Origin of the sequence: Bhargavaea massiliensis (genome assembly GCF_018390575.1) — a bacterium.
Taxonomy (GTDB): domain Bacteria; phylum Bacillota; class Bacilli; order Bacillales_A; family Planococcaceae; genus Bhargavaea; species Bhargavaea massiliensis.
Genome location: NZ_JAHBCJ010000002.1, coordinates 364,950 through 422,159, shown reverse-complemented (window position 1 = coordinate 422,159; position 57,210 = coordinate 364,950). Strand labels below are relative to the sequence as shown.

Sequence of the window (57,210 nt, the reverse complement as noted above, 5' to 3'; positions counted from 1 at the left end):
ATCATGAACGCCCAGCCAAGCTGAGGAAGCAGGAATGGGAGCGGGAAGAGAACCAGCACCCAGGCGAGCATCGACTTTTTCGTCCGGGCAAATCCTTTCACGACCGGCAGCATCGGGATGCCTGCCGCCCGGTATTCCTCCGTCCTTCTCATGGCAATCGCATAGAAGTGCGGAGGCTGCCAGGCAAACATAATCAGGAAGAGCGCCCATGCTCCAGGACCGAGTGAAGGCTCAACTGCCGCCCAACCGATCAGTGGAGGCATGGCCCCGGAAATACTGCCGACGATTGTGTTGCTGGCATGCTTCCTCTTGGACCACATTGAGTAGAGAACGACATAGCTGAAGACCCCTGCAATCCCCAATAGTCCGGCTGTCGTGCTGGCGGAGAACAGGAGAATCTCACCGACCAGCATGAAGCCGACAGACATGGCAAGCACAGCCGGTGCCTTGAAGCGTCCCGTAACGGTCGGACGTGATTTTGTCCGTGACATAATCGGGTCGATGTCCCTGTCAATCAGGTTGTTCATCGCTGCTGCTCCTGCGACGATGAGCGCAGAGCCGATGACGACATAAAACAACGAGTCCAATTCGTCCAGAAAATGCCGGCCGGCGAACTGGATGGCAAGGAAGAAACCGGTAAACGCCGTAATGACATTCGAGTTCACAATGCCGATCTTGATGAGTGCCAAAAAGTCCTTCATAAAAGAAGCGGATTCAGCTTCCGCCGCTGTTGCGTGTGCGGTGCGACTGTTTGTCATGAAACCCCTCCTTTCGAACTGCCGGCAAGCTCCGCTACCCTTTACTATAGCTGAATTTAGGGTTGAATTCTATACATAAGCTAAAATTGTCGAATGATAGCGGACCGTCCGTATAATAGAGCACAGCATCTCTATAGTAATGCATTTAGGAATTTCATTTGTGAAGCCTTTAGACCTTTTTTATGAACAAATTGTGAAATGGAGAGCGGCCGGGTGTTCCATCCGGGTGTCGCCGTTGTTTTTGCCCTCCGTTTCCGCTATCATCAATTAAGCGACACCGTCACCAAACGGTTTAGTACTCTTTAAAGAGGTGTCATCCATGCAGCACAATCGAACACTGAAATGGCTCGCCGTTGCTTCGACGATCGGCATGCTCGCCATTCTCCTTGGCGGGGCGCTCGTCACAAAGACGGAAAGCGGGATGGGTTGCGGCAGGCATTGGCCCGGCTGCAACGGAGAATTGATCCCGACTGAGATCAACGCGGAAGTGCTGATTGAATTCTCCCATCGGCTTGTTACCGGTGTGGTCGGAATCTTGATCGTTCTTCTGTCAGTCTGGGCATGGCGGGCACTCGGACATATACGCGAAACAAAGTTCCTGTCGTTCATGGCTATTTTCTTCCTCGTTCTCCAGGCACTGATCGGCGCAGCCCAGGTGCTATGGGGGCAGGGTGACTTTATCCTCGCCCTTCACTTTGGCATTTCCCTGATCTCCTTCACTGCTGTCTTCCTGCTGACACTCCTTATTTTCGAGGTTGACCGGAAATTCGATGCAGAGAACGTGAGAATCGGCAATAAGCTGAAGTGGCATACGATCGGCGTTACACTTTATTCGTATATTGTCGTTTATACGGGGGCACTAGTCCGGCATACGGATTCCGGATTGGTCTGCCGCGACTGGCCGTTTTGCCGGAATGACGACATCGGCCTTCCCACAAACATGCATGAGTGGATCCAGATGGGCCACCGATTTGCCGCACTGCTCATCGTAATCTGGATTGCCTACATCTTTATCCATGCGTGGAAACATTACCAGCATCAAAAAGCAGTCAGCCAAGGTTGGCTGATCGCGCTCATCCTTGTTCTGGCGCAGGCATCGACCGGCATGCTCGTAGTTTTCACCCGAGCCAACCTGGCTGCTGCGCTGATCCATTCGCTCATCATCTCGCTCCTGTTTGGCCTTCTCTGTTACATGATTCTTCTTGTCTCGAGAAGCCGGCATTCCGTGAAACAAGGATAAGAAACGCATCACATGCCGCAGACGAGATCACTGTCTGCGGCATGTACATGTTTTCACCTAAAGACGGGCTCCATTCACTAGATACAAAAAAACTGCAGCAAATGCCTTGTCGGCATTTGCTGCAGTTTTCTGTTGCATCAGTCTTCGTCCATCTCAATAAGCAGGTCGCCGGTCGAGATTGAGTCGCCCGCCGTTACATGGATTTCTTTGACCGTTCCATCAAATGGTGCCTGGACGGTCGTTTCCATCTTCATGGCTTCGGTAATGAGAAGGTGTTCGCCACGTTTGACCCGGCTGCCGCGGTCAATGGCGACTTTCAGCACAGTACCCGGCATTGTCGCACCGATATGCTTGCTGTTGCCTTTCTCCGCCTTTTTCCGCTGGATATGATCCGTTTCAGCGGATGCGTCGTCAATGCAGACTTCACGCGGCTGGCCATTCAGTTCAAAGTAAAGATTCCGGGTACCGTCCGGCTGAACTTCACCGATCGATACAAGTTTGATGATGAGTGTCTTCCCTTTCTCGATCTCCACTTCCACTTCTTCGCCGAGCTTCAGCCCGTAGAAGAAAGTCGGCGTGTCGAGTACGGAGACGTCTCCGAACTTTTCCGCCTGGGCTGTAAAATCATCAAATACTTTCGGGTAAAGTGCATATGCCAGGATGTCGTGGGATGAAACTGGGCGGTTCAGCTTTTCGAACAGCTGGTCCCGTGTTGCCTGGAAGTCAACCGGCTCAAGCAGCTCACCCGGACGCACAGTAAGCGGCTCCCTCCCTTTCAGGATGACTTTTTGGAGTTCTTCGGGGAAACCGCCGTACGGCTGGCCGATCTCCCCGCGGAAAAATTCGATCACTGAATCCGGGAAGTCAATAGAACGGCCCCGTTCGATCACGGAATTTTCATCCAGATTGTTTTGGACCATGAAGAGGGCCATGTCGCCCACCACCTTCGAGGAAGGGGTGACTTTGACCACGTCGCCGAACAGCATATTGACGCGGCCGTACATTTCCTTCACTTCTTCCCAGCGCTCACCGAGGCCGACGCCTTTCGCCTGCTGCTGCAGGTTGCTGTACTGGCCGCCCGGCATCTCATGGACGTAGATTTCCGAGTGCGGGCTCTTCATGCCGCTCTCGAATCTGCCGTACATTTTCCGCACGTCTTCCCAGTAATGGGAAAGCTCTTCGAGCGAACCGATATCCGCACGTACATTACGCTCCCTCCCGGAAAGCGCATAGGCAAGAGACGAAGCGCTCGGCTGGGAAGTCAGGCCTGCCATCGAGCCGAGCGCCGTATCGACAATGTCCACTCCGGCATCGACTGCACGGCTGTACATGAAGATTCCGTTTCCGCTCGTGTCGTGCGTATGCAGATGGATCGGAAGGGACACCGTGTCCTTTAGTTCGGAGACGAGACGGTAAGCCGCTTCAGGCTTCAGCAGTCCCGCCATGTCTTTGATGGCGAGAATATGCGCACCCGCGTCTTCCAGTGCCTTCGCCATCTCCTTGTAATAGGAAACCGTATATTTCGCACGGTTGTCGTCCAAGATGTCACCGGCATAGCAGATGGCCGCTTCGGCAACTTTGCCGGACAGCCGGGTCTCATCAATGGCGACTTCCATTTGCTTGATCCAGTTCAGGCTGTCGAAGATGCGGAACACATCAATTCCCGCTTCCGCGGATTTTCTGACAAACTCTCGGATCACGTTATCCGGGTAGTTTTTGTAGCCGACTGCATTGGAACCGCGGAACAGCATCTGGAACAGGACGTTAGGGATCTTCTCACGGAGTTTGATCAGCCTGTCCCACGGGCTTTCGCCAAGGAATCTGTAGCTGACATCGAAGGTTGCGCCGCCCCACATCTCAAGTGAGAATGCGTCCTGCATAAGACGTGCGGTCTCATCAGCGATATCGAGCAGATCATGCGTCCGGACACGGGTGGCCAGCAGGGACTGGTGTGCATCACGGAACGTGGTGTCGGTCAGCAACACATCATTTTGCTCCAGAATCCACCGGGAAAGCCCTTCGGCACCCCGTTCGTCAAGAATCTGCTTGGTTCCCGGCTTTGGCTGTGCCGACAAATCGACTGTCGGTTTGCGGGCAGGATGGAAAACCGGCTTCTGCTCTTTTCCGATGCCCGGGAATCCGTTGACCGTGACATTTCCGATATACGTGAGAAGCTTTGTGCCACGGTCTTTCCTGGCAGGGAAGATGAACAGGTCAGGCGTCTCATCAATAAACGATGTATTGTACCTGCCGCTAAGGAAGTTTGGGTGTTTGACGACGTTTTCAAGAAACGGAATATTCGTTTTGATGCCGCGGATCCGGAATTCCTGAAGGTTCCTCTCCATCTTCGCCGCCGCTTCCTTGAATGTCATTCCCCATGTGGAGACTTTCACAAGCAACGAATCATAATGCGGCGTGATGACGGCTCCCTGGAAGCCGTTTCCTGCATCCAGACGAACACCGAACCCTCCGCCTGACCGGTAGACCATCAGTTTTCCGGTATCCGGCATGAAATTGTTTAACGGATCCTCCGTTGTCACCCTTGACTGAATCGCATAACCGAATAGTGGAATGTCCTTTTGTTCCGGAATGCCCGTTTCCGGATCGGAAAGTTTCCTTCCTTCGGCAATGTAGATCTGAGAATGGACGATGTCGATACCGGTCACCATCTCCGTGATCGTATGTTCCACCTGGATCCGCGGGTTGACTTCGATAAAGTAGAAGTTCTCCCCATCCACCAAAAATTCAACGGTTCCGGCGTTGATATAGCCCGCATTTTTCATGAGACGGACTGCAGCCTCGCAAATCTCCGCCCGAAGGTCTTCCGAAATCGTGATTGACGGAGCGATTTCCACCACTTTTTGGTGGCGGCGCTGGACGGAGCAATCGCGCTCGTACAGATGGACGACATTGCCGTATGTATCCGCCAGAATCTGAACTTCAATGTGCTTTGGCTTATCTAGAAATTTCTCCACATAAACCTCGGCCGACCCGAATGCGGCTTTTGCTTCCGATTTCGCCCGCTCGTAGGCTTCCGCCGTCTCATCTGCCGAGCGGACGACCCTCATCCCGCGACCTCCGCCTCCGAGTGCCGCCTTGATGATAATCGGATATCCATTTTGTTCGCCGAATGTTTGGACTTCTTCAAGCGAAGAAACAGGGCCTCCGCTTCCCGGAATAACCGGCAGATCAGCCTTGACCGCTTGTTCGCGTGCCTTGACCTTGTCGCCGAACATATCCAGGTGTGTTGAGCGGGGCCCTATGAAGATGATGCCTTCTTCTTCGCAACGCCTCGCGAATCCCACGTTTTCCGACAGGAAGCCGTATCCGGGATGGATGGCGTCCGCGCCGGAATCCTTCGCGATGGCGATGATCCCCTCAATATCAAGATAGGCATCGATCGGCTTTTTTCCCTTGCCGACCAGGTATGCTTCATCCGCTTTGTAGCGGTGGAACGATCCGCTGTCCTCAGCCGAATAAATTCCGACTGTGCGGATCTTCAGTTCTGTGCACGCCCGGAAAATCCGGATTGCAATCTCTCCCCGGTTCGCCACCAGGATTTTCTGGATTTTCCCCATTTCCCCATCTCCTTCATTCTTGTTTCGATTCGTTCTTGACGAACATGGATACATTAAGCAGTATCCCTAAACAAAATGATAACAGGATTAAGGACGTTCCGCCATAGCTGATAAACGGAAGCGCGACACCGGTGAGCGGCATGAGCCCGGTCATCCCGCCGAGGTTGACGAACGCCTGGAAGCCGATCAGGCTCCCGATGCCCGTGGCAATCATCCGGGCTTGGGGGTCCTTCGCCTTCAGGGCAACCGATATGGCACGAAGAACGATGAAACCGAGGCCGCCAATGACAATCACAACTCCTGCAATCCCCAATTCTTCTGAAATAATTGCCATGATAAAGTCGGTCTGCGGTTCTGGAAGATAGCCGAGCTTTTGGACGGACTGCCCCAGGCCCAAGCCCTTTAGGCCGCCGACTCCAATAGCGATATAACCATTCACAATCTGAAAACCGTAGCCAAGCGGATCGGCAAACGGATCAAGAAAAGTTGCCAGGCGGCCTGCCCGCTTTTCGGTCAGGAGATCCTTTCCGGTCAGTACCGCCAGCAACAGAAACAGCGACACTGCGGCACCGGAAAGTCCTGCAAACTTAAAGAACGTCTTTGGTCTCATGCCGCTTGCCGCCATTACCGATACGGCAGTTACAAGCAGAATCATGGTCGCACCGATATCTGTTTCCATCATGATGAGCAGAACCGCGAATGCAAGCAACAGTACCGGAGGAAACACCGAGTTATTCAAATCGTTGATTGTTCCTCTTTCCAGCTTCTTCGCAAAAAAACCTGAGAAATAAAGTACAAAAGCGATTTTTGCAACCTCAGACGGTTGGAGGTTCATCGGCCCCAGGTTAATCCAGCTTCTCGCCCCCACTTCCTCACCACTGCCGATGAAGTGGACAGCAATCAGCAAGACGAAAGTGGCAGCCAACATGAGCGCCATGAACCCTTTTCTTTTATAGTGTTTATATGGGATGAATGCGCCCAGAAAAAGAACCGGCAAGCTGATTAATAGATTGCGTAGCTGTTGTTTATAGAAAGTATCCGGTTCCCAGCCGTATACTTCGACTGCCCAGACCATACTGGCGCTGTAAATCATCACAAGCCCGAACAGACAAAGCGCAAGGTAAACAAAAAAGAGTGCAAAATCAAAATTACGGAAAAATCGTTTCAGATAGACTTTCATCGCATTCCCTCAAGCTTTCTGTTAAACAAAAAACTCAAACCGGCAAACGAGTTTGAGTTTTTTGCTTTATTTCTTCGTATATGCATCATGCAAAATCGACAGTTCGCGTTCCAGAGAAGCCAGAATCTCTCTTCCCTGTTCACGGTCAATCAAGCCCAATTTTGCTGCGAACTCGATTTCTCGGGAAAGCCCGAACATCTGTGTATCAAGCACTTCTTCATACAGAGGGCACTGCGGCATCGTCAAATGATCCATCTGAACTTTGATCAGCTGGGCGATTTTTTCCGCATCCGCCTGAAGAAGTTCCAATGCCTTTTCATGATACGCCGGTTGAACATTTGTATCCATGAAGCCGCCCCCATCAGCAGGTTTTCTGCTACAGTATATCTATTAGAGTTTATCTTTTGGGAGCGAAAATTGCAAGCACCCTTCATAAGGACGTTCGGAATTTGGGAGAGGTTCCCCCTTTTGCCCGCGCCTGCTTTGCTGTAAACTGAACATGCGAGAAACTGGAGGAGATACATCATGATGATCATTCCTATACAAGGAAAGTGCAAGTACCGCATCTCGCTGGATCCGACCACTTGGATTTTCGATGACCGGAAACTTGACCTGACTACGTATTTCACTGAAGAAAAAGTGGCGGATGACGGGATGGGAGACTACATTAAATCAACGTCCAAACACTGGTCCCGCGAGCTGATGGAGGGGGCGAAAACCCAGGAAGAGCTGGAGAAGCCGGCAAGGAAGTTCAAGAAACAGGAGCTGCTGACGGGCACATTCGGCATCGCCCTGGAACCGTTCCTCAAGAATGCGGAGGCGGACAAAGATGCGGAAGCCGTCGTCTTTGCCGACAAAGACGGTGGCGAGCACCGCTTCCCGATCAATGAAGCATACAGCCTTCTCTTCCAATTCAGCCGTGACGGCAAGCCGCTCGGCGAGGAAGGCCCCGCGTTCCTCATCTTTCCCGACGGTTCGAATATGGAATCCCCGATCAAGGGAATCCGCTCCATCACATTCATTTAAGGAGGTGGAGTTATGCATGTGCGCTGTGTAATTTGCGAAAGAGATGAAGAAATCCCCGACGATTCTCCGGAGGCTAAACGCATTCGTAACCGCCCGATCCATACCTATATGTGCATGGAGTGCCACGACCGCATCGCAGAAAAAACTGCGGAAAGGCTCGCTACCGGTAAATTCATTTTCCGCCGCACATCCGAATCATCTGAAGAAGAGTTTTAGGCTGCGAAAAATTGGTCTTACGAATGCTGCAGACAAAGGAGAGCGTCTACTTTGTCTGCAGCTTTTTTGCATGCTGTTGCCGCGGTTTACCCGCAAAAGAAAAAACTGCAGACAAGGGAGTATGACACTCACTTTGTATGCAGTCTGAGATACCGTGCTCACACAGGCGTGGAATCTTTTTGTTCGTGTTTGTTGTCGTTCATCCGGCGGAGCCTATAGATGATCAGGATCAGCGCCGCGACAATCAGCCCTTCTGCAATCGGCAGGAAAAACGCGAGGAAAGTGAGAATCAGGCAGCCCAAGATCAGGAACAGATAAATGACCACATTCTGCCATAGTTTTAACTTTCTCGCAAAACCCAAATAATACACGAGAGCCGACAGGGCAAAAATAATGAAGAACAGTGCATATCCCGCCATGGTGAAAGATGGTGATAACTCATACACATAGCGGGTAATGGGCGACATGGCTTCCCATACTTGCTCCTCTTTCAAGACGAATCTTCCTTTCGGATACGGTTACGCTTCCTGCTCCGCGAGCTTTTTCTTTTTAGCTGCACGCTCCCGCTCATTTTTGTCCAGGAGCTTTTTGCGGAGACGGATGGATTTCGGCGTGACCTCGCAATATTCATCGTCACTGAGGTATTCGAGAGCTTCCTCAAGCGACATAATACGGGGCTTTTTCAGAGTCGTCGTCTGGTCTTTCGTAGCAGAGCGGACGTTCGTCGCGTGCTTAACTTTCGTAACATTCACAGTCAGGTCGTTGTCCCGGCTGTGTTCACCGACGATCATGCCCGCGTATACTTCCGTGCCAGGCTCGACAAAGATCGTTCCCCGATCTTCCACCTGAAGTATACCATATGGCGATGCCGTACCGTTATCCATAGAGACGAGGACACCTTGGTGGCGACCGCCGATCCGGCCCTTCTGCATCGGCTGGTAGCTGTCAAATGTATGATTCAGGATACCGTAGCCGTGTGTCATTGTCATGAACTCTGTCGTGTAACCGATCAGGCCGCGGGCAGGCACGTTGAAGACGAGCCGGACTTGGCCGTTCCCATTGTTGACCATATCGAGCATTTCGCCTTTTCGTTCACCGAGCGATTCGATGACCGAACCGGTGTATTCTTCCGGCGTGTCGATCTGGACACGCTCAACCGGCTCACAGCGAACGCCGTCAATTTCACGTACAATGACTTCCGGCTTTGAAACCTGAAGCTCGTACCCTTCACGGCGCATATTTTCGATCAATATCGACAGATGGAGTTCACCGCGGCCCGATACAATCCAGGCATCCGGAGAATCTGTAGGATCGACACGCAAAGACACGTCCGTCTGGAGCTGCTGCTCAAGACGCTCCTCAATCTTGCGGGCAGTTACCCATTTGCCTTCACGGCCGGCGAACGGGCTGTTGTTGACGAGGAACGTCATTTGGAGCGTCGGTTCGTCGACATGGAGGGCAGGAAGCGCCTCAGGATGGTCGACCGGGCATACTGTTTCGCCGACATCGATATCTTCAAACCCGGAAATGGCTACAAGGTCTCCGGCATAGGCTTCCTCGATCTCAATCCGTTTAAGACCCATGAACCCGGACATTTTGGTGATCCGGAAGTTCTTCATCGTTCCGTCGTTCTTCATGAGGACGACCTGCTGGCCGACATGCATCGTTCCGCGGAACACCCGGCCGATACCGATCCGGCCGACATAGTCGTTGTAATCAAGCAGCGACACCTGGAACTGAAGGGGCTCCTCCCGGTTGTCGGCTGGGGCAGGAATATTTTCCAGAATCGATTCGAACAGCACCTGCATATTTTCTCCCTGATCTGCAGGATCGGGCGAAAGGCTTGCGGTTCCGTTGATGCCGGATGCATAAATGACCGGGAACTCCAGCTGTTCATCATTTGCATCCAGTTCGATGAACAGTTCAAGGACTTCATCGACCACTTCTTCGGGACGGGCAGCTTCTTTGTCGATTTTATTGACGACAACAATCGGCTTCAAGTTCTGTTCAAGGGCTTTTTTCAGTACAAAGCGGGTCTGTGGCATGGTGCCCTCATAGGAGTCAACGACGAGCAGTACACCGTCGACCATTTTCAGGATCCGCTCGACCTCGCCCCCGAAATCGGCATGGCCGGGCGTATCCAGAATATTGATTTTGATGTCGTGGTATTGGACAGCGGTGTTTTTCGCAAGAATCGTGATTCCGCGCTCCCGCTCGATATCATTCGAATCCATCGCTCGCTCATCGACGTGCTCATTTGAACGGAAAATGCCTGACTGCTTCAGCAATTGGTCGACAAGCGTCGTTTTTCCGTGGTCAACGTGTGCAATGATTGCGATATTGCGTAGATCTTGACGTAGGTTTGTCATAATTTCACTCACTTTTCTGTTGCCGGATTCATAACTGTGCTATTATATCACAGGAAAGCCATTTGTCATCTAATAACTACCAAGAGGCAAAATCAGCTGTTTCCGGAGGAATCATTCATGAAAAATGTTCAATGGGTATTTATCTTATACGCCCTCGCGGCACTGCTCTCGATGATTGCCATCGGATTTGCCATCGGCGTAAAAAGCGTCCTCGGAATCCTCGGCGGCATTATTCTGCTCTTCGTCATCATGGGGATGGGCTTCAAAACCAAAAAAGCCATGCGGGACAAAGGACTACTCTAAATGTCTTTACCCAATCGATGTAAAAGCGGAACCCGATGCCGGGCTCCGCTTTTATTATGTCTGTTTTAGCCGGATATATTGGTCCAATATCGACTGATGCAGACCTTGCCGGGCAGCGATGAACGTGTCATTGGAAATCATGTCCAGGTCTTCGCCTCGGAGATTTGTCGAAATGGCCCCGACTTCCCGGATGATGACGGATCCGCCGGCTATGTCCCATGGGGCAAGCCTCATGGAAAGATACGCATCGAGGCGTCCGGCCGCGACATGCGCAAGCTCGATCGCAGCCGAGCCGTAAGATCGTGTCCCGCGGCAGTCCGAAACGAGGCGCCCGACCGCTTCATGATCGATATACCGGTTCGGTGCCACCCAGCTGGCGTTGACGCCGATGACGGCCTTGTCGACAGTGACCGGTTCCAGGACAGACAGCCGCTCGTCATTGCGGTAGGCGCCTTCGCCGCGGTAGGCGTGATAAAAATCATCAGCCATCACATCATAGATATATCCGAGCATTCCGATCCCGTCGGCGAAGATGCCAAGCGAGATGGCGAAGTTGCGCCTCTGGTGGATGAAGTTCATCGTCCCGTCGATTGGATCAAGGATCCAGACCACGCCCTCACCTGAGCTGACGTCATCGCCGAACCCTTCCTCGCCGAGTATGCGGTGCCCGGGAAAATCCCGGCGTATTCGCGAGATAAAGAACTGCTCGATTTCCCGGTCGATGTCGGTCACGAGGTCATTGGCATCCGCCTTTGTCTCAATCTGTATCTTTCCCGCAAAGCTCACCCTGATCCGGTGCCCTGCTTCCTTTATCAATGATTTTGCATAGCGGTCAATCGCTCCCCAGTCCATCGGGCTCCCCCTTCCCGCCTGCGCCGCAGGCCGTTCTTCTATTATAACTGAAAGGGGATCCGCATCATTCAATGAAGCTTGAATGAATCCGGATCCCCTCGGTCCCTGGCCGTCGGACGATCAGTTCGCCTTGAACGCTTCATATTTTTCAAGCTCTGCGTGAATCTCCTTGAGTCGCTGCTTGCTTTTCTTCTTCTGGTCGGCATCCGACTGGGACATGGCATCGTAGAGTGTGGCGAGTTCATAGTCCAGTTCCAGGTTGAGCATGCTGATATACTGTTTTTCAACTTCGGCTTTCCGGATCACATGGATGACTTGTTTCATGCTTATGCACCCTTTCACGGATTTTTTTGGTCATCTCGATCTTTATTCCAGGAGTTGCCGCGCGGTTTGTTGAGATGTCCTGTTGCAAAGATTGTTCCCCGTTTTTTGTTACAATAAACGTGCGGACGAAAAAGGGACCAACCAACCATTCAATCGAAGGAAGTGAATCAAATGCAGTTCAGCGGATTTAGCCAGGAAGACTTCGACACATTTAAAATAGAGGGTCTTGCCAGGCGGATGGAAGCGATCGAAGAACGGATCCGGCCAAAGTTCCGCGAGCTTGGCGGAGAGCTGACGGACGATCTCTCGGCGATCCTCGGACAGGAAATGCATCTCCACATCGCCAAGCACGCGCGTCGCACAGTGAATCCGCCGAAGGATACATGGCTCGCGATCGCCGGCGATAAGCGCGGCTATAAGAAGCATCCGCATTTTCAGGTAGGGCTGTTCGACGACCGGGCGTTTATCTGGCTCGCGTTCATTTACGAGCTTCCCGATAAAGCAAACATCGCCCAGCGATTCCTGGACAGGATCGATACGGTGGAAGCGACGATTCCGGACGGGTTTGTCATTTCGCAGGACCATATGAAAAAAGGGGCAGATCCGGTTTCCGGCATCGATCTTGCCGCTGTGCTGGAACGGTTCCGCACGGTCAAGAAAGCAGAGCTGCTGATCGGCCGTAATATTCCGGCCGGCGACCCGCTGCTTGACGACGGAGAAGCGTTTTACCGGCTTGCCAAGGAGACGTTCGACACCCTCGTCCCTCTCTATAAAATGGCTTACAGCTGAGCAGTACCCTGACAAAAAAGCAGACAAAAGGAGCGGCGGCTTATCGCCCCGCTCCTTTTATGATCGCTTCATCCGGAAGGTCCTTCAGCTTCTTGATGACCGGATAGGCCGCATAGCCGCTCGCTTCCTCAAACTCTGCAAACAGCTTCTTTTCCCCTGACTTCGAAGGCTCGATGTCCTTGAATCTGCGGTAGGCATTCATGAGTTCCCCGCGCCTGATCCCGCTTTCATACGCTTTTTCGACCGCTTCGAAAAACTTGACTGCTTCGATGATTTCATCTGTCGTCCAGTCCGTCCGGAGCGGATAGGAGTAGCCTTCACTTGCCATCATTCATTCCTCCCCATTTTTGCCGGAGCCCCATCTTGCACGGATCTGTCCGGCTTCTTGCGCCATGCGGTCGAACAGCTCCTGCACGGTCGGCACGTCTTCGATGAGGCCGGCGACCTGGCCGGCCCAGCCGAACCCTTCATCCGCTCGCCCCTCATGGATAAAGCGCCGGTTCGCCTCACCGCTGATATAACTTTTCAAGGCTTCATACGTCGGATTTTTCTGCTCGATTTCGAGGATCTTCTCGGTCCAGCTGCCCTTCAGTACACGGGCCGGCGCACCGATCGAGCGCTTGATGATGCTTGTCCCCGACTCGGAAGCGTCAATGAGCGCTTTCCGGTAGGCATCGGATGCATCCACACATTCCTTTGTTGCGATGAAGCGTGTTCCCATCTCGATTCCTTCCGCTCCCAGTGCGTGCGCGGCCATCCAGCCCCTGCCGTCACCGATTCCTCCGGAAGCGACGACCGGTATCGAAACGCTGTCAACAACACGCGGCACAAGGACCATCGTGCCGACATCGTCACGGCCCAGATGCCCGCCGCCTTCCTGGCCGACCACCATGACAGCATCCGCCCCGAGGCTTTCCGCCTTCTGTGCCTGGCGCACCGCAGCAACGAGCACCAGTTTCCGGATGCCGGTTCCTTCCAGCCGCTCCAGAAGCGGCGCCGGATTCCCTCCGGTCATCGTGACCGCCGGGACACCTTCTTCGACAGCTACATCCAGCATGTGCTCGTAGGGCCGCCCGTGCTGGCCGATGGCATAATTGACACCGAACGGCTTGTCCGTCATCTGCTTCACTTTCCGGATTTCCCGGCGAAGCTCCTCCGGCCCGGGCAGGCTCATTGCGGTAATCTGCCCGAGGCCCCCTGCATTCGATACCGCAGCCGCGAGATCCGCGTAAGCGAGATAGGCCAGTCCCCCCTGGATGATCGGATACTTGATGCCCAGCAGTTCAGTGATCCTCGTGTTCCATTCCATGTCATTCCCCCCCTTGCTTCCATCTTATCTCATGGGAAGGAGAAGTTGAACCATGCCATGTATTTCTGTGACAACTGATAGCAGAGGGTGCTATAATATGCCCTTGAAATCCTGCATCATAAGAACAAGGGGGCTCCAGATTGTCACAGCTTGAAACGCCATTATTCGACGCACTCCTGAAGCACAGGAACCGTCATCCAATACAATTTCACATCCCAGGCCATAAAAAGGGCCGCGGAATGGATCCCGCCTTCCGGGAATTTGCAGGAGACAATATCCTTTCGGTCGACCTGATCAATATCGCCCCGCTGGATGACCTCCATTCTCCAAAGGGGGCCATCCATAAAGCACAGGAACTGGCCGCCAAAGCATTCGGGGCCGATTACACCTTTTTCTCCGTACAGGGGACGAGCGGTGCCATCATGACGATGATTCTCAGCGTCTGTGAACCGGGAGATAAAATCATCGTTCCGCGGAATGTCCATAAATCGGTCATGTCCGCAATTGTCTTTGCCGGGGCTGTTCCGGTATTTATCCATCCGGAAGTCGACCCGGAACTCGGCATCTCGCACGGCATCTCGGCGGAAGCCGCGGAAACAGCGCTGGCGGCCCATCCGGATGCGAAGGGCCTGCTCGTCATCAACCCGACCTATTATGGGGTCTGTGCAGACTTGGAGCGGATCGTCGACATCAGCCATGGCTACGGCATCCCTGTGCTGGTCGATGAAGCGCACGGTGTCCATATCCACTTTAATGACAGCCTGCCCGTCTCCGCCATGCAGGCAGGCGCCGATATGGCCGCGACTTCCGTCCACAAGCTGGGTGGCGCGATGACCCAGGGGTCAGTCCTGAATGTTCGGGAAGGGCTGGTGTCGACCAAGCGCGTCCAGTCCATCCTGTCGATGCTGACGACCACATCAACTTCTTACCCGATTCTGGCTTCTATCGACTGCGCACGCAGACAACTCGCCATGCACGGAAGCGACCTGTTGTATGAAACGATCCGATTGGCGAAGGACGCAAGAAAACGGATCAATAAAATCCCGGGCCTCTGGTGCCCCGGCCGTGAACTGATCCGGAGTTCCGCCACCTACGACATTGATCCGACAAAGCTTCTGGTCAGCGTCAAAGACCTGTCAATCACCGGCAGCCAGGCCGAAGTGTGGCTGAGGGAAAATGCCAATATTGAGGTTGAACTGTCAGACCTGTACAATATCCTGTGCATTCTGACAATCGGTGATACCGGAAAAGAAGTCAGCCTCCTGGTCAATGCGCTCAAGAGAATGGCCGACACATTCGCGCCTGATGGCTCGGAGCGCCCGCCATTCGTCGCTCTTCCCGAAATCCCGGCACTCGCGCTCACCCCGAGAGATGCATTCTACGCCCAGACAGAAGCCATTCCTCTTGATGAAGCGGAAGGGCGGATCTCAGCCGAGTTCATCATGGTGTACCCGCCCGGGATCCCGATTGTCATTCCGGGTGAGATCGTCACACAGGATAACATCGACTACATCCGGATGAACATGGAGGCCGGTCTTCCCGTACAAGGTCCCGAAGATGACACGCTGCAGAACCTCCTCGTCATCAAAGAGAGAATGCCGATCATCTCATAAGCCAGAACAGAAAAAAGGAGAGCGAGGATGATTCCGCGCTCTCTTTTTCTTATTGGGCCGCTTCCGGCACTTTGATGGTCGCAGGATCAATCAGCTTGAATCCTTTGTCACGCAGTCCCTGCACGATCTTCGGAAGTGCAGCTGCCGTCCATTCACGGTCGTGCATAAGCAGGTTCGCACCATTGTTCAAATACTCCGTATTGATCATGATGTCTGCAAGGGCATCCTCGTTCTGATACTGCGGCTCCCAGTCATAGCCGTATGTCCAGTTCATGAGGAGCATTCCCTCGTCGGCTGCCAGCTGCCTGCTGAAATCAGTGTTTTGGCCGAAAGGTGCCCGGAAGAATCTCGGCTTCTCCCCCGTTACTTGCTCCACAATTTCATTTACGCCAAGTATCTCTTCACGTTGGGCTTCCTCGGAAATCTGCTTAAGATCTGCGTGTGTCATTGTATGATTGCCGATCGGGAATCCCATTTCATGGATCCGCTTCAGCACAGCCTTTTCTTCATCGGTGTCAATAAAGTGGCCGTTGACAAAAAAGATGGCGGGCGCATCCAACTCTTTCAGCGTCTTCGCCATCTCAAGCGCATGCTTGTCCGGCGCATCATCAATCGTCAGCAGGGCCGCTTTCGGGTCGGCATCGCCAATCGGCCGGAAAGACCAGGTGGCTTCATTGAGTTCATAAAGCGGTTCCTCCGGTTCCGCTGTAGCCGGTACCTGTTCGTTTTTGCCGCCTTCCCCATTTTCCCCGGCCGATTCTTCTGGTGCTTCCTCATTTGCTCCCCCGCTGTCCGCCTGTTCTTGAGTTTGTTCATCCTGCCGGTCAGGCGCATCCTCCGTTCCGCCATCCGAGGCATCTTCCTGGCCCGCACAGCCTCCAAGCAGCATGGCAGCCAATGCGGCACCAGCAATCCAATTCAATTTCAGCTTCATTTCTGAGACACATCCCTTCTCTGTCTATCAGTCTATCATCGCCTCATCCTCCCGCACAATCCGACAAAGGGAGTTAGGGGAAATCAAAAAAAGAGAGCGGAAAGTCCGCTCTCTTGCTGTTGGGATTACTTCAGGATATGGATTGGGTTTCCGAGGACGACTTCCGCCGCTTCCATCGAAATTTCGCCAAGCGTCGGGTGGGCGTGGATCGTCATCGAGATGTCCTCCACCGTCATGCCTGCTTCGATTGCCAATCCGAGTTCCGCAATCATGTCGGAAGCGCCGGCACCGACAATTTGAGCTCCGAGAAGCAGACCGTCTTCTTTGCGGGCTACGAGTTTAACGAAGCCGTCTGTCGCTTCAAGTGCGAGCGCTCGTCCGTTTGCACCGAACGGGAATTTGCCAGCCGTCACTTCGTAGCCTTCCGCTTTCGCCTGCTCTTCGTTCAGGCCGACTGTCGCCAGTTCAGGGTCTGTGAAGCACACGGCAGGAATCGCCAGATAGTCCACTTCGGACTTTTCTCCGGCAATCGCTTCTGCAGCCACTTTGCCTTCATAAGACGCTTTATGCGCAAGCTGTGGACCAGGCACAATGTCACCGATCGCGAAGATGTTGGAAACGCTCGTGCGGCCCTGGCGGTCGACTTCGATGAGACCGCGCTCGCCGAATTTCACTCCGGCTTCTTCGAGGCCCATTTCGTCTGTGTTAGGGCGGCGACCGACTGTAACGAGGACGTAGTCCGCCTCAACTGTCTTTTCTTCGCCCTTCACTTCATAAGTGACTTTGACACCATTGTCTGTTTCTTCAGCGCCTTTCGCCATCGCGCCGGTGACAATTTCGACGCCTTTCTTCTTCAGGCCTTTTTTGACGATCTGCGTCATCTGCTTTTCGAAGCCGGCAAGGATGTCCTTCGCGCCTTCGACAATCGTCACTTCTGATCCGAGGTTGGCAAAAGCGGAGCCCAGTTCGGTACCAATGTAGCCGCCGCCGATAACGACGAGCTTGCCCGGGATCTCTTCAAGGGCAAGCGCACCTGTCGAGTCGATGACACGCTTCGAGAACTTGAACGAAGGAATTTCGACAGGACGGGAGCCGGTTGCCAGGATGGCGTTCTTGAATTTATAGGTCTGGGCGGATTTATCATCCATGACACGAACTGTGTTGGCGTCAACAAAGTAAGCCTCGCCTTTTACGATTTCAACCTTGTTGCCTTTCAGGAGGCCTTCCACACCGCCGGTCAGTTTTTTGACGACGCTGTTTTTGAATTCCTGGGCTTTGGAGAAGTCGATTTTCACATCGGATGTGCTGATGCCCATGCTGTCAGCGCCTTTTGCTTCAACAAAGCGGTGGCCGACATTGATGAGGGCTTTGGACGGAATGCAGCCCACGTTCAGGCAAACGCCGCCAAGGTTTTCACGTTCTACAATCGTCACTTTCTGGCCGGTCTGTGCTGCGCGGATCGCTGCAACATATCCTCCCGGGCCGGACCCGATGACGAGTGTATCCGTTTCAATTGGAAAATCACCTACTACCATGATTTACGCCTCCATTAGTAAAAGTTCCGGATTCGACAACAGTTGCTTGATATGATTCAGCGCCTGCTGGGCAGTGACGCCATCGATCATCCGGTGATCATAGCTCAATGACAATGCTAACATAGGAGCCGCCACGATTTCACCATTTTTGACAACCGGTTTTTCGGCGATCCGCCCGATTCCGAGGATCGCGACTTCCGGATGGTTGATGATCGGAGTGAACCATTGGCCGCTTGCAGAGCCGAGGTTCGAGATGGACATTGAGCCGCCCTTCATCTCGTTTGGCGCCAGCTTTCCGTCGCGTGCTTTAGCGGCAAGCTGGTTGATTTCGTCGGAGATGGCGAATACAGACTTGCGGTCCGCATTCTTGATGACCGGCACGAGAAGCCCGCGATCGGTGTCCGCAGCGATGCCGACATTGAAGTAGTGCTTCTGAATGACTTCTTCCGTCGACTCGTCGTAGGATACATTCAGCTGAGGATATTCGCGGAGCGTGCTGACAAGTGCTTTGACGACATATGGCAAGTACGTCAGCTTGATGCCCTTTTCCGCTGCAATCTCCTTGAATTTCCGACGGTGTTCGACAAGTGCCGTCACATCGACCTCATCAAGATGTGTGACGTGAGGAGCGGTGTGCTTGGAGTTGACCATCGCTTTGGCGATCGCCTTCCGGATCGGAGAAATTTTCTCCCGCGTTTCAGGGAATTCCCCTTCCGGCAGTTGTGCGGCAGCAGCCGGACGTGCCGCCTCTTCTCCCGCGGACGCTGTTTCTTGTGCTGATGCTGCAGGTGCTTCTTCACCAGCCGGTTTTTGGCCGCCGCTCATGAATGCATCCACATCTTCTTTGAGGATACGGCCGTTTTTTCCGCTTCCTGTTACTTCATGGATATCAACATCGTTGTCCCTTGCATACTTCCGTACCGATGGCATGGCGATCACGCGGCCGCCCTTCGGTTTGTCCGATTTCTGGGCAGCAGCCGGAGCCGTCCCCTGGTCTTTCTGTGTTTTTGGCGCTTCATCTTTTTCAAGATCTTGGCCGGATTCAAGAGAAGCCTGAACCTGCTCCTCGGTCTTATCCGTGCCGGCATCTTCCGCTTCCTCTTCACCGCCTGCATGGTCAGGAGAATCGATCTTGATAAGTACGTCGCCGACAACTGCGACTTCGCCTTCGCCGACCAGGATGTCTTCTACCGTTCCGCCTACTGGGGAAGGAATTTCGACGACTGCTTTGTCGTTCTGCACTTCGCACAGGACGTCATCTTCCTGGATGGTATCGCCTTTATTGACAAACCACTTTACGATTTCGCCTTCATGGATTCCTTCGCCGATATCCGGCATACGAAATTCAAATGCCACGCCTCTCACCCTTTCTTCTATGGAAATCGTCTATCAGAATTCAAGTACTTTCTTTGAAGTTTCTACAATATCCTTTGCACCTGGCAGCCAAGTGTTCTCACCCTGTGCAAATGGATAGATGGTATCGGGAGCCGCCACACGGAGTACAGGAGCCTCCAGGCTCAAGATTGCACGTTCCGTGATTTCCGCAACTACGTTTGCGGCTATGCCCGCCTGGCGCTGTGCTTCCTGGACAACGATTGCGCGGTTGGTTTTCTCGACAGAGGAGATAATGGTGTCGATATCGAGTGGCTGCACCGTGCGAAGGTCAATCACTTCAACGGAGTGTCCTTCCTTTTCAAGTTCCTCGGCCGCTTTCAGGCTTTCTCGCACCATCGCACCATAAGTGATAATCGTCAGGTCCGTGCCTTCCTTTTTCACAGCTGCCTTGCCGAGCGGAATGGTGTATTCCTCTTCAGGAACTTCTTCCCGGAACGAGCGGTAGAGCTTCATGTGCTCAAGATAGATGACCGGATCTTCATCGCGGATTGCAGAAATCAGAAGTCCTTTTGCGTCGTAAGGGCCGGACGGGATGACCACTTTGAGGCCCGGTTGCTGTGCCATGAGTCCTTCAAGGCTGTCGGCGTGCATCTCGGGAGTGGCGACTCCGCCGCCAAATGGTGAACGGATCGTTACCGGCGCGTGGAAGTGTCCCGCGCTGCGGAAGCTCATCCGGGCCAGCTGGCCGCTGATCGAATCCATCACTTCATAGACAAACCCGAAAAACTGGATTTCAGGTACGGGACGGAATCCCTGGAGCGAAAGGCCGACTGCGAGGCCGCCGATAGCGGATTCAGCTAAAGGCGTGTCGAATACGCGATCTTCGCCGAATTCCTTTTGGAGACCTTCAGTAGCACGGAAAACGCCTCCGTTAACGCCGACGTCCTCCCCGAAGACGAGGACATTTTCATCATTTTTCAGCTCAGTACGGAGTGCATCCGTAATCGCTTGGATCATCGTCATTTGTGCCATCGGTCACTTCGACTCCTTCTCTGTATAGATGTCAAGCTGTTCTTTCACGTTTTGCGGCATTTCTCCGCGGTACATGATGCTGAGGAAGTCGCTCACTTTCTGTTTCGGAGCGGCATCCGCCTTCTTGATGGCGTCTTTGATTTCTTCCTTGGCGCGTTCGATCACTTCGTTTTCCATTTCCTCGTTCCAGAGGCCTTTGCCTTCCAGATATTTGCGGAAGCGGATAAGCGGGTCGCGCTTTTCCCATTCAGAATCTGTTTCGGATGTGCGGTAGCGCGTCGGATCGTCCCCTGCCATCGTGTGCGGGCCATAACGGTAGCACATCGTCTCGATGAGCGTCGGGCCGCCGCCGTTCAGGGCGCGTTCGCGGGCCTGCTTCGTGACCGCGTAAACCGCAAGCGGATCCATTCCGTCAACGAGCACGCTCGGAATTCCGGCAGCGATGCCCTTTTGCGCAAGTGTTTTTGCTTTTGTCTGTAGGGAACGCGGCGTCGAGATCGCATACTGGTTGTTCTGTATGATGAAAATTGCAGGCGAGTTAAATGCCCCTGCAAAGTTGATTCCTTCGTAGAAATCACCTTGGGATGTTCCGCCGTCCCCGGTATATGTGATGACGACCGACTTTTCCCCGCGCTTCTGCATGCCTAGCGCGACTCCTGCAGCCTGGATGTACTGTGCGCCGATGATGATTTGGGGCAGGAAGATATTGACGCCGTCTGGCACATCGCTTCCCTGGAAATGCCCACGGGACCACAGGAACGCCTGTTCGAGCGGAAGGCCATGGAAAATGATCTGCGGAACATCACGGTAACCGGGCAGGATGAAGTCTTTGCTTTCCAATGCGAATTGGGAAGCCAATTGGGAAGCTTCCTGGCCTGCAGTCGGAGCATAGAAACCAAGGCGTCCCTGACGGTTGAGGGAAATGGAGCGCTGGTCCAGAATCCTCGTCCAGACCATACGAGTCATCAGCTCTGTCAGTTGCTCATCGGTCAGTCCCGGGTCCAACTCTTTATTGATGATTTCCCCTTCTTCATTGAGGATCTGGAGCATTTCGAATTTGTCTTCGATTTCACGGAGGCTTTGTTCCGGATCGAATGCGTTCGCCTTTTTGGCAGCCATTGCGGCAACTCTCCTTTAGCTGTATTATCGTTTCTCTTTTTAGAATTAGTACACTTGATTCGTTTCGAATTATACAAGACCGGAAAATACTAGTCAATACAAGGGTTTGAAAGCGCTTTTAGTATTAGTACACAGATGAAAGAAGGTTATCCTGTATTAATACATAACGCTTTTTTGTTTTAACGCGGCACCCTCCAACATTTCCAGTATTCCCTTTATGAAAACGAAAAAACGCCCGAAAGGCGATGCTTTCGGGCTGAAAGTACTCATTATTCTTCAGAGTCGCTGATTGTGGAGTAAATGTCTTTTTTCTGCTTATTGACGGTCTCCGTAGCTTCGTTGAATGCCTCCGCTGCTGCCGCCACTTCAGCGTTTCCGTTATTGACCGCCTCCACTTTCTCCTGGATTGTCTGGAAATCAGCCTCTTCATCCGCTGCCAGGCTGTACAGCTCTTTTTGAAGGCCGGCAGTCTTCTCATATACCTTGGAAAATTCTTTATGAACGGCATAACGGTCCGACATGGACTGCTTCAACTTTCCGACAGCCTCATTGACAGCCTCTTTTTCGTCTTTTCCGATTTCATTAAGCCTGTTCAATTCCTTTTCCGCTTCACCGAGTGCCGTTTGCCCTTTTTCAAGCAGGTCAAGACGTTCATCTGCAGACTTGTCCGCCTCTCCTGCCAGTACCGACAGCTCCTCGCGGTCTTCCTGGGTAAGATCCATCATCTCGCTGAACTTCTCGAATTCTTCTTTTTCAAGCGATGCCATTTTCTCCTGTGCTTCAAGGAACGGCTGCTCCTTTTCCTGGATCTTTCCGATTGCATCGGAAAGCCGTTCTTCGGCAGAGGCCCCGAACGAGCAGGCGGAAAGGAGCATCGCAACAGCAAGCGCTGTGCCTGCCAATCGTTTTTTCATTTCTGTCTCCCCTTCCCTTTCCTATTTCTACTATATTCGCTGGGCGCACTGATTTCAATCAGACGGGACATTTTGTTTCATCAACCCCTCGGAGCGTATATAATGAGAAACAAGGTATACCGTATGAAAGGAAGTCAACCACCATGATTACGATGGATCAGATTATTCGCGAAGGACATCCGACACTGCGAAAAAAAGCGGAGGAAATGAAGTTCCCGCTCACAGAAGAAGATAAGAAAATTGCCGACGACATGCTCGAGTTCCTGAAAAACAGCCAGGATCCCGAAAAGGCTGAGAAATATGGACTGCGCGCGGGCATCGGGATCGCGGCCAACCAGATCGATGTGCTGAAGCGGATGTTCGCCCTGCATATCGTTGATGAGGACGCGGAGCCGCTCAGCATGACAATCATCAACCCGAAGATTGTAAGCCACTCCGCCAAGAGATCCTACCTCCCGGGAGGAGAAGGCTGCCTGTCCGTCGACAGGGATGTACCAGGCTTCGTCCCGCGTTACGCCAAGATTACAATCAAAGGTTTCACGCCCGATGGCGAGCCAATCAAAAAGCGCCTGAAAGGATTGCAGGCAATTGCTTTCCAGCATGAACTTGACCACCTGAACGGCGTGATGTTCTACGACCACATCGATCCGGACGAGCCATTCCGCGAATACCCTGATGCAGAGCCGCTGAAGGCTGAAGAAGAATAACTGCAAACATGCTCACTTTTCTCAGAGTGCAGGAAAAAACAGCAAACGGCACGGAAACTGCCGACCAACTCGACTTTATTCAGATTCAGGACAGCAGTAAAAGTAAGCGCCCATTGAAGGGTCGCCATATGCGGATTGGAAAAATGGCCACCTGACATGGACCAGCGGAGAGCCCAGGACACCTGTGGGAAAAGCGTTGGCTGAAGACCGCAGAGCGCAGCTCAAGGAGGCAGCTAAGTGACCAAAGCATAACTTTGGTAAGTCAGGGTTTTGTAGTCTGTTAACTCGATTATAGTAACAGGTACCGTTTGCCTCAATAAGCCGTATGGCGAGTTGAAGCGGAAGGCCCGAGACACCTGCGGGAAAAGCGTTAGCCGAAGACCCCGCAGGATGTTGCGCAATGCTTCGCAACGCTTGCGCTTTTGCGCGCAGAAGATCTTCCGCTACGCGATGCGCACAGACGCCAGTCTTTTATTGCCTGCCGCGCAACGCTACCCTTTTGCACGCCGATGCCAATCTACGTGTTGGCATCGGCTAAGGCAACGCCCGCGGACTAGCGGACGCCGTCACGAAGAACGGCGTCTGTGGCCAAAAGCGACAGCGTTGGCCAACAAAGCTCTTCCTGCTACCAAAACTCAGTTTTGGTAAGCAAGGGCCCGCAGCGGAAATCCGGATGATTCTCCGGAAAACAAAAAACTGCAGGCAAAGGAGTAATCCACTCACTTTGTCTGCAGTCTGAGGCAGGCTTTGCCTGTCTATTTTTATTCAGATAAGTTTCAGCCGATCGAGGATGCGTGCGATGCCGTCTTCGGATACATCTCCCGCAATGTAATCGGCCCGCTCTTTGGCTTTTTCATGGGCGTTCCCCATGGCCACTCCAATACCGGCAGCCTCGAGCATCTCGATATCATTGAGGCCGTCCCCGAATGCAATTGCATCGGCCATCGTGAGCCCTTCCAGCTCGAGGATCCGTTGCATCCCTTCGGCTTTGGACGTTCCGGACGGAAGGATATCAGTGGACTTTTCGTGCCATCGGACAAATTTCATTTCCGGGAATGCATCAACGTACGCCTGCTCTTGATGCTCAGTGCAGAACAGGAGTGCCTGATGAATCGGCCTCTCCATGTAGAACGTGTCCGATGCCCTCGGATAAGGCATTTTCAATGAATTCAGGCTGTCTCCGACATGCGGGTGGCCCGTCTCGGTCGCCACCATTTCACGGTCATCCATGAAGATGAGCGGGAAGCGGTCCCTGTCCGCCTTTTCCTTGATCCGTGCAAGGATTTCAGGTTCGATGATGCCGCCGTAGAGCAGTTTGCCCTCATGTACGACATATTGCCCGTTAAAGCAGATGTATGTATCGATGTCCAGGTCTTCAAGCACCGGGCCGACCATGAAAGGCGCTCTCCCCGTTGCAATGGCGACGAGATGGCCCTTTTCACGTGCTGCCATCACCGCTTTTTTGGCTGACTCGGGCAATTTTTTGTCGTGGTCGTACAAGGTGCCGTCGATATCAAAAAAGAGGATTTTCTTCATTTTTTCAATCTCCGCCTTCCTATATAATTTCCTTGAAAATCACCCTTGACAGAACATTCAAAAAGACCTATAATAGGTCACAAGGAGTGATAGCCATGCTGAAACGCCTGAAACGCAAATGGTTGAAGCGGCTCAATGGCATCCTCGGCAAGAAGTCCATTGCATAGTGAACTCATGCCCCCGCCTTTACGGGGGCTTTTCTTTATTTCAATGGGCCTGCATGCTATTATAAACGATATGGCAAGTATTTGAACGTGAAAAAGGAGAGCAGACTATGATCTACAAAGTGTACTATCAAGAAAACATGCATGAAGTACCAGTCCGCGAAAACACCAAAACCATGTATGTCGAAGCAGAATCTGTCCGTGCCGTCCGCGCTGGGCTAAAAGAGCGCGAACTGTACATCGAACACATCCAAGCACTGGAAGACGGCCATTTGGAGTACGAAAAAAAATCGCCTGACTTCCACGTCGAACAGGTGTGACCCGATGAAATCGGTCAAGAATGATCAGACAGCCGTATTTGCGCTTGGCGGACTGGGCGAAATCGGCAAAAACACGTATGGGGTCCAATTCCAGGATGAAATCATTCTGATTGATGCGGGAATCATGTTCCCGGAAGATGATCTTCTCGGCATCGACTATGTGATTCCGGATTACACGTACATTGAGCGGAATGTTGACAAGATAAAAGGCCTCTTCGTGACACACGGCCATGAAGACCATATTGGCGGCATTCCGTACCTGCTCAAGAAAGTGAATATCCCGGTTTACGGCGGCAAACTGGCACTGGGTCTTCTGCGCAACAAGCTTGAAGAACACGGGCTCCTCCGCCGCACAAAGCTGATTGAAGTAGAAGAAGACGACGTGATCAAGTTCAGAAAAACATCCGTCAGCTTTTTCAGGACGACCCACAGTATACCGGATGCGTTCGGGATTGTCGTCAAAACACCACCGGGCAATGTCGTCCATACGGGGGATTTCAAGTTCGACTTCACTCCTGTCGGTGAACCTGCAAACCTGGCGAAGATGGCTCAGATCGGAGAAGAAGGCGTTCTCTGCCTTCTGTCCGACAGTACAAATGCGGAAGTGCCGGACTTCACAATGTCCGAGAGAACAGTCGGTGAAAGCATCGATGAGATTTTCCGGAAAGTGAACGGACGCATCATTTTTGCGACATTCGCCTCCAACATCTACAGGCTTCAGCAAGCAGTTGAAGCCGCAGTCCGGCACGGCAGGAAAATCGCCGTCTTTGGGCGGAGCATGGACAATGCCATTACCATCGGAACGGAACTCGGCTATATCGATGCGCCAAAGGAAATGTTTGTGGATACACAGACACTGAACCGGCTCCCTGCCAATGAGGTAATGATCCTCTGTACGGGAAGCCAGGGCGAACCGATGGCGGCACTGTCGCGTATTGCCAACGGCACGCACCGCCAGATTCAGATTCAGCCAGGGGATACGGTCATTTTCTCTTCCTCCCCAATTCCAGGCAACATCGCCAGCGTCAACCGAACGATCAACTTGCTGTTCCGTGCAGGCGCCGAAGTCATTCACGGATCGCTCAACAATATTCACACATCCGGCCACGGTTCCCAGCAGGAGCAAAAGCTCATGCTGCGCCTGATCAAGCCGAAGTTCTTCATGCCGATCCACGGAGAGTACCGGATGCTGAAAACCCATGCCAGTCTGGCCGTCCAGTGCGATATTCCTGAAGAAAACATCTTTATCATGGAAAACGGTGATGTTCTGGCTCTCAGTTCGGATGAAGCTCATCTGGCAGGCAGGATTCCGTCCGGTGACGTCTACATTGATGGAAGCGGAATCGGCGACATCGGCAACGTTGTCCTGCGGGACCGCCGCGTTTTGTCAGAAGACGGGCTCGTCATCGTGGTTGTCACGCTAAACACTGCCAAAGGCAAAATCGTTGCCGGTCCTGATCTCATTTCCCGCGGATTCGTTTACATGCGTGAATCCGGGCAAATGATCAATGAAGCTCAGTCGATGCTGAACAGGCGTCTCCGCCAGTCGGTGGCCAACTCCGACACGCCGGATACAGATGCGCTTAAAAACCAGATTACGGACATCCTCGGCCCGTACTTGTACGAACAGACAAAACGCAAACCGATGATTCTTCCGGTCGTCATGGAAGTATGATTATTTCCTAATAAAAGCTGCACGGAATCGAATTCCGTGCAGCTTTTTCATTTTGTTGCATTCCGCTAAAAAGGGGCTGTCCGAAAAGTCGGATTCAGCACATGATATAGCAAACGGCACGGACGCCGGGAGACACCTGCGGGAAAAGCCGGGCTGTCGAGACCCGCTTTACGCGGGGCTCGGCGCCGGCCCGCGGTAAGCGACCAGAGTCCGTGCCGTTTGCTGTTTTTATCGTATTAATGACTTATTGGACAGCCCCTTTCATGCTACTCAATGCAGCGCTTTTTTCTCAAAACGCAAAATGTCTGCATCGGAACCGATAATGATCAGGATGTCCCCTTCATGAATCGGTTCTTCCGCCATCGGGGAAACCACTACGTCCTCTCCCCGCTTGATTGCCACGATGTTGATGCCATATCTTGCCCGGATATCGAGGTCAAGGATGGAATGGCCTGCAAGCATCTCGTTCGCCTTGATCTCCATAATAGAGTGTTCTTCGGACAACTCGAGATAATCAAGAATGTTATTGGAAATCATATTGTTTGCGATACGGATGCCCATGTCCCGCTCCGGGTGGACAACCTGATCCGCCCCGATTTTTTGGAGCACCTTCGCATGATAGTCGTTTTGTGCTTTTACCGTGATTTTTTCGACACCCAGTTCCTTCATGATCAGTGTGGTGAGAATGCTCGACTGGATATCCTCCCCGATTGCGACAATCACATGCTCAAAATTTCGGATTCCGAGCGATACGAGCGTCTGCTCATCGGTCGTATCTGCCACTACGGCCTGTGTCGCGATTGCGGCGAACTCGTCCACCCGCTCAGGATCTTGGTCGATGGCAAGAACGTCCGCTCCCTGCTCCACCAGTTCTCGGCAGATGCTGCCGCCGAACCGCCCCAGCCCGACTACGACAAACTCTTTCTTCATCTTCCATGCCTCCAGCAGTCGGCCCGCCCGTGCGGACCGCTAGCAAATTACAGATAAAATCCGTTTACGCCTCCCCTGAAAAAGGGAAGGATGTGAGGGAGGCCGATCAGCCCCGGTCAAACGGACGCTTAGGCCGGTCCGTGCAAAACTGGCATTTCGGATCTGTACACGTTTCTTCACGCCACTCATTGCATCCGGCGCAATACGCTGAATCGTAGGTGGCATCATAGGACAGTGGTTCCAGGCAGCATTCACAGTAATCATCCAGCTCTTCATAGGGGATGATGCGATCTTTGGTCATCAGGAAAACGCCTTCGATGACGGGCGTCACGCCATTCCGGCTGCGTCCCCGGCCATGGTCCGGACCCGGGAAGAAATTGTTCTTGCCCATTGCCACCCCTCCTTTTTCCAATAGTGTACCACATCAACCCAAAACTACAATGAATGGCGGTGAAAACATGACAGAGGTTCCGGATACGAAAGACTTCACCGTTGAAGACGGCTACCTCTCCTTTATCCTGCCGTTTGCCTACAGGAAAAAACAGATCCGGCAAGCCGCGACTGCTCTCGGGAAAGACGGATTCCACTTTTTCACCCTGGAAGACCCTGGTGGTCAGATCAATGATTTATACGAAGGATCGGCCCAAGTCTCTCAGGAGGAGCTGGATCAGTACTTTCTCCCTTATGTGGAACGCAAGATCTTCCCGCCGACCGTCGAAGAGTATGGCTTTCACCGTTTCTATAAGATCATCGGCGAAGAGTTCGTGCTGACTGCTGACGGTGAGCGGTACCCATTCCGTTTTATGAGCCTCGACGTGACGCTCGGCCCTTTCGGCATCGCCTTCCTGACGTCCAGGATCCGCCTGCTGGACAAAAAACTTCCTCTATCCTCCGTCCTTAATTTTATGCAGCACTTCAGGGCGACAGAAAACAAACTGAAAGAGGAAAAGGGCTCAGTCATCTATTGCGATGACGGCAAAGAGTTTTCAAGCATCCACGAATTCCTACTCGACCGGCTTGCTTCAGCAATCCGCCCGTTTATTATTCATGATGAGCGGCTTACAGGCTATTTCGGCAGCCTCCCTTATTTTGAAGATGAGCGGATGTTCGTCACTTCTTTTCTGTTCGCCGAAGCCGGCACCGAATTCAGCGACGAGCAGCTGTTCCGGATCGGCAGGGTCGACGGACTCAGCCCTGAAGGAGAACCGTTCATCTCGGCCTCTAACATGTCCTACATAAGAGACTACCTGGACGAATATCTTCATGACCGCTGGGCGCCGGACCTATATACGATAGCCACTGATTTTTCCTATACCAATGTAACGACGAAAAGTCCCGAGGAGATGCAGCGCCCGCTTGCCCATTTCATGGGGACCCACTACTATAATTTCCTGTTGCACTATTTTTACCGGATCATGCTTCTGCGGGTGTCCTTCGAATATAGCCGTCTGAAATGGGACAAGGACGAGGAGTATTTAAAGCGTCTGATCGAGCTGATCACTATTTTCTCGTCCTGGTACTACTTCAAACATGTCAGTGTCCGCCAGGAAGGACGGGAACTGGGGCTGCTTTTCAGGCGGGCATTCAATCTGGATGACCTGTTCCAGGAAGTGCGCACCACACTCGACGAGCTGTACCGGACGCAGGAAAACGCGGCGGCGAATCGGATGAACCTGTTGCTCTTCTTCCTCACCGTCTTTACTGTAATCTCAGGCATTTATGGCATGAACCTCGTCATTGAGGACTGGAAAGACGATACCAGTCTGACCGAAATCTCCTCCTATGGATTGTTTGAGTGGACCGCCCTCCTGACTGCCATTCTTGGCATCGGCATGTCGATCTACCTGTTCTTCACTTACCTCGGCCGCATCGTATGGCGCAAACTCAAGAGGAAGCTTGACGATTTGGACTTCTGACAATTAGTCCGGAACGCTAAAAACGGCGTTCCGGCTTTTGTCATGCCTTGCGGGAGAGGGTCGCTTGAACAGGCGAGAAATATTTCTCTTGCAATCACATATGAATTTTGTATAATAAAATCCGCTATTGCTAAACTTAAAGTTTATTATAAGTAAACTCCACAGGAGGCTATCCCATGCAAATCGGGAAAAAGATCAAACAGCTGCGGCTGAAAAAAGGTCTTACACAGGAAGAGCTCGGAGAACGGACAGATTTGAGCAAAAGCTATATTTCCCAGCTTGAACGCGACCATACGTCTCCGTCGATCGAAACCCTGTTCTCCCTATTGGAAGTGCTCGGTTCATCCCCCAAGGAGTTTTTCGACGATGGCCGTCCTGCAGCAAAGATCGTCTTCAGCAAGGACGACCATATCCTGAACACTGATGAGGACCGGGGTTACTCTGTTCGCTGGCTCGTTTCGGAATCAAACGAAAAAGAAATGGAGCCTGTTTTGCTGACACTCGGGCCCGGCGGAGAATTCAAGGAATTCGAGCCTTCTCTGTCCCAGACGTTCATTTATGTGATGGAGGGGCAGATCCTGCTCCAATTGGGTACAGAGAGTTATAAGGCCGGCGCAGGGGATGCCCTGTACTATGAGGCTTCTCACGAGCATCAGCTGTTAAATCCGGGTCCCTCAGAGGCCAGGTGCCTGCTCGTCGCTACTGAATCATATTTGTGATTAACGATACTGGAGGTAAGACATGACCCAACAGCCTATTATCCGCTTCGAGAACGTCTCCAAGCGGTACAACGACGACACGACTGTCCTGAACAACATCAGTTTCGAAATGGAGCGCGGCAAGTTTTATACCCTTCTCGGGCCGTCCGGTTGCGGGAAGACAACCATTCTCCGTCTGATCGCCGGATTTATCGAGCCGAGCAGCGGCGAAATCCAGTTTAACGGAAAGAAAATCAATGACACCCCGCCGAACCAGCGGCAGGTCAATACCGTTTTCCAAGACTATGCCCTCTTTCCACACCTGAATGTCTTCGAGAACGTAGCTTTCGGACTCCGCATCAAGAAAATCAAGCAGGCGGAAGTCAAACGCCGTGTCCAAGAAGCCTTGCAGTTCGTCAACCTGCAGGGATATGAAAACCGGGAGATTTCAGAGATGTCCGGCGGCCAGCGCCAGCGTGTTGCCATCGCCCGCGCAATCGTCAATGACCCGGAAATCATCCTTCTCGACGAGCCGCTGTCCGCACTTGACCTTAAATTGCGGACCGAGATGCAGTATGAGCTCCGTGAATTGCAGCAGCGCCTTGGCAAGACATTCATCTTTGTGACCCACGACCAGGAAGAAGCGCTCGCGATGTCGGACGAAATCTTCGTCATGAACGCCGGCGAAATCGTACAGTCCGGCACGCCGATCGATATTTATGATGAGCCGATCAACCGTTTTGTCGCTGATTTTATCGGCGAATCCAACATTGTGGACGGAGTCATGATTCGTGACCACCTGGTCCGTTTCGCTGGCAGGGAATTTGAATGCGTCGATGCCGGACTTGACCCGAATGAAAAAATCGAGGTTGTCATCCGTCCGGAAGACCTGGAAATCACTTCCCCGGATCGCGGTAAACTTATCGTCAATGTCGACACACAGCTTTTCCGCGGTGTTCACTATGAGCTGTCGACCTATGACAAAGACGGCAACGAGTGGCTCGTACATTCCACTAAAAAAGCGCAGGTCGGCGATGAGATCGGACTCGACTTCGATCCTGAAGCAATTCATGTCATGAGGCTGAACGAATCGGAAGAAGATTTCGACCGGAGGCTCGAGTCGTACGAGGTGCCGGGCCATGCAAAATAAATCGACACGCGCTCTTTACCTGATTCCGTACAGCGCCTGGATTATCCTGTTTGTCATCGCGCCGATTGCTCTTGTCGTCTATTACTCCCTGTTTGATATTCACGGCGACTTCACATTTGCCAATTACCGGGCGTTCTTTTCTTCGGTTTACCTGGAGCTGACGCTCAGCTCATTCTGGTACGCCTTCCTGATCACGCTGTTTTCGCTGCTGATCGCGTATCCGACCGCCTACTTCCTGACGAAGACCAGGCACAAGCAGCTCTGGCTGCTGCTGATCATCATCCCGTCTTGGATCAACCTGCTCCTGAAGACATATGCCTTCATCGGGATATTTGGCCAATACGGTCCGGTAAACGCCTTTTTCTCAGCGATCGGAATTGGTTCGACACAACTTCTCTTCACGGATTTCAGCTTTATTTTTGTATCGGTTTATATTTTCATCCCGTTCATGATCCTGCCGATCTTTAATGCGATCGACCGGCTCAACCCCGCACTGATCGATGCATCGCGTGATCTCGGGGCAAGCCAATGGACGACATTCCGCAGGGTCATCCTTCCCCTCACGATGAACGGTGTGAAATCCGGCATCCAGGTGACCTTTATCCCTGCGCTTTCGCTGTTCATGATCACCCGGCTCATCGCCGGGAATAAGGTCATCACACTCGGGACTGCCATTGAGCAGCAGTTCCTCGTGACCCAGAACTGGGGAATGGGCTCGACGATTGCGGTCTTCCTCATCCTGTTCATGTTCGTCATCATGCTGTTCACCGGCCAGAAGGAGAAAGGAGGCGCATCTGTTGGGAAAACAAAATAATGTGCAAAAGGTCTTTCTCGCGCTTGTATTCATCATCCTGTATGCGCCGATCTTCTTCCTGATTTTCTACTCGTTCAACTCGAACGGCACGATGTCTTCGTTTGAATCATTCACTTGGGAACATTATGCAGCCGTCTTTGAAGACACCCGGCTGATCATGATCGTGTTCAACACGGTGATTGTCGCCTTGCTGTCGGCACTGATCTCAACTGCGATTGGCGTCCTCGGCGCACTCGCGATCGTCTACTTGAAAAACCGGAAGCTTCGCAGCACGCTGCTGTCTTTGAACAACGTGCTGATCGTCAGCCCTGACGTAATCATCGGTGCATCGTTCCTGATCCTTTTCACAGCGGTCGGCGTGCGTCTCGGTTTTGCATCGGTGCTGATCTCCCACATCGCCTTCAGCGTGCCGATCGTCGTCCTGATGGTGTTGCCGAAGCTCCTGGAAATGAGCGATTCGCTGATCGATGCTGCCCGCGACCTCGGGGCATCGGGCAGGGACGTGCTCACGCGCGTTATCATCCCGTACATCAAGCCGGGCATCTTCGCAGGATTCTTCCTGGCACTGACCTACTCGCTTGATGATTTTGCGGTGACATTCTTTGTCACCGGCAATGGCTTCAGCACCCTGTCAGTCGAGATTTACTCGATGGCCCGTGCCGGCATTACATTGACGATCAACGCGCTGTCCGGCCTGATCTTCATCCTCACAGTCGGGCTGGTTATCGTTTACTATGCGCTTAATTCGCGCAACCGCACACCTGTCACGGGGGTGAAGAAATGAAGGAAATCATCCGGGCAGCAGTTGCCGTAATCGTTGTATCCGCACTGCTCCTCTATATCAACAGCCAGCTCGGAAAGACGTCGGGCAGCACGGGAAGCGACACGATCACCGTCTACAACTGGGGAGAATACTTGGATCCCGAACTTCTCAAACAGTTCACGGAAGAAACCGGCATCCGCGTCATCTATGAGACATTCGATTCGAATGAAGCAATGATGACGAAAATCCAGCAGGGCGGAACTTCCTATGACCTCGCCATGCCGTCTGAATACATGATTGAAAAGATGAAGGAGGAGGACCTCCTGATCCCGCTTGATCACTCCAAAATTCCGAACTTGAAGAACATCGATCCGTATTTCCTGGATCTGCCGTTCGACCCGGGTAATGAATACTCCGTCCCCTACTTCTGGGGAACGGTAGGAATCGCCTTTAACCCGGACCTTCTCGAGGAGGACTTTGACTTCACGAGCTGGGAAGACCTATGGAACCAGGAGCTCCGCCAGCAGGTCATCCTCGTCGACAGTGCGCGCGAGGTAATGGGGATGGGACTGAACAGCCTCGGCTATTCCCTCAACTCGACGGATGATTCCGAACTTGATGCCGCATCGGCCAAACTGGATGAACTCACGCCGAATGTCAAAGCGATCATCGGGGATGAGATTGTCGAGATGATGCGGCGGAACGAGGCGGCCATCGCCCTCACCTGGTCCGGCCAGGCCCTCGACATGATGTACGTCAACGAATCAATCGACTTTGCCGTCCCGGAAGAAGGTTCCAACCTCTGGTTCGACAACATGATCATTCCGAAAACTGCAGCCAACGTCGATGGCGCGCATCAGTTCATCAACTTCATGCTGGATGCGGAAGTGGCGGCCCAGAACGCCGACTGGGTCGGCTACTCCACGCCGAACGCCGCCGCGATTGAACTGATGGATCCTGAAGTGACCGGTGATGAGCGCTTTTACCCGGATGAGGAAATTCGCGGAAGGCTTGAAGTGTACCGGAACCTCGGGCCGGAAATGACCGGGGAATACAATGAACGCTTCCTCCGCTTTAAGATGGGGATGAATTAACTGGCAGCCCGGAATCTTTCCGATTTCGGGCTGTTTTTATTTAGGATTTTCCCCTTCAAAAGGCATCAGCCGGTAGTGTAACGGGTAATACGGATATGGTAAGATAGTTTGACACACGAAATTTCAGGAGGGGGCCCGGGCATGGCGGAGGGAACCAATCGTTTTGCATTGTTTGTCCTCATGTTCAACATGTTTATCGCAATGTCCGGCATCGGGCTGATCATCCCGATCATGCCGGCTTACCTGGAGACATTCGGGGCGGCGGGCCAGGTGCTCGGGTTCCTCATCTCCTCCTTTGCGCTGGCGCAATTCCTGTTCTCCCCGATCTCAGGCAACCTGTCCGACAAGTATGGCAGGAAGAAGCTGATCATCTTCGGGCTGGTCGTCTTCGGCCTGTCGCAGCTTGCATTCGGCCTTGCGACGGAACTCTGGATGCTGTTCGTCGCCAGGTTCATTACGGGCTTCGGAGCGGCTTTCCTCATTCCTCCGATGATGGCGTTCGTGGCGGACATCACTTCGTTCGATGACCGTGGAAAAGGGATGGGCTGGCTCGGTGCCTCCATGTCCCTTGGATTCATGATCGGCCCTTCCATCGGCGGATTCCTCTCGAGCGTCAGTCTTCAGTTCCCGTTTTATATCGCCTGCAGTGTTGCCCTGGTTGCTGCCTTGTCTTCTGCGTTGATTCTTCCGGACCCGCGTCCGGAAAAAGGGCCGGGAAATGAGGACCTCAAGGGCCAGGAGAACATCCTTGGGCAGCTGAAACGTTCCGTTGCGCTGAACTATTTTATCCTGCTGATCATTATGCTTGTCTTCTCGTTCGGACTTGCCAATTTTCAGGCGACCATTTCCATGTATATGGATAAGAAATACGCGTACTCGCCATCGGAGATTGCCATCCTTATGACAATCGGCGGGTTTGTCGGGGTAGTTGTACAGACATTTGTTGTCGATCCGCTGTTCCGCAAATATGGTGAGATGCGGGTCATCCTGGTAAACCTACTGATTGCGGCGATTTCAATGTCCGGCATCCTCTTTGTAGACCGGTTCTGGTCGCTTATGCTCATTTCGACGTTCTTTTTCACGGCCACATCGCTGCTCCGGCCGGCTTTAAATACACTGATCTCGAAGATGGCAGGCAATGAACAGGGATTTGCCGCCGGCCTGATCAATGCCTACATGAGTCTAGGCAACATGTTCGGCCCGGCGTTGGCGGGAACGCTGTTCGATCTCAATATGGCCATCCCGTATGTGTTCGGGACCGCCGTGCTGCTCGTCTGCTTCGGTATCACCATCGCCTGGGCGAGGCTCCACCGGGAACAGCTCCAGGCGCTCCGCTCCAGAAAGGTTGCGGCCGCGCGTTAAGCCAACCAAACCCGCCATGCATCTGCATGGCGGGTTTTCTTGTCTCATAGTATTTTATCTTTCCTGCTTTTTTGCTTTCAGCAGTTTTTCAACGCTTGTCTCTTCCCTGTTCACCGCTGCATCTCCAAGCCTTTTTGAAGCCCGGCCCGGTTTCCGGATACGAGGCATTCCGAATCTCCGCAGTGTGATATCTGCAAAGAAGATCAGCATCGCCGCCAGGGCAAACCAGTCCCAGGCAGGGAGGATGTCTTTTTTGGACGATTCCGGCGGCCGGAGGGCCTCTTCGGCCGATTCCAGAACGCGACCGCCGGATGCTTCTGCGATGGCGGCAAGGCGCTCCGCATCCGGCGGTCCCGGCCGGTATTCATCCCCATACGGAATCGAGATGCCGGCTGTCGAGACAATCTCCCCGTCCCCGGATATCCTGAAAAAGACGAGCCCAGGACCGGATTGTATCCGCACGCGTGCGGTGCCCGGCCGTACCGGTTCAACTGCAGTTTCGAGCTCGCGGCCCTTTTCATCGACGACTGCAATGTCAAGGAACGGCATGGAAGCCGATCCTGTCACGGAATATGAACCGTCCGTATTCCTGCGGATGTCGAACGGTTCGCTTCGGTATTGTGGGAGGATTCTGGAAACGGCGGTGGTCCACAGTTCCCCCCAGCGCTCCCAGGACGGGAAGCCTCCGCTCCAGGATCCCGACCCGGACGTATAAGCCAGTGTCCTTCCCAGGCCGTACCGGCCTTCCGCGATGATGGGGTCTTCTTGGGGGCTCTCAAGGATGACCTCTGAAGCCGGCTTTGCCGTCGTCGCAATATAAGCGTTCATCTGCGGAAGCCCGTTGCCGAACAGCGCATCCCATTCGGTTTCCCCCCGTACAGCGGGCGTGAACGGCTCATCGACGATATAGGTCCTCGACAGCATCGCCGTCTCCCTCGACAGGATGGACGGCACCGAATCGGCATCGGTCACTTCATAATAGCGGCCTGACGCCTGTTCCGCGAGCTGCTGGAGCAGCCGCCTGTCCGCATCGGTGCCGATCGCAACGGTCGACATCGTCACGCCGTCGGCTTCGCCGGCCTCTGCAAGCGACGCGTAATCGCCGCCCGGAGCGGACATCCCGTCCGTCAGAAGGATGATGTGCTTGCGTTCCAGGTCAAGGCCGCGGAGCCGTTCGTAGGCCAGTGCGACTGCAGGGTAAATATTGGTGCCGCCCCCCGGCGTGACCGACATGATTTTCCCTGTGGCTTCATCCGGATCGTCCAGCGGTGACGTCTCGATCACCTCCCACGGACTATTGTCAAATGCGATGAATCCCAGCATGTCGTCTTCCCTGAGGAGTGCGGCGGACCGCGCAGCCGCTTCCTTTGCCAGATCCAGCTTCCGCCCGCTCATGCTGCTTGAGCGGTCCATGACGATGACGAGACCCAGTGACGGGATGACCTGTTTGCCGGTCACGTCCAGATCGACAGGAAGCATGTCCTCAATCGGAGTCCGGAAATAGCCTCCGAGACCAAAGCTTTCCTCTCCGCCGACCATCATGAAGCCGAGTCCGAACGTCTTGACAGCCTGCTCGATGACTTTCATCCGATCCTCCCCGACCTGGTGTCCGGGGACATTGTCGAAAATGACGGCATCATATTGAAGATAGGATGAAAGATCCCGGGGAAGATTGTCCGCCCGGACGGTTTGTGTGCTGACTCCGTTTTTTCCGATCAGTTCTCCCAGCGGGCTCGGGTCTCCGGCGGTCTCTGCGATCAGCACACGGGGAGGCCCTTCGATCTCGGTGACGGCAGTCATCCGGTTGTTTTCCTGGATGCCGTCACCTTCCATGATGACCTGTGCTTCATATTTCACAAGTCCCTCTCCGACCTGGAGGTCACTGAATGTGAAACGGTTTTCCCCTTCTGCCAGATCCATATCCCGCTCGGCAAGCGGCTGATCATTTCGGAACAGGACAAGTCGGGCAGCTGCCGGAGCGGTCGAACGGATGGTCACTTCAAGCTGCTGGGATTCCCCTTTCCTCCCGGTAGTCGGGACAGTGAAGGAAGAGACGGAGACATCTTCAGCTTCCGGTGCGGCGACAACGGCCGCATCGACGGTCACCCCGGCCGGCAGCTGGCTCCGGACATATCCGAGTGCATCCCCTTTCGTCTCCCTGCCGTCCGACAAAACAACAATTCTGGCAGGATGTCCTGCTGCGGCGGCTCCCGCATAACGGAGTGCGCTTTCCAGATCCGTTTCCCCGGCACTCCCGGCGATATCCGCGCTCCCGGATTCCGGCAGATTATTGGATACTTCCCCTGCAAACGAAAGCACTGTGACATCCCGGTCGGGGTGCCGGCCGATAGCATCGGACAGGAATGCCGAAGTTTCCTCCTCTGACCCTTCCATGGAGGCCGAGCGGTCCACCAGGAAGAACACCCGCTCCTCCCCGGCGCGCATCAGGAGATATGGGGACGCTGCCGCGATGATGAGCAAGACAGATGCCAGGATCCGCAAAATCAGCAGCACCAGGACATTGCGCCCGTTCCTGATCCGCTCCCGGTTCCATGACCAGAACAGATACGCGAGCACCGGGAGGAGGAGCAGGAGATAAACCGGATCTTCAATACGAAAGTCCATGGCGGCGCTGCACCTCCCATTCCGCGAGAATCAGAAGCAGGATCAGAAGGATGAACAACCGGACGGGCTGCCGCTTTTCGGCGGGGCCCGATTTCCCGCCCTCTCCTCTTTCACCGGCAGTAAACGAAGGACCGGCCTGAACCGTGCGTTCTTCATCGGGAAGCACGACTGCCAGGTAACGCTCTTCGGTTCCGGACCGGAGAACATACAGCCCGGGCTGATCCGGTGCGGTCACCGCCCCGGCGGCGGCGAATTCGGCCATGTACTCCCCCCCTGCGGTGAACAGCTGCCAGCCCCCTTCGAGAGAAGGCGTGACCGGACGGCTTTCACCGGGAAGGAAGGTGCCGGCCCCGGCCTGCTCGCGGGAATAGCTGTCAATGACGCTCCACAGAAACAGCGGGAAGGAGGGACGGAGCGGCCAGTCCGTCATGGACGGGTCGGCCAGCACGGCAATCCTTCCGTCGGCTGCCCTCTGGACCAGAGGATTGCTTTCCGGTCCGGCGATGGTCTCCATATCGGGAAAAGGCGGATAAAGTCCGGCTGCATAAATCTCCTCTCCCGGAGCAAAAGCAAAAAGCGGATCGTCGGACGCCGTAATGAACACCGGGTTTTCTTCCGGATTCCCCTCACCCCCGAACAGGACGGTACGCCCCCGGCGGGCGAGGAACGTCTCTTCTGAACCGGTCACGACAATCGCTTCTTCCGGAAGCTGTTCCGTCTCTTCCCTTCCGTAAGCGGTCACATCGGCTCCGGTCGCCTGTAGGGCCTTATGTAACAGCTCATGTAGCCCGGCCTCCACAAAGACCGGCAATTTTCCTCCGCCGGAGACGGCATGGGCGATATTGTCCGCCGGATAGCCGTCACCTGACTCCGCCGTGAGCTTCAGGCCCAGGACAGGCGGCAGGCCGTCGAACACGACCCGTTCGGACTCTCCGCTCCCTACGGTCAGTACACGGGATTCTCCTGCCGGATTTCCCTGCTCATCTTCCAGGGACAGCGCCACCTCGTAGTCAGCCTGGGAGCCATTTGTCACGACGGCAATAGCGGATTGCCCGTCTTTCCCCTGTGCGATGCCGAACTGACCGACCGATACATTATCCGGAAGGTCCGAGGCGGCATGAACGCTGTAGACCACACCCGGCACGGCGGCCGGAAGATCTTCAGGGACTGCCGAGTCGGTAAAGACATGCACGTCCGCCTGTTCCCCGCCGGCAGCGGTTCCGGCAAGGGAAAGAGCCGCGGGCAGATCCTGATGGGCGTAAGTGGGACCGAGGCTCCGGACAGTGCGGAGTGCTTCATCCATTTTTTCCGAAGCCTGCAGCAACACTTCTGGTGTGCCGCCCGCACGGATGACGGTGAACCGCGCTCCCTCATGGTCCCGGATCAGTAATTCCATCCGGGCCTTGTGCCGTTCGATCAGCGGCTCACCGTCCTTTTCGGCCAGCATCGTGGCAGAAGTGTCCGCGACGACGATCAGGTGTCCGGAAGAATCGCCGGAACTTGTGATGCCGGGTTTCATTAGCAGAAGCACGAACAGCAGAAGGGCTGCCATCTGCAGATAGAACAGGGCGTTCCGGGACAGATGACTAACAAAAGGGGAGCTTTCCGTATGCTTCCTTGACTCTTCCCAGAAAAGCACGGACGGCACCGTGCGCTCCACATACTTCTTCCTGAAGAAATAATAAAGGAGGACGATGGCGGGAAAGACCAGCGTCCAGATCATGCCGATTGAACCGAAACCCACTCGATCTCCTCCCTGCTCAGCGGACCCAGCCCGCCCGTCTCATCTTTCTTGACACAAAATCCGCTGCACCTTCCTGTTCCACCGCCTCCAGCAAGGCAATGCCGTACTCCCGGCAGAGGGCGGCAAGCTCTGAAAAATGCCGCTCCCTCAGCTCCTGTTGCCTGTGCATTGCGCTTGCCGTAAGGGTGACATCCACTGCTTTGCCGGTCTCAGAATCGACAAAACGGACATCACGGGTCCCGGCTGGCATGTCCGTGCGGTCATCCGTCAGCAAAACCATCCGGACCTCGCCCGCGCTTTTCCTGAGTTTGCGGAACAGAGGACGGAATGATGCCGGCGGCTCCAGCCCGTCCGTCACGATATACCGGACGGATGCGCCTAAAAGATTTTCTGATGCTGCCGCACCCGCAAAGCCGGTCCCTCCGGGGGACTGCAGCTGTTCCAGGTGCCCCAGGAACCGGTTCCTGTTCCGCGCACCCTTTGCCGTAAAGGAAGATGGCGTGGGTTCGCCTGCGGTGAAAAAGTGCAGGTGGTCATCGGCGGCCAGCGCCATCAGGCCGAGCATCCCGCACAGTCGTCTTGCAAACAGCCACCGGCCACCGCCCATTGACCGGCTGGCATCCAAAATCACTGACACACGGAGCTCACGCTCATCCATGAAACGCTTGATGAACAATTGGTTCGTCCTTACGTAGACGTTCCAGTCGACATTGCGGATATCATCACCGGGTGCATAGGGCTGGAAATCCGAGAAATCCTGCGATGCCCCGCTTCTTCCCGATGCGTTCCGCCCGTGATGCATCCCTTTTGGAGCGGTGCGGGCCAAGTGCCGGAGTCGGCCGGCGGCAACCTTATCGGAAGACGAAAAAAATGCTTCCGTCATGACGATGCGCCTCCGGCGGACAGTTCGGCCAGCCGGGTGATCAGTTCATCCGCGGGCATGCCCGCCGCTTCACCCTCATAGTTAAACAGCAGCCGGTGACGCAGCACCGGAACCGCACAGTTTTTCAGGTCGCCGATTGACACATGGAAACGTCCTTCGGCCAACGCCCGTGCTTTCGCCGCGAGCACCAGGCTCTGCAGCCCGCGGGGGCCGCTGCCGAAACGGACCCATCGGCTCACCTCTTCCAACGGCGAATCGGACGGATGTGTGCCGGTGACGATCCGGGCTGCCACGTCCAGCATTTCCTCGGGCAAAATCACTTCCCTCACCATCCGACGGGCACGCCGGATATCTTCCGGTCCCAGCAGTTTCCGGAGATTTCTGGCCGGGCTTCCCGTCGTACGGCGGATGATTTCCTTCAGTTCTTCCTTACCCGGAAGCGGAACGATCACCTTGCAGAGAAATCGGTCAAGCTGCGCTTCGGGGAGCGGGTAGGTTCCTTCGAGTTCAATCGGATTTTGTGTGGCAAGCACAAAAAACGGGTCCTTCATCGGACGCGTGGTTCCGAGCGCGGTCACCGTCCGCTCTCCCATCGCTTCGAGCAGCGCACTTTGTGTTTTCGGAGTTGCACGGTTGATTTCGTCAGCAAGCACCATCTCGCTGAACAAAGGGCCTTCGCGGAAGACAAAGTTCTTGCGTCCGTCTGGTGTCTCTTCAATCACCGTCGTCCCGGTAATGTCTGAAGGCATCAGGTCCGGCGTGAACTGGATTCGGGAAAAGCCCAGGTCCAGCACTTCGGAAAACGTCCGGATCAGCATCGTTTTCCCAAGTCCCGGCAACCCCTCAAGAAGGGTGTGGCCACCGGCAAGAATGGAATAAAGGGTAAAGTCCACCGCCTCCTCCTGCCCGACGATGAACTTTCCCACCTCTTCCTTTACCTGGCCGATTTTCAGGCTCATTTCGTTGTAATCCTCTTTCGTAAATGCCATTTTCCTCACTCCCTCGTGTCGATCGACGAAAAGTAATCGGACAGGACTTGCTGGAGGTCTTCCGGAAGGCCAAGACGGCCTGCATGTTCCACATAGGCATCCCGGTATTCGCCTTGCACCTCCCCGTAGGGCCGGACTTCCCCTTTTTCTGCGGGAACAAGGCTTTCTGCAGCAGACTTCCCTTCTTTCTGAGGGCCTGCGTCCAGCACCGTGTCCCCGGGTTCAGGCGGAGACTGGGGCGTACTGATGAGATTCCGGTCCCCGTCACCCGGTCCCTGGCCGGAGCCCCCGCTGCCGGAATCCGGACTTTCTCCGCCATCTTCTCCTGATCCGGACCCAGTTCCGTCCGTTTGCCCGCTTCCATTGCCGCTGCCGCTTTCCGTTTTGTTCCCGCCGCCGTCCTGCACTCCGTCTCCATTGCCTTCTGATTCACCGGCGCCATTTCCGCCGGAGGAATCCCCTTCATCTTCCGCTCCCGTTTCTGCACCTCCCCTTCCTTCCGAAGACCGGCCTTCCTGTCCTCCCGATTCTTCAGGGGAACTGTTCCATTCGTTGCCGGAAGAAGCATGTGCTCCTGCCCCTGACGTCCGCCCCATGCCGGCCAGCTGTTCTTCGGCGTCCCCGGACAATTCAGCCAGTGCCGCTGCAGCCTCGCCGGGTGTCAGGATGCGTTCTCCGGCTGCAGGGCCCTGGCTGTCTCCCGGACGTTCCCTGAGGCGTTCCTGGAGGGACAATTCACGCTGAAGCTTGACCGCCTTGCGGACCGCTTCTTCCGGAGATTCGGCGGACCTGATGTCCGCGGCCAGATCAGCAAGCCGTTTTTCCATTCCCGGATCCTCTGCCCTTTCCGAGAGATCGCCTACATCGTCTGCGAGATCCTCGATGATCTCCCGCTCTTCTTCGGCTTCTTGCGCTTCCAGCTGTGCGGAGGAAGGAAACAGGGCAAGTCCTGCCAGGGCAGCGGCGGAGATGCCCGCGACCAGGAGCGGCGTGCGCTCCGTCCACCGCCCCCTCCTTTTCCGGAACCGGCCCAGTGCTCCGCCGGCAGCATCCGCGGCGGCATCCGCAAGGGCCGCGGAAAGCGGGCCTTCACGGGTTCCGTCCGTCTCTGCGGCCAGGATGACATTGTCCCGGCTAAACGAATCCAACAGCCTGACAGCCTCCTGCCGCGACGGCGACCTCCGCCATTCATATGCAAATGCCGCGACCGCAGCAAGCGCTGCTGCAATGCCCGCATAGCCCGCGTAACCCGGCCAGACAAACAGACGGGAGGCAGCAAGCACTGCCGCGGCCATGACCGCGCCCGTAGCCAGCCCCCGTACAGCCGTCCTCACGAACCATACCGCCATGAGCCTGCGCCGCACTTGCGCGACTGCAACGTCCAGCTTTCGCCTGCTGTCCATCTCACCCCTCCTTTACTTTCCGCTTGCCATATTGACACGCAGTGATTTCACCGATACGAAAACAGCCACTGCTGTCACAATCAGATAAACCAAAAGATAAATCAGCCAGATCGGCCACCTCAGACCGGTCATCCCGTGCAGGAAATCTCCGGAATCCGATGCTAGGAGAGAGGCGGTCAGAACAGCCGGATTGATCGCCGCAAACAGATGAGCCCCGGGAGATGTGCCCCCCTGGCTCAGTGAAGCGAAGAAAACACTGAGAAAACCGGTGACCGCGAGCAGGGCAAGAACCGAACCGTAAGTCGCGATCATCGAGACGATCGTTTTCCTGATCAGTGTGGAGAACATCACGCCCAGACTTCCGATTGCAACCGTGGTCAGCAAGAAGTAGAACATGAGCAGAAAAAGCTGTTTCGGCGACACACCGCCGTACAGGAAGACGATGCTGTACAAAGGGAGGCTGGATGCCAGCATCAGAACCAGAAAAGCGATCGATGACAGAAGTTTGCCGATAATGATCTGGAATGACGACTGCGATGTGGTCAGCAGCATGTTGAGCGTCTGCTTTTCCCGCTCTGAACTGATGGCTCCCGCGGTCAGTCCCGGTGTGATGAAGAGGACCAGCACAAGCTGGATAAAAGTCAGCATCGTGAACAGCATATAGCTTTGTGCGGGATCCAGATATCCTCCGGATGATCCGTCCTGCGTCATGATGTACATGAAACCGATGACAAACAGGCTCATCGCAGCAAGGTAAAAAAGAATGCCCACAAAGCTTTTCGGCGAGCGGAACCGGAGCTTGATTTCCTTCATCAGCACCGGATTGGACAGGTCGGCCTTCATTGCGCCCCGCCTCCCTTCGTCAGTGACAGGAACACGTCTTCGAGGTCGGTCTCCTCTTCGGAAAAGGAACGGATGCCGAGCCGACGGGCAGCGGCCGCAGCAAGCAGTTCCTCCTGCTCCGCCCGGGAACCGCTAAACGAGAATGTGACCACGCCCGCCCCATCATCCCTGCGGATTGCCGAGACAAACGGCCTTTCTTCGAAGAATTCTGCCGCAGCAGCGGCAGGACCGTTCAGCTTCACGGTGATGATCCGGTCCCCTTTCATCATGGAATGGATCTCCCGTACGGATTGCCTGGCCAGCAGCCGCCCCCGGTCAATGACGCCGATCTCGTCACACATCTCCGCCAGCTCAGGGAGGATATGGGATGAGATGAGGATCGTTTTGTCCATATCCTTCAGCCGCTTCATGATCTCCCGCATTTCGACCCTCGCCCTCGGGTCAAGCCCGGATGCCGGCTCATCAAGGATCAGCACTTTCGGGTCATGGATCAGGCTTCGGGCCAGGCACAGCCGCTGCTTCATCCCCCGTGACAGGGAGTCGACATAGGCGTCCCTCTTTTCCGAGAGATTCACCAGGTCCAGCAGCTGGCCGATCAGAACTTTTCGCCCTCCGGCCGGAATGCCGTAGCTGGCCGCATAAAAGTCCAGATACTCCTCTGTTTTCAGCTGGTCATACACACCGAAAAAATCCGGCATATAACCGATCAGCCTGCGCACTTCCGCAGGGGACGTACGCACGCTGTGGCCTCCGACAAAGGCATCTCCCGAAGTCGGAGGCAGCAGGGTCGCCAGAATCGAAAATGTCGTCGACTTGCCGGCGCCGTTTGCGCCGACAAAACCGAATACGTTCCCCTCCCCGACTTCCAGGTTCAGATCATGCAGCGCACGGAAAGAGCCGTATGACTTGGTCAGGTTCCTTGTTTCGATCATGGCGATGCCACTCCTTCCAATTCGATTTCGGGCAGCCTTGAATGTCCGCCGTCGTGCGGGCTCTCGATACGGAATTGGAAAGCACCCTCCTGCCCGATAAAGTCCGCAACAGGAGCAAGCTCATTCGTACCGGCTGAGAGCTCCTCAAATTCGCCGGACGACCGGTTCAGGATGGAGACACCGGCCCCATCGGAAACGCTGACTTTAAACAAGTTCCAGCCGATTCCGGGCTGTGTATAGACGGCCGGGACGGACGGCTCATAAAGGAACGTCCCGGGCGACAGGAACAGCTCGCCGTCCGGATACTGCTCCACATACCCGTCCGGATGCTCAGGGGAAACCGGCCCGCTGATCGCAGATGACGGGACGCGGAAGGGGCCGGACAGCCGGATCTCCGGGTCGAACGGCTGCACGATGACCGAAACCGAACTGTATTCCGGCTTCCCTTCCAGACCCACTCTGGCCAGTGGAGAGGCGGTATGCCCGACGAGCGCAGGACGCCTTCCATCCAGGGCATAACCGGCTGCCTGCACCATATTTCCGGCCCTCCCATCATCCGGATTTCCGTATCGGCTACCGGTTGGACCTGCCATTGAAGCCGCCGGAAACAGCACACTGCCGGGCACTTTCGCATCAATCTCCAAAGTCTCCCCTGCCTCAAGATCACCGAGCGGGATTAAACTCGTTCCGCTCCATACAGAGACATCCCGAAGGCGGAATGAAAAGCCGTTGGTGAGCGTGCCTGTCAGGCTGCCTCCGGAAACTGTAAGGTCTGCCTCAAGACTGCCTGCATCCGCAATACGGGTTTCCCCATGGACCGTGCGGACCGACCAGAACGGCATATCCCTCAGTGTCAGCAAGGTTCCCCCGGGTGCTTGTTCCGCAACTGCATGCCCGAAGCTTCCCGAACCGCCGGAGAAGGGGGCACTTTCCCCTGCAGCCGAGAGGGTCATCGGGGACGAAGCGGCAACCTCCAGGTCCCCTCCCCGATTGGTCAGTACGGAACCCGTGTACATGCCGGACAGCGTTCCGCTGCCGTCCGAAAGGAACAAGGCAGCCTGCCTGAACTGGGGATGGAACAGGCGGTCCTTTGCACCGTAAGCAAAAATCCCTGCAGAGATCAGGAACGCCGCCGCCGGGATGATCCACCATGCCTGCTCCCGCCGGTCCCTTTTTTTGAGGACCAAGTAAAGGGCCGGCCCAACCAGGACGATGTAGAACATCACGATGAGAATAACGGCCGCAACCGGAATCCTGAAGGTCTCGAAACGCTCCGTTGCACTTTGGCCCAGATGGACAAAATCATTTGCGGGGGTGCCGTACATGCCGGTATAAGCGGCAGTACTCCCCGGAATTCCCGAAAGAATCACCCCGATGAATCCGGCAGTTTCGGGTGCGGTAGCCAGCGGCTCATCCCCGAATGAAAATGCCGTCTGAACAATATGGCCCGCCCCGTATTCAGAAAAGGCCGCAAGGACACGCCCTTCCCACTCTCCAAGGGATTGTGCACCGTCTTTTAATGTCACCTCGAATGCCGGGACCGCTGTTTCCGTACCCGATTCCCGAAGCGCCTCGGGCGGAAGCACAATCCGGCCCTGCTGTTCAAGCGGCAATGCTCCCTTGAACAGCCCCGCATCGGACGGATCATCAGTCATTCCGATCAGGAGCGTCGCACCCGCCCGGATACGGCCGGCGATGGCCTCCTGGTCGTCTTCTGAAAGCCCGGCCAGAAACCCGTCATCCGCGATGATCAGGTCCGCCGCCTCCCAACCGGCCGGCTCTGCAGGAAGAATGGAATTCCGGTCATATGGCCCGACCACCTCGGATTCAGGCGTGTTGCCGAAGTTCAGGTCCCGGAGTCCCGAGAGGCGGTCCGCGCTTTCAGAAAGAACGACTGCAATCGAAGTTTCCGTATAGTGGAAGTTCACATTCGGTCGGCGGTCACCTTGATAGCTGATTTCACTGCCGTTCCTCCATCCTCCTTCAAAAAAGCGGAATTGCCGTTCCGAAAAACCATAGGAATCTGCAGAATGGACGGTTGCCCGCACGGTCTCCGTCTCACCCGGGCCGATGTCCAGTGCGATCGCGCTGGCTGTACCGGATTCATAAACATTGCTGAAATCGATGACCAGATCTCCCCGGAACGGATCTCCGTCATTTCTGATCTCAAGAACGACCGGCATCGCTCTACCTTCCTTTGCTTTGCCGTCTATTCCGCCCGTGGCCTTGACGGTCAGTTCTGGCGCCGCCGCAGCGGGACCCGCCCCCATTAGCACAGCCACTGCAAACATCATCAAAGCCGTTCCCCATTTTACCGCTCTCAACTGCCCCATCCCCCTTTAGCCCAGCTGTTCACCTTGACGTTTCTGCCGCCGCCCCGGTTCCGGTTTACTTGACGCGTTCTGCATGCCGAAGCGCGATCTCTTTGAATGCCTCGACCTGCGGAAGGGCAAGGGCCTGTTCATAGCCGATCAGCCAAGTGTCCCTCGTCAGCTCAAACCGGTTATCACCGTCAGTGAGCGGAATCTTGTTGACCGGGTCATCTTCACGGAGCGTGATGGAGGGAAGCACGGCATAGCCGATGCCGTTCACTGCAAGCTGCCGGCATGTCTCAATCTGATCGACGATGATCTGCCGGCCCGGACTGGATTGGAAATGACGCCGCCACCACTCCCTGATTTCCTCGTAATAGTCCGAGTCGCTCTTGAACTGGACAAACGGCCGTTCGGTTTCCGGAATTTCATCGACGGAACGGATCACCGTATCCACCAGATAAAGGTGATCTCTGAACAAATGGACCTTGGCCCCCTTCCAGTCGGAATGGCCACGGACGATGCCGACATGGGCTTCGCCGTCATGGAGGGCCCTGACGATTTCCGAGCTCCAGCCGGTCATGAGAGAAATCTTCGCATCCGGATAATCAGTGACGAATTCCTTTAGCACAGCCGGCAGCCACGTCTGGCCGACAATCGAGGCGCAGGCAATCTTCAATGTTCCGTGCACCTTGTGGACCATTGCCTGGAGGATTTCCGTAACTTCTTCGTACCGGACAAGCGTCTCCCGCGCAAATTGGATGACATGCTCACCGGCTGGCGTCGGAATCAGGCCCTTTGATGATCGGATGAACAGCGGTGCGCCCCATTCTTTTTCGATGGTCCGAAGCCGCTGGGAAAGCGCCGGCTGTGAAATAAACAGCCTGTCTGATGCTTTCCGCATATTTCCTTCCTCTGCCAATGTTTTGATGATAGTAAATTCATTCACGTTCATCTTCCTTCAATCCTTCCTGTAAACCCCGCGAAAAATGGCCTACCTTCTTATTCCCCCTTTTCCGGCCCGGTACCTCCACCTTGTTCCGAAAAGGTCAGTTTGTTCATTCGGCGCCCGGAACGAAACGGGCCATAAAAAAACGGCTCCGGACAGTTCCGGAACCGACTGATCAGCGCGGCATCGTATAGACCGCTTTTTTCAGTTTCTTCATCAGGACCCGGCGTGTCATGATTCCGGCAAACATGCCTTCCTCGTCTTCCACACACAGGAACGGATGGTTGATCAGAAGATCGAACACCTTCCTGAACTCGGTGTCAATCCTCACAATCGGAAGATCAGTCTGCATCAATTCATCGACTTTCATATCGGACAGCCGCTCGTATTCAATCCGCTCCATACCAAGGATGGACTCAGTGATCATCCCCATGCTGAGCAGGCCCCTTAGCCGGTATTCATGATCCAATACCGGGATTGCCGAATAGCCGGTCTTCGTCAGTACGAGGAGCGCATGCTCGCAATTGTTGCCGACTTGGACATGGGCGACTTTTTCGGATGAAATGACATGGTCACGGATAGGCTCATGAAGAAATTCTGTGTTGTTAACGGAAATCATATAGGACCCGACCCCTTTGTCAACCTTCATTTTTTGGTTTCCCTGTGTCCATCATATCATATCCGGGTTTCGGCTGACGACCTTACAAAAACAGGATGCCCGGGAAACAGCCGCTTCCCGGGCATCCTGTATGAGGTTCAATATCCCATTGCATAATAAAAGATGATGAATCCGATAAACACCGTCGACACCGCAATGACGATCAGAATCGGGTTCAGCGTGAACGGATGGTCACTGACTTCTTCCGAAATATGGTCTTCGCCATTTTCAGTTTCTGCCGCGGTCCGGTCCATCTTTCTGAACGAAGCAAGCCCGATGGCGATAATCAGCAGTGATACCACTATTGTAGGCCACAACCAGATATCCATCCCGTTGCCTCCTTCCCGTTTTCCGTTAACTTGTCCGAAATGGTGCTGATTCATTCCACTTCTGTGAAATCAGCGGGCAGACATGTTAGGATGTATGCAAATCAAAGCGAAAAGAACGGAGGAAACGGGATGGCCAACAGTCTGTATAACCGGGAGCAGCTGGCCGGGGCAATCTATATCATCAACAAACACGCCAAGACAGCACCCGACAATGAATTCTTGTACAAACTGAAAAAGGCGGCACTCATGAAAATGATAGAAGGCGGTTTAGCAAACAAGGTCGGCCTCCAGTCTGTCCCGAATCCGAAGTTCAGCCGGAGACAGTCTGCTGTCCTCATCACCTGCGGAGAGTTCCATTTCCACTTGCCGCCGACCCGGGAAGAAATAAAAGAACTCCAACATCTTGGTGAGCCTGACCCTGACTACCGAAACCCGAAGGTCCGTCTTGGGCTCAAGGCTGCCAAGCATATTCTCCAAGAATATACCGGAATCAAACAAAGCGAGTCCGGACGGCCATTGCCCGAAAGCTCATCGCGGGCCATGACGACAAAAAGCACTTTCCAAAAGCAAGAACCTAAAAAATATCCGCCTGCTTCAGGCCGGCGAAACCAGAAACCTGCGCCTTCCAGGCATCGCTCTTGGTTTGACCAGTGATAGTGCAGTATTACCGATACACCTTGTACAACGCCTGTGTCCCTTCATTTTCCGAGCCTGTCTCGGCCAATGCTGAGTACATCGTCTCTGCAAGCGCGACCCCCGGCAGTTCAAGCCCCATTGATTTCGATTCATCCAGGGCGATCCGGAGATCCTTAAGGAAGTGCTTGATAAAGAATCCCGGTTCAAAGTCCCCTTTTAGCATGCGTGGCGCCAGGTTGCTTAGCGTCCATGAACCAGCCGCGCCGGCTGAAATTGACTTTAGCACACGTTCAGGGTCAAGCCCCGCCCTTACGGCATAGCCAAGTGACTCGCAGACACCAATCATGCTTGTGGCGATGACAATCTGATTGGACATTTTCACATGCTGTCCGGATCCTGCCGGCCCGTGAAGGACAATGTTGTGTCCGACTGCTTCCAGCAAAGGCAGAATCTCGCGGAACGCGTTCTCCTGCCCCCCGCACATGATGGAAAGCGTCCCGTTACGGGCTCCGACATCCCCTCCAGAAACTGGCGCGTCTATGGCCGCGCAGCCTCTAGACTCAGCTTCTTCTGCAATCCTCACTGCGAGCTTTGGTGATGAAGTGGTAAAATCGATGAGAATTGTTCCGCTCCGTACCGTTTGAAAAATTCCCTGCTCCCCAAAATAGACTTCTTCCACATCTTTCGGATAGCCGACCATCGTCATAACGACATCCGCCCCGTCAGCAGCTTCTGAAGGACTGGCGGCCCATTTGGCTCCTTTACCGATCAGCGCTTCTGCTTTTTCCCGTGTTCTTGTATAGACCGTCAGGCTGTGGCCGGCTTTCATCAAATGTCCGGCCATCGGGCCGCCCATCACACCGGCTCCGATAAACGCAATTGTTTTCATTACTACTTCCCCCCCCCAATCGTTTCCTCCATTGTAGCAAACAGAGGTCACGGAGCGGGCAAAAAAAGGGACGGCCCGCTAAGCGGTCCGTCCAAGTAAAGGGGGAAATGAGAATGTTGCTGTGTTCAAAAGTAATATATCCTGATTTTGGTGAGTCTAAACATCAGAAAATCATTTTTTTCATTTTCTCCGAAAGATTCCTTTATTCCGTTTCCTGCTGCCGCTCCTGACCCGTCGCATAGCGGTTCAACAATTCATCCAGTTGCCGGCTCAGCCCTATGGTTTCCGGATGTCTCCGCCCTTTCTCCAACGCACTGACGGTCATCCTCTCCCTCAGCTTCTCAATCTGTTCATCTCTGTATCGTTTCATAGAACCCTCCCTCACCTTGCCAGTGTCGTCACCAAAACTGTTAAAAATTCTTTACTCAAAAGAGAATATAAGGCAAACTGTTAGTTAATCAAACGGAAGGGGCGATATGGATGAAAATTGCCGAAGTCGGAAACATCATCGAGTTCAAAGACGGACTCCAAGGAGTAGTGGAGAAGGTCAATGAAAATTCGGTCATCGTCGATTTGACGTTCATGGAAAACTTCAAGCAACTGGAAATGGAAGAAAAAACCGTGGTCAACCATAAACGCTATAAAATATTGTACGGCAGCAACGACTGATCCAATACATACGATCAATCACCCAAACAGTTTTCCGGACAACCGGGTTTTCATAAAAGGTAAGGAGGATCATCAATGAAGCGCAAATTGAAATACGCATCCCTTTCGGCGGCCGCCGTCCTGATGCTGGCCGCATGCGGCACGACCGAAGAAGAGGCAGAAAACAATGATACCCAAATGGAACAGGAAGAGACAACGGACCAGAACCAAGGATCCGATGATGCGGAAACTGAAACTGGCAAAGAAGAAACCACTGACGAAAATGCTCCCGATGAAGGAGATGACCAGGATATCACCGATCAGGAGGAAGAGAGCGGTTCTGAGCGGGAACTGACTTACCAGTCCGGTGACAGCCAGCAGACCGGCCAGGCAAAGCTGACTGAAAGTGACGAGATGGACTATTCCATTTATGTACTGGACGGGTATCAGCTCACTTCGGAAGAACCAAACAAGGATGTGCTCTACTGGAACGAAGATGAGCAAGTTTTCATGAGGATCGAAACGTTCGGTTCCGATGCAGACTACGCGATGCTCACCGAGCAGATGATCGGTTCTCTGGAGTATGACGGCGGAAAATCAGCAGATGTTTCCGGAGAGTACAGCCTTGCAGAGTCTTCAGGAATTGAAGATCTCGTCATCAGGCAGCTCGAAACAGAAGAGGGCTTCACAACAGGAGCGGTCTTCATCAAAGATGGAATGACCGTGCGCCTTACGGTATTTGACAAGACTGAAGCCGATCAGACCGACGCCCTTCTCTCCATGGGCGCGACCATCGGAAAAAAATAAAAAAACCGGGAGACCGGTGGACTGCAGACAATGTGAGTATATCCTCCTTTGTCTGCAGTTTTTTGTTTTCCTGAAACACCTGTCCCATCGTGCAAAATGACAAGATTTTCCCCTTCGGGCCCTCTCTGTTGGGGGCATACCGGCGACAGTACGAAGATTGGCGTCTGCACGCTACCCAGAACGTAGCGTTGTGCCGCATCTACAGACTTTCCGGATGACGCTGTTCGTGCAGAACAGAGAAGCTTCTTCGAATCCGCCTCACACGAAAGAAATGCGAAACATTTTTCAGGAGTATCGGACCCTTCGCTTTAACTCGCCCATACCGCTTTTGAGGGGAGGCCGGCCACTCGAAGAGAATCTGAACGCAAACCGTGTGTTTTAAATTTGAAAGACAAAACGGCCCCGAAAGATTTCTTCCGGTTCCGCTTTGTCTACAGTCTCGATTGCATTCACTTGGATAGGTCCTTGATTGACAGGCCCAGTTTTTTTAGCAGCTCGATTGCGGTCGCCTTTTCTTCCGGGCTGAGGGCCTCCATCAATCCGTGGAGACTTTCTTCATGAACCGGGAAGATCTCGTCCAACAGCTTTCTGCCTTCAGTCGTAATGTCCACGAAGGTGACACGACGGTCGGTGTCACAGATTGTCCGCTCAAGATATCCTCTTTTCTGGAGTTTGTCAATGACGTAGGTCATCGAACCGCTCGCAAGAAGGATTTTGCTTCCGATTTTCTGAATCGGCTGGCTGCCCTTATGGTACAGAAGCTCGAGCACCGCAAATTCAGTCGGATTCAAGCCATATTCCGCGAAAAGTCTGTTGGCTTTTTCTGAGATCACTTTATGTGCCCTCGAAAGAACCACGAATAATTTCAAAGATTGTTCACTGCCATTCTCCTGCATGCTTTCATCCCCTGCCGATGTTACTGATCAATTCATTATAGGACGCTATTCCGGTTAATGTCAAAAACCGGAAGGACCCGAGATTATGGCGTGAGGACGGCTGCCCCGTCGGCACCGGTCTGGACCTTTGGTCGTTCGTGGACGGGAAGAAGCAGTTCAATCCGCGTCCCCTTGCCGAGCTCGGATTTGACGAACAGATGGCCGCCCATCGACTCCGCAGTTTCGAGAACGAAAGGAAGCCCAAGGCCAGTCCCTTCCCGCTTGGTCGTGAAGAACGGAAGGAAAACCTGCTTGATTTGGAGATCGGTCATCCCGCTGCCTTCATCGCTGAAAGCTACGACGACATGATCATCGTCATAATGCTCGAGGGAGACAATCAGCGTCGTTCCTTCTCCCGAGGCTTCAAGCGCATTTTTGATCAGATTGATGAAGGCTTGTTTTATGCGGTGTTTCTTTCCTTTAACCAAGGCCGCTTCCCCTACCTGATTGTCCATGAAGATGGCTACCTTTCTCATGCTCGCCTGCGGCTCCATGACGGTCACCACATCACCCAGGCATTTGTACAGGTCGAACACTTCGTCTTCCTGGTCTGTCGGTTTTGACAAAGTCAGAAATTCTGCCATGAGCGACTCCATTCTGTCCATCTCACTGTCAATGACATGAACGTAACGGACAGAGTCTCCTTCGGCAGACAGCTTCAGCAACTCTGTAAACCCTCTGACGGATGTCATGGCATTTTTCAGCTCGTGCGCAATGCTCGCTGCCAGCTGACCGATTGCAGAAAGAGATCCGTTATGCTCCATCTGACGTTTCAGAAGGACTTTCTCCGTATCATCACGGACCGAAGCAAAAAAGAACTCCCCATGCCGTTCATAATAAATAAAAATATGATAGAACCGCTCTTCTCCTTCTCCGGTGACGAAACGGTGCTTTAGTTCTGCCTGTCCGTTTTTCTTGAGCCCCTGCTTGACAAGCGCGATGTCTTCATCGGACAGGCCAATTTTAAGAAGCTCAGTATGTTGGTGCCCGATTAAGTCATCAGGGTTCAGATCATAAAAATGCCGGATTCGGTCATTGACATCACGGATTGTTCCGTCTTTCCCGAATACCAGGTAGCAGTTCACCTCATGGCGAAAAATACTGTGATAGGCTTGTGCCCCTCCGCGGTCACCGTCTGACTGATCGCCAAGTTTGAACCGGAGAATGACATCATTGGAATGCCTGAAGACCGTTCCGATTACTTCGATATCCTTGAAGGCGGTTCCCGCTGGATTTTCCAATCCGAAGCGCGATGTTACTCTGCGGCCGGGATTTACCTGGCTGATAAATGTCGTCCAGCCGGCTTCCTGTCCATTCTGGAGCACCTTGTCCATCATGCTTCCAGGGAAGATACCAAGTGTTTTGACTGCCTTTGGATTAGAACGCAGACATTCGTTATTCCGGTTGACCATGACAATTGCGTCATCTGCTTCATCAAACAGGAAGTCGAGTGTTTCCATTATAGATTTCGTTGGCACGTCTTACACCGGCCTTTCTCCGTTTTGGACTAGCATATGAAGGTTATTGAAGGATCATGAATTCGGCAAGCATGATTATATCGAGATTCAATTCTGATTATTCCATATTTTACAGACTCCTAATATAAGACTATTTACTCATATTAAGAGAGAGAGGTCAAGGACCTCATCTAAATATTCATCAAAATGAATAAAAATCCATCAGAGGAAAGTGCCCTGACGGATTTATTCAGCCGATAATCACACGCTCTTTTGGAAATCGGTAATTCAGTTTTTGTGGTTTGCCGCCCAATGTAAACAGGAACGAAATCAGCCCGACTCTTCCCACGAACATGAGGAACATGAGAATTACCTTTCCGGCTCCGCTTAAATCCCCCGTAATTCCAAGCGACATTCCGCAAGTCCCGAATGCCGATGTGATTTCAAACACCAATGCGGTAAGCGGAGTGCCTTTTTCCGTGATGGACATGATCATCACCGAGACGAGCACGAGAAATCCGGCGATGAGAATCACTGCGTAAGACCGGTATACATCAACCAGTTTGATTTCCCTTCCGAATATCTGAATGATGTCCTTGCCCCTCGCAAAGTTGATGAGAAACAGGACGGCAATGGCAAATGTAGTCGTCCGGATTCCGCCGCCCACAGAACTCGGAGAGGCGCCGATGAACATAAGAAAACTGATGAATACGTCCGTTGCTTCACTAAACTGCGTGATATCCATCGTCGTCAAACCGCCAGACCGTGCGGAAACCGAATGGAACATCGCTGCAAACAGTGCTTCATGCCACTGCATGTCCTTAAATGAATGGAAAGATTCAATCAGAAGAATCACGACGGTGCCCGCGGTCAGGAGAATACCAAACGTCGCGGTCGTGATTTTTGCAAATAGAGAGAAACGGAACGAAGGCTCCTTGCTCGACAAAAACCGCTTCACTTCAATCAGGACCGGAAAGCCGATCGCACCGAGTATGATCAGTGCCATGGTCACAAGCTGGACAAAATAATCATTAAAATAAGGAAACATGGAGTCATTGTTGATTGTAAAGCCGGCGTTTGTCGTTGCTGTAACCGCATGAAACATTCCGTTCAGGAGAGCATCCCGGAAGGACTCATAGTATTTGGTGAAGTAAAGTGTCAGGATGCTTCCGCCGACCAATTCGATCAGAATCATAATTTTCATGATCTCCCGGATCAATTTGACCGCCCCTGCCATGCTGTACTGGTTGTGGTCGACCATGATCAATTGTCTTTCCCTCAGTCCGATCCTTCTTCTGACCAAAAGCCAGAAAAAAGTCCCGATCGACATAACGCCGATTCCGCCAAAGTGAAGCACGACCATGAACATGACAATGCCAAATGTTGTATATGTGGCGCTCAGGTCAATTACGGACAGGCCGGTCACGCTCACTGCGCTTACCGCAGTGAACAGGCTGTCGATAAAGCCGATGTCCACGCCGGGACGGTGGACGCCAGGCAGATTAAGAAGAATCGCTGATATAGTGATTGCAAAGAAGTAATAGATGACAAGAACACGGGCAGGCGTCAGCTTCTGGTTTCTGATGCTGGACAAAAACTTTTGCCTCCGTGTCGGTTCTTTTAATGGCATATGGATCCCGTGTCCTTTCCGTCGCACCTCACATGATGTCTCATTTTATAGAAATCAGCCGAAAAAAGAAAGACGGATGGCAAACCGCTCCGGATTAATTGCCGGAGCCTTTGCCATTACCACCTTTCCCGTTTCCACCGTTCTTATTCTGTTGGCCATTTTTTGAGGATTGCTCACGACCTGAAGAATTCCCTTTTTGAGGCGAAGACAGGTGATCGCCTCCCGTATTTTCTCCTGATTGATCTTTTGACTGCGGTACGGCATGTGCCGGACGTTCAGACTGTTTATCCTGCCCGGTGTGTCCCGGAGGCGGGGTTTTCTTGTCCGGCCCTGCATGTGCAGGAGGGGTACCTTGATTGCCCCGCTCTGAAGGCCCTTTTGGCGGAGGCGCTTTTTCCGATTTCGGGGATTGCTGGTGTTTCCCTTTTTTCTCCCCATTTCCCGGAAGACTGCCTGCAGGTTTCGCCTGGGATTCTGTAGCGGGAGGAGGCGCTTCTTCTTTTCTGATGCCAGGTGACTGCCCCGAGTTGCCCGGCGGCTGCAGTTCCTCTTTTCCTGAACCTTTTGGGCGATTGTCCTGAACCGGCTTGCCTTCAGTTTCAGGATGACGGTTATTTTCCGGGGGCTGTTCAATTACCTCAGGTGCTTTATTGTTGGCCTCATCGATGTTCTGCTGATTGCGCTTGGAAGGAGCCGGATTTCTCGAGTTACTTTCGCTGTTGATCAGATGGCTGATTGGTACGCCTTCAGTGATCGCACGATTCCGCAGTTCCCTGTCGGCTTCCGCAAGTCTCAGGCGCATTCCTTCCTCGCGAGCTGTTTCCTTAATAAAATGAACGGTCTGGTCTACTTTGGCCGCAAGCTTCTCATCCCCTGCTTTCACCGATATGATGGAAAGTTCCTTGCCGGCTTCGCTGTACTCGCCGATTATCCTGCCAAGCAATTCGGTGACATCCATGCCGTTCCAACTTCCGAGATCACGGATG

55 protein-coding genes (2 of these 55 running past the window's edge) are annotated in these 57,210 nt (G+C 53.8%); 19 read left to right on the top strand and 36 right to left on the bottom strand.

Annotated features, from left to right (window positions below; all coding sequences use genetic code 11):
- Nucleotides 1-758, bottom strand: partial view of a heme o synthase gene (cyoE, locus tag KHA84_RS04865; RefSeq protein ID WP_213422397.1) — the 5' portion only. The gene continues 157 nt to the left of window position 1, outside the view; the window shows 758 of its 915 coding nt (coding positions 1-758); the start codon lies at nt 756-758; its stop codon lies off the left edge, out of view.
- 319 nt (nt 759-1,077) lie between these two features.
- Here cyoE and KHA84_RS04860 point away from each other — a divergent pair, with 319 nt between their 5' ends.
- Entirely contained in the window at nt 1,078-1,998 is a 921-nt protein-coding gene (locus KHA84_RS04860; protein WP_213422396.1) for a COX15/CtaA family protein, read from the top strand.
- 137 nt (nt 1,999-2,135) lie between these two features.
- On the opposite strand, the gene pyc is transcribed toward KHA84_RS04860, so the two are convergent.
- From pyc to KHA84_RS04845, 3 genes are all read right to left on the bottom strand, one after another.
- On the bottom strand, nt 2,136-5,576 hold the full coding sequence (gene pyc, locus KHA84_RS04855; RefSeq protein WP_213422395.1) for a pyruvate carboxylase: 3,441 nt from the start codon (nt 5,574-5,576) through the stop codon (nt 2,136-2,138).
- Nucleotides 5,577-5,589: 13 nt separating this feature from the next.
- Nucleotides 5,590-6,756, bottom strand: coding sequence for an FtsW/RodA/SpoVE family cell cycle protein (locus tag KHA84_RS04850; RefSeq protein ID WP_213422394.1), 1,167 nt, complete (start codon nt 6,754-6,756; stop codon nt 5,590-5,592).
- A 66-nt stretch (nt 6,757-6,822) separates the two neighbouring features.
- Nucleotides 6,823-7,104 (bottom strand): Fpa/YlaN family protein, encoded by a 282-nt coding sequence (locus KHA84_RS04845; RefSeq protein ID WP_092096223.1) that lies wholly within the window; start codon nt 7,102-7,104, stop codon nt 6,823-6,825.
- Between the two features lie 177 nt (nt 7,105-7,281).
- Between KHA84_RS04845 and KHA84_RS04840 the strand changes: the two genes are divergently transcribed.
- Entirely contained in the window at nt 7,282-7,782 is a 501-nt protein-coding gene (locus KHA84_RS04840; protein WP_213422393.1) for a peptidyl-prolyl cis-trans isomerase, read from the top strand.
- A gap of 12 nt (nt 7,783-7,794) precedes the next feature.
- Complete coding sequence (locus tag KHA84_RS04835) at nt 7,795-7,998, top strand: YlaI family protein (protein WP_213422392.1); 204 nt, start codon at nt 7,795-7,797, stop codon at nt 7,996-7,998.
- A gap of 158 nt (nt 7,999-8,156) precedes the next feature.
- Here the strand turns inward: KHA84_RS04835 and KHA84_RS04830 are convergent, their stop codons facing one another.
- Together KHA84_RS04830 and typA are read right to left on the bottom strand one after the other, a co-directional pair.
- A complete protein-coding gene (locus KHA84_RS04830; RefSeq protein WP_419465579.1) occupies nt 8,157-8,492 on the bottom strand; it encodes a YlaH-like family protein in 336 nt (111 codons plus the stop codon).
- Between the two features lie 24 nt (nt 8,493-8,516).
- Entirely contained in the window at nt 8,517-10,367 is a 1,851-nt protein-coding gene (gene typA / locus KHA84_RS04825) for a translational GTPase TypA (RefSeq protein WP_213422391.1), read from the bottom strand.
- A 117-nt stretch (nt 10,368-10,484) separates the two neighbouring features.
- On the opposite strand from typA, the gene KHA84_RS04820 reads away from it, so the two are divergent.
- A complete protein-coding gene (locus tag KHA84_RS04820) occupies nt 10,485-10,670 on the top strand; it encodes a YlaF family protein (RefSeq protein ID WP_213422390.1) in 186 nt (61 codons plus the stop codon).
- Between the two features lie 54 nt (nt 10,671-10,724).
- On the opposite strand, the gene KHA84_RS04815 is transcribed toward KHA84_RS04820, so the two are convergent.
- The gene (locus KHA84_RS04815; protein ID WP_213422389.1) at nt 10,725-11,522 is read right to left on the bottom strand and encodes an inositol monophosphatase family protein; all 798 of its coding nucleotides are present in this window, start codon (nt 11,520-11,522) and stop codon (nt 10,725-10,727) included.
- Between the two features lie 120 nt (nt 11,523-11,642).
- Entirely contained in the window at nt 11,643-11,846 is a 204-nt protein-coding gene (locus KHA84_RS04810; RefSeq protein WP_157296623.1) for a hypothetical protein, read from the bottom strand.
- Nucleotides 11,847-12,017: 171 nt separating this feature from the next.
- Between KHA84_RS04810 and KHA84_RS04805 the strand changes: the two genes are divergently transcribed.
- A complete protein-coding gene (locus KHA84_RS04805) occupies nt 12,018-12,635 on the top strand; it encodes a DUF1054 domain-containing protein (protein ID WP_213422388.1) in 618 nt (205 codons plus the stop codon).
- Between the two features lie 40 nt (nt 12,636-12,675).
- On the opposite strand, the gene KHA84_RS04800 is transcribed toward KHA84_RS04805, so the two are convergent.
- Together KHA84_RS04800 and KHA84_RS04795 are read right to left on the bottom strand one after the other, a co-directional pair.
- Complete coding sequence (locus tag KHA84_RS04800; RefSeq protein WP_213422387.1) at nt 12,676-12,966, bottom strand: UPF0223 family protein; 291 nt, start codon at nt 12,964-12,966, stop codon at nt 12,676-12,678.
- Nucleotides 12,967-13,944: an NAD(P)H-dependent flavin oxidoreductase gene (locus KHA84_RS04795; RefSeq protein ID WP_213422386.1), complete on the bottom strand. Its 978-nt coding sequence runs from the start codon at nt 13,942-13,944 to the stop codon at nt 12,967-12,969.
- A gap of 140 nt (nt 13,945-14,084) precedes the next feature.
- On the opposite strand from KHA84_RS04795, the gene KHA84_RS04790 reads away from it, so the two are divergent.
- Nucleotides 14,085-15,557: an aminotransferase class I/II-fold pyridoxal phosphate-dependent enzyme gene (locus tag KHA84_RS04790; protein ID WP_213422385.1), complete on the top strand. Its 1,473-nt coding sequence runs from the start codon at nt 14,085-14,087 to the stop codon at nt 15,555-15,557.
- Between the two features lie 49 nt (nt 15,558-15,606).
- Here the strand turns inward: KHA84_RS04790 and KHA84_RS04785 are convergent, their stop codons facing one another.
- From KHA84_RS04785 to KHA84_RS04760, 6 genes are all read right to left on the bottom strand, one after another.
- Nucleotides 15,607-16,491, bottom strand: coding sequence for a polysaccharide deacetylase family protein (locus tag KHA84_RS04785; RefSeq protein ID WP_213422384.1), 885 nt, complete (start codon nt 16,489-16,491; stop codon nt 15,607-15,609).
- Between the two features lie 125 nt (nt 16,492-16,616).
- On the bottom strand, nt 16,617-18,026 hold the full coding sequence (gene lpdA / locus KHA84_RS04780) for a dihydrolipoyl dehydrogenase (protein WP_213422383.1): 1,410 nt from the start codon (nt 18,024-18,026) through the stop codon (nt 16,617-16,619).
- Nucleotides 18,027-18,029: 3 nt separating this feature from the next.
- The gene (locus KHA84_RS04775) at nt 18,030-19,382 is read right to left on the bottom strand and encodes a dihydrolipoamide acetyltransferase family protein (RefSeq protein WP_213422382.1); all 1,353 of its coding nucleotides are present in this window, start codon (nt 19,380-19,382) and stop codon (nt 18,030-18,032) included.
- 33 nt (nt 19,383-19,415) lie between these two features.
- Nucleotides 19,416-20,393 carry an alpha-ketoacid dehydrogenase subunit beta gene (locus KHA84_RS04770; RefSeq protein WP_213422381.1) on the bottom strand — a complete coding sequence of 326 codons (978 nt, stop codon included), beginning with the start codon at nt 20,391-20,393 and terminating at the stop codon, nt 19,416-19,418.
- 3 nt (nt 20,394-20,396) lie between these two features.
- Nucleotides 20,397-21,512, bottom strand: coding sequence for a pyruvate dehydrogenase (acetyl-transferring) E1 component subunit alpha (pdhA, locus tag KHA84_RS04765; RefSeq protein ID WP_213422380.1), 1,116 nt, complete (start codon nt 21,510-21,512; stop codon nt 20,397-20,399).
- Nucleotides 21,513-21,781: 269 nt separating this feature from the next.
- Nucleotides 21,782-22,426 (bottom strand): YkyA family protein, encoded by a 645-nt coding sequence (locus tag KHA84_RS04760; RefSeq protein ID WP_213422379.1) that lies wholly within the window; start codon nt 22,424-22,426, stop codon nt 21,782-21,784.
- A gap of 143 nt (nt 22,427-22,569) precedes the next feature.
- On the opposite strand from KHA84_RS04760, the gene def reads away from it, so the two are divergent.
- Nucleotides 22,570-23,133 (top strand): peptide deformylase, encoded by a 564-nt coding sequence (gene def, locus KHA84_RS04755; protein ID WP_213422378.1) that lies wholly within the window; start codon nt 22,570-22,572, stop codon nt 23,131-23,133.
- Between the two features lie 765 nt (nt 23,134-23,898).
- On the opposite strand, the gene KHA84_RS04750 is transcribed toward def, so the two are convergent.
- On the bottom strand, nt 23,899-24,669 hold the full coding sequence (locus tag KHA84_RS04750; protein ID WP_213422377.1) for a Cof-type HAD-IIB family hydrolase: 771 nt from the start codon (nt 24,667-24,669) through the stop codon (nt 23,899-23,901).
- 274 nt (nt 24,670-24,943) lie between these two features.
- On the opposite strand from KHA84_RS04750, the gene KHA84_RS04745 reads away from it, so the two are divergent.
- Together KHA84_RS04745 and rnjA are read left to right on the top strand one after the other, a co-directional pair.
- Nucleotides 24,944-25,153, top strand: a complete 210-nt coding sequence (locus KHA84_RS04745) for a DNA-dependent RNA polymerase subunit epsilon (protein ID WP_213422376.1) — start codon at nt 24,944-24,946, stop codon at nt 25,151-25,153.
- 4 nt (nt 25,154-25,157) lie between these two features.
- Nucleotides 25,158-26,828: a ribonuclease J1 gene (gene rnjA, locus KHA84_RS04740; protein ID WP_213422375.1), complete on the top strand. Its 1,671-nt coding sequence runs from the start codon at nt 25,158-25,160 to the stop codon at nt 26,826-26,828.
- A gap of 270 nt (nt 26,829-27,098) precedes the next feature.
- On the opposite strand, the gene KHA84_RS04735 is transcribed toward rnjA, so the two are convergent.
- Both KHA84_RS04735 and KHA84_RS04730 read right to left on the bottom strand, forming a co-directional pair.
- Nucleotides 27,099-27,758 (bottom strand): potassium channel family protein, encoded by a 660-nt coding sequence (locus tag KHA84_RS04735; RefSeq protein ID WP_213422374.1) that lies wholly within the window; start codon nt 27,756-27,758, stop codon nt 27,099-27,101.
- Between the two features lie 106 nt (nt 27,759-27,864).
- A complete protein-coding gene (locus tag KHA84_RS04730; RefSeq protein ID WP_213422373.1) occupies nt 27,865-28,149 on the bottom strand; it encodes a hypothetical protein in 285 nt (94 codons plus the stop codon).
- Between the two features lie 67 nt (nt 28,150-28,216).
- Here KHA84_RS04730 and KHA84_RS04725 point away from each other — a divergent pair, with 67 nt between their 5' ends.
- The 7 genes from KHA84_RS04725 (at nt 28,217) to KHA84_RS04695 (ending at nt 35,555) form a co-directional block, all read left to right on the top strand.
- Nucleotides 28,217-29,674, top strand: coding sequence for a magnesium transporter CorA family protein (locus tag KHA84_RS04725; protein ID WP_213422372.1), 1,458 nt, complete (start codon nt 28,217-28,219; stop codon nt 29,672-29,674).
- Between the two features lie 176 nt (nt 29,675-29,850).
- Nucleotides 29,851-30,393 carry a helix-turn-helix domain-containing protein gene (locus tag KHA84_RS04720; protein ID WP_213422371.1) on the top strand — a complete coding sequence of 181 codons (543 nt, stop codon included), beginning with the start codon at nt 29,851-29,853 and terminating at the stop codon, nt 30,391-30,393.
- Between the two features lie 22 nt (nt 30,394-30,415).
- Nucleotides 30,416-31,522 (top strand): ABC transporter ATP-binding protein, encoded by a 1,107-nt coding sequence (locus KHA84_RS04715; protein WP_213422370.1) that lies wholly within the window; start codon nt 30,416-30,418, stop codon nt 31,520-31,522.
- Nucleotides 31,512-32,336, top strand: a complete 825-nt coding sequence (locus tag KHA84_RS04710) for an ABC transporter permease (protein WP_213422369.1) — start codon at nt 31,512-31,514, stop codon at nt 32,334-32,336. The genes KHA84_RS04715 and KHA84_RS04710 overlap by 11 nt, the downstream gene beginning before the upstream one ends.
- Complete coding sequence (locus KHA84_RS04705) at nt 32,320-33,120, top strand: ABC transporter permease (RefSeq protein ID WP_213422368.1); 801 nt, start codon at nt 32,320-32,322, stop codon at nt 33,118-33,120. Before KHA84_RS04710 ends, KHA84_RS04705 begins: the two co-directional genes overlap by 17 nt.
- Nucleotides 33,117-34,193, top strand: coding sequence for an ABC transporter substrate-binding protein (locus tag KHA84_RS04700; RefSeq protein ID WP_213422367.1), 1,077 nt, complete (start codon nt 33,117-33,119; stop codon nt 34,191-34,193). The genes KHA84_RS04705 and KHA84_RS04700 overlap by 4 nt, the downstream gene beginning before the upstream one ends.
- A 141-nt stretch (nt 34,194-34,334) precedes the next feature.
- A complete protein-coding gene (locus tag KHA84_RS04695; RefSeq protein ID WP_213422366.1) occupies nt 34,335-35,555 on the top strand; it encodes an MFS transporter in 1,221 nt (406 codons plus the stop codon).
- Nucleotides 35,556-35,609: 54 nt separating this feature from the next.
- Here the strand turns inward: KHA84_RS04695 and KHA84_RS04690 are convergent, their stop codons facing one another.
- The 11 genes from KHA84_RS04690 to KHA84_RS04640 form a co-directional block, all read right to left on the bottom strand.
- Nucleotides 35,610-38,180, bottom strand: coding sequence for a VWA domain-containing protein (locus KHA84_RS04690; RefSeq protein ID WP_213422365.1), 2,571 nt, complete (start codon nt 38,178-38,180; stop codon nt 35,610-35,612).
- Entirely contained in the window at nt 38,164-39,924 is a 1,761-nt protein-coding gene (locus tag KHA84_RS04685) for a vWA domain-containing protein (RefSeq protein ID WP_213422364.1), read from the bottom strand. Before KHA84_RS04685 ends, KHA84_RS04690 begins: the two co-directional genes overlap by 17 nt.
- 16 nt (nt 39,925-39,940) lie before the next feature.
- Nucleotides 39,941-40,807, bottom strand: a complete 867-nt coding sequence (locus KHA84_RS04680; protein WP_213422363.1) for a DUF58 domain-containing protein — start codon at nt 40,805-40,807, stop codon at nt 39,941-39,943.
- Nucleotides 40,804-41,796, bottom strand: a complete 993-nt coding sequence (locus tag KHA84_RS04675) for an AAA family ATPase (RefSeq protein WP_213422362.1) — start codon at nt 41,794-41,796, stop codon at nt 40,804-40,806. The genes KHA84_RS04680 and KHA84_RS04675 overlap by 4 nt, the downstream gene beginning before the upstream one ends.
- 5 nt (nt 41,797-41,801) lie before the next feature.
- The gene (locus KHA84_RS04670) at nt 41,802-43,199 is read right to left on the bottom strand and encodes a hypothetical protein (protein ID WP_213422361.1); all 1,398 of its coding nucleotides are present in this window, start codon (nt 43,197-43,199) and stop codon (nt 41,802-41,804) included.
- Between the two features lie 12 nt (nt 43,200-43,211).
- The gene (locus KHA84_RS04665; protein ID WP_213422360.1) at nt 43,212-44,042 is read right to left on the bottom strand and encodes an ABC transporter permease; all 831 of its coding nucleotides are present in this window, start codon (nt 44,040-44,042) and stop codon (nt 43,212-43,214) included.
- Nucleotides 44,039-44,974, bottom strand: a complete 936-nt coding sequence (locus tag KHA84_RS04660) for an ABC transporter ATP-binding protein (protein ID WP_213422359.1) — start codon at nt 44,972-44,974, stop codon at nt 44,039-44,041. Before KHA84_RS04660 ends, KHA84_RS04665 begins: the two co-directional genes overlap by 4 nt.
- Nucleotides 44,971-47,298, bottom strand: coding sequence for a hypothetical protein (locus KHA84_RS04655; RefSeq protein ID WP_213422358.1), 2,328 nt, complete (start codon nt 47,296-47,298; stop codon nt 44,971-44,973). The genes KHA84_RS04660 and KHA84_RS04655 overlap by 4 nt, the downstream gene beginning before the upstream one ends.
- 64 nt (nt 47,299-47,362) lie before the next feature.
- On the bottom strand, nt 47,363-48,241 hold the full coding sequence (locus tag KHA84_RS04650; protein WP_213422357.1) for a LysR family transcriptional regulator: 879 nt from the start codon (nt 48,239-48,241) through the stop codon (nt 47,363-47,365).
- A 169-nt stretch (nt 48,242-48,410) separates the two neighbouring features.
- Nucleotides 48,411-48,854, bottom strand: coding sequence for a cyclic-di-AMP-binding protein CbpB (gene cbpB, locus KHA84_RS04645; RefSeq protein ID WP_092095923.1), 444 nt, complete (start codon nt 48,852-48,854; stop codon nt 48,411-48,413).
- Between the two features lie 137 nt (nt 48,855-48,991).
- Entirely contained in the window at nt 48,992-49,222 is a 231-nt protein-coding gene (locus KHA84_RS04640; RefSeq protein WP_213422356.1) for a hypothetical protein, read from the bottom strand.
- Between the two features lie 129 nt (nt 49,223-49,351).
- On the opposite strand from KHA84_RS04640, the gene KHA84_RS04635 reads away from it, so the two are divergent.
- Nucleotides 49,352-49,876 carry a YkyB family protein gene (locus KHA84_RS04635; protein WP_213422355.1) on the top strand — a complete coding sequence of 175 codons (525 nt, stop codon included), beginning with the start codon at nt 49,352-49,354 and terminating at the stop codon, nt 49,874-49,876.
- A gap of 10 nt (nt 49,877-49,886) precedes the next feature.
- Here KHA84_RS04635 and KHA84_RS04630 read toward each other — a convergent pair whose 3' ends face one another.
- Nucleotides 49,887-50,747, bottom strand: coding sequence for an NAD(P)-dependent oxidoreductase (locus KHA84_RS04630; RefSeq protein WP_213422354.1), 861 nt, complete (start codon nt 50,745-50,747; stop codon nt 49,887-49,889).
- Between the two features lie 202 nt (nt 50,748-50,949).
- Nucleotides 50,950-51,117, bottom strand: a complete 168-nt coding sequence (locus KHA84_RS04625; RefSeq protein WP_213422353.1) for an aspartyl-phosphate phosphatase Spo0E family protein — start codon at nt 51,115-51,117, stop codon at nt 50,950-50,952.
- 110 nt (nt 51,118-51,227) lie between these two features.
- On the opposite strand from KHA84_RS04625, the gene KHA84_RS04620 reads away from it, so the two are divergent.
- Together KHA84_RS04620 and KHA84_RS04615 are read left to right on the top strand one after the other, a co-directional pair.
- A complete protein-coding gene (locus tag KHA84_RS04620) occupies nt 51,228-51,416 on the top strand; it encodes a YkvS family protein (protein WP_213422352.1) in 189 nt (62 codons plus the stop codon).
- A 75-nt stretch (nt 51,417-51,491) separates the two neighbouring features.
- Complete coding sequence (locus KHA84_RS04615) at nt 51,492-52,202, top strand: hypothetical protein (RefSeq protein WP_213422351.1); 711 nt, start codon at nt 51,492-51,494, stop codon at nt 52,200-52,202.
- Nucleotides 52,203-52,651: 449 nt separating this feature from the next.
- On the opposite strand, the gene KHA84_RS04610 is transcribed toward KHA84_RS04615, so the two are convergent.
- From KHA84_RS04610 to KHA84_RS04595, 4 genes are all read right to left on the bottom strand, one after another.
- Nucleotides 52,652-53,098: a MarR family winged helix-turn-helix transcriptional regulator gene (locus KHA84_RS04610; RefSeq protein WP_213422350.1), complete on the bottom strand. Its 447-nt coding sequence runs from the start codon at nt 53,096-53,098 to the stop codon at nt 52,652-52,654.
- 83 nt (nt 53,099-53,181) lie between these two features.
- On the bottom strand, nt 53,182-54,597 hold the full coding sequence (locus KHA84_RS04605; RefSeq protein WP_213422349.1) for a sensor histidine kinase: 1,416 nt from the start codon (nt 54,595-54,597) through the stop codon (nt 53,182-53,184).
- Between the two features lie 247 nt (nt 54,598-54,844).
- Nucleotides 54,845-56,224, bottom strand: a complete 1,380-nt coding sequence (locus KHA84_RS04600; RefSeq protein ID WP_213422348.1) for a TrkH family potassium uptake protein — start codon at nt 56,222-56,224, stop codon at nt 54,845-54,847.
- A gap of 94 nt (nt 56,225-56,318) precedes the next feature.
- A protein-coding gene (locus KHA84_RS04595; protein WP_213422347.1) for an anti-sigma-I factor RsgI family protein crosses the window boundary here: on the bottom strand, nt 56,319-57,210 show its 3' portion. It continues 356 nt past the right edge of the window; the window shows 892 of its 1,248 coding nt (coding positions 357-1,248); its start codon lies off the right edge, out of view; its stop codon occupies nt 56,319-56,321.

Excerpts from the sequence above, each read along its gene's own strand:
- KHA84_RS04800 (WP_213422387.1), bottom strand. The coding sequence starts at position 12,966 with ATGATGGCAAGTGAAGGCTACTCCTATCCGCTCCGGACGGACTGGACG.
- rnjA (WP_213422375.1), top strand. The coding sequence starts at position 25,158 with ATGAAATCGGTCAAGAATGATCAGACAGCCGTATTTGCGCTTGGCGGA.
- KHA84_RS04695 (WP_213422366.1), top strand. The coding sequence starts at position 34,335 with ATGGCGGAGGGAACCAATCGTTTTGCATTGTTTGTCCTCATGTTCAAC.
- lpdA (WP_213422383.1), bottom strand. The coding sequence starts at position 18,026 with ATGGTAGTAGGTGATTTTCCAATTGAAACGGATACACTCGTCATCGGG.
- KHA84_RS04745 (WP_213422376.1), top strand. The coding sequence starts at position 24,944 with ATGATCTACAAAGTGTACTATCAAGAAAACATGCATGAAGTACCAGTC.
- KHA84_RS04700 (WP_213422367.1), top strand. The coding sequence starts at position 33,117 with ATGAAGGAAATCATCCGGGCAGCAGTTGCCGTAATCGTTGTATCCGCA.
- def (WP_213422378.1), top strand. The coding sequence starts at position 22,570 with ATGATTACGATGGATCAGATTATTCGCGAAGGACATCCGACACTGCGA.
- KHA84_RS04845 (WP_092096223.1), bottom strand. The coding sequence starts at position 7,104 with ATGGATACAAATGTTCAACCGGCGTATCATGAAAAGGCATTGGAACTT.
- KHA84_RS04760 (WP_213422379.1), bottom strand. The coding sequence starts at position 22,426 with ATGAAAAAACGATTGGCAGGCACAGCGCTTGCTGTTGCGATGCTCCTT.
- KHA84_RS04735 (WP_213422374.1), bottom strand. The coding sequence starts at position 27,758 with ATGAAGAAAGAGTTTGTCGTAGTCGGGCTGGGGCGGTTCGGCGGCAGC.
- KHA84_RS04615 (WP_213422351.1), top strand. The coding sequence starts at position 51,492 with ATGAAGCGCAAATTGAAATACGCATCCCTTTCGGCGGCCGCCGTCCTG.
- KHA84_RS04625 (WP_213422353.1), bottom strand. The coding sequence starts at position 51,117 with ATGAAACGATACAGAGATGAACAGATTGAGAAGCTGAGGGAGAGGATG.
- KHA84_RS04835 (WP_213422392.1), top strand. The coding sequence starts at position 7,795 with ATGCATGTGCGCTGTGTAATTTGCGAAAGAGATGAAGAAATCCCCGAC.
- pdhA (WP_213422380.1), bottom strand. The coding sequence starts at position 21,512 with ATGGCTGCCAAAAAGGCGAACGCATTCGATCCGGAACAAAGCCTCCGT.
- pyc (WP_213422395.1), bottom strand. The coding sequence starts at position 5,576 with ATGGGGAAAATCCAGAAAATCCTGGTGGCGAACCGGGGAGAGATTGCA.
- KHA84_RS04750 (WP_213422377.1), bottom strand. The coding sequence starts at position 24,669 with ATGAAGAAAATCCTCTTTTTTGATATCGACGGCACCTTGTACGACCAC.
- KHA84_RS04860 (WP_213422396.1), top strand. The coding sequence starts at position 1,078 with ATGCAGCACAATCGAACACTGAAATGGCTCGCCGTTGCTTCGACGATC.
- KHA84_RS04725 (WP_213422372.1), top strand. The coding sequence starts at position 28,217 with ATGACAGAGGTTCCGGATACGAAAGACTTCACCGTTGAAGACGGCTAC.
- KHA84_RS04840 (WP_213422393.1), top strand. The coding sequence starts at position 7,282 with ATGATGATCATTCCTATACAAGGAAAGTGCAAGTACCGCATCTCGCTG.
- KHA84_RS04810 (WP_157296623.1), bottom strand. The coding sequence starts at position 11,846 with ATGAAACAAGTCATCCATGTGATCCGGAAAGCCGAAGTTGAAAAACAG.
- KHA84_RS04640 (WP_213422356.1), bottom strand. The coding sequence starts at position 49,222 with ATGGATATCTGGTTGTGGCCTACAATAGTGGTATCACTGCTGATTATC.
- KHA84_RS04820 (WP_213422390.1), top strand. The coding sequence starts at position 10,485 with ATGAAAAATGTTCAATGGGTATTTATCTTATACGCCCTCGCGGCACTG.
- cbpB (WP_092095923.1), bottom strand. The coding sequence starts at position 48,854 with ATGATTTCCGTTAACAACACAGAATTTCTTCATGAGCCTATCCGTGAC.
- KHA84_RS04600 (WP_213422348.1), bottom strand. The coding sequence starts at position 56,224 with ATGCCATTAAAAGAACCGACACGGAGGCAAAAGTTTTTGTCCAGCATC.
- KHA84_RS04665 (WP_213422360.1), bottom strand. The coding sequence starts at position 44,042 with ATGAAGGCCGACCTGTCCAATCCGGTGCTGATGAAGGAAATCAAGCTC.
- KHA84_RS04710 (WP_213422369.1), top strand. The coding sequence starts at position 31,512 with ATGCAAAATAAATCGACACGCGCTCTTTACCTGATTCCGTACAGCGCC.
- KHA84_RS04635 (WP_213422355.1), top strand. The coding sequence starts at position 49,352 with ATGGCCAACAGTCTGTATAACCGGGAGCAGCTGGCCGGGGCAATCTAT.
- KHA84_RS04620 (WP_213422352.1), top strand. The coding sequence starts at position 51,228 with ATGAAAATTGCCGAAGTCGGAAACATCATCGAGTTCAAAGACGGACTC.
- KHA84_RS04720 (WP_213422371.1), top strand. The coding sequence starts at position 29,851 with ATGCAAATCGGGAAAAAGATCAAACAGCTGCGGCTGAAAAAAGGTCTT.
- KHA84_RS04630 (WP_213422354.1), bottom strand. The coding sequence starts at position 50,747 with ATGAAAACAATTGCGTTTATCGGAGCCGGTGTGATGGGCGGCCCGATG.
- KHA84_RS04610 (WP_213422350.1), bottom strand. The coding sequence starts at position 53,098 with ATGCAGGAGAATGGCAGTGAACAATCTTTGAAATTATTCGTGGTTCTT.
- KHA84_RS04795 (WP_213422386.1), bottom strand. The coding sequence starts at position 13,944 with ATGGAATGGAACACGAGGATCACTGAACTGCTGGGCATCAAGTATCCG.
- KHA84_RS04670 (WP_213422361.1), bottom strand. The coding sequence starts at position 43,199 with ATGGACAGCAGGCGAAAGCTGGACGTTGCAGTCGCGCAAGTGCGGCGC.
- typA (WP_213422391.1), bottom strand. The coding sequence starts at position 10,367 with ATGACAAACCTACGTCAAGATCTACGCAATATCGCAATCATTGCACAC.
- KHA84_RS04715 (WP_213422370.1), top strand. The coding sequence starts at position 30,416 with ATGACCCAACAGCCTATTATCCGCTTCGAGAACGTCTCCAAGCGGTAC.
- KHA84_RS04650 (WP_213422357.1), bottom strand. The coding sequence starts at position 48,241 with ATGAACGTGAATGAATTTACTATCATCAAAACATTGGCAGAGGAAGGA.
- KHA84_RS04605 (WP_213422349.1), bottom strand. The coding sequence starts at position 54,597 with ATGGAAACACTCGACTTCCTGTTTGATGAAGCAGATGACGCAATTGTC.
- KHA84_RS04730 (WP_213422373.1), bottom strand. The coding sequence starts at position 28,149 with ATGGGCAAGAACAATTTCTTCCCGGGTCCGGACCATGGCCGGGGACGC.
- KHA84_RS04850 (WP_213422394.1), bottom strand. The coding sequence starts at position 6,756 with ATGAAAGTCTATCTGAAACGATTTTTCCGTAATTTTGATTTTGCACTC.
- KHA84_RS04680 (WP_213422363.1), bottom strand. The coding sequence starts at position 40,807 with ATGACGGAAGCATTTTTTTCGTCTTCCGATAAGGTTGCCGCCGGCCGA.
- KHA84_RS04770 (WP_213422381.1), bottom strand. The coding sequence starts at position 20,393 with ATGGCACAAATGACGATGATCCAAGCGATTACGGATGCACTCCGTACT.
- KHA84_RS04690 (WP_213422365.1), bottom strand. The coding sequence starts at position 38,180 with ATGGACTTTCGTATTGAAGATCCGGTTTATCTCCTGCTCCTCCTCCCG.
- KHA84_RS04675 (WP_213422362.1), bottom strand. The coding sequence starts at position 41,796 with ATGGCATTTACGAAAGAGGATTACAACGAAATGAGCCTGAAAATCGGC.
- KHA84_RS04660 (WP_213422359.1), bottom strand. The coding sequence starts at position 44,974 with ATGATCGAAACAAGGAACCTGACCAAGTCATACGGCTCTTTCCGTGCG.
- KHA84_RS04785 (WP_213422384.1), bottom strand. The coding sequence starts at position 16,491 with ATGAAGCTGAAATTGAATTGGATTGCTGGTGCCGCATTGGCTGCCATG.
- KHA84_RS04815 (WP_213422389.1), bottom strand. The coding sequence starts at position 11,522 with ATGGACTGGGGAGCGATTGACCGCTATGCAAAATCATTGATAAAGGAA.
- KHA84_RS04805 (WP_213422388.1), top strand. The coding sequence starts at position 12,018 with ATGCAGTTCAGCGGATTTAGCCAGGAAGACTTCGACACATTTAAAATA.